A 57,206-nucleotide genomic window follows, 5' to 3' on the forward strand; every position below is an offset into this window, starting at 1 on the left:
CGTTGAATGAAGCGTACACGCTTTAGGTACGGTTCATTCGTTGAATGAAGCGTACACGCTTTAGGTAGGGTTCATTCGTTGAATGAAGCGTACACGCTTTAGGTACGGTTCATTCGTTGAATGAAGCGTACACGCTTTAGGTACGGTTCATTTAGAGGACGAAAAGGCAGGCAAAGATGCACTTCGGTGAGTTTGCGCACACGGCCTAATGAAGGCCGATTCATAAAGTCCGTTTTTGCCTCTTCCGCTTTGCTCCCCTTGCCCCTTTCCTGCCCATTACTCCGCTCACTTTCCACCCAGCGCCGGGAGCACGAACCGGCGCATCAGCTGGCGCGGGTTCTTGTAGCGGCTGACGCGGCTGTCGGAAGTGAAGACCGCCACCGCGTCCAGCGTCGGCAGCACGTAGATCTGCTGCCCGCCGTGGCCGTGGGCGCAGGCGTAGGGCGCGCCGGCCAGCTCGCCGGCCCACCACTGGAAGCCGTAGTCGCCGAAGCCTTCGTAGCCGGCCGTCTGCGGCGAGAGCATCTGCCGCGTCCAGTCCGCCGGCAGCACCCGGCGGCCCTCGAACGTGCCGCCTTCGAGGCAGCACTGCCCGAACCGGGCCAGGTCGCGCGATGTCAGCGCGAGCCCGATATGGCCGGCGCTGACGCCTTCGCGCGCCGGCGACCAGGCCGCGCTGCGGATGCCCAGCGGCGCAAACAGTTCGCGCTGCGCGAAGCTGAACGCGTCTTCGCCCGTCCACTGCGTAAGCACGGCCGACAGCAGGTGCGAGTCGGTGCTGCGGTAAGTGAACGTGCCGCGATCTTCCGGCACGACGGGAAGGCACAACGCGAACGACACCCAGCTGCGGCTGCGGTGGAACGGGCGAAGCAGCGATTCGCCCAGGCTGCGCCCGGTCTTCCAGTAGCTGCCCGAAGTCATGGTCAGCAGCTGGCGCAGCGTGATTTCCCGCGCGAGCGGATGGGCGTCCTTCGGCCAGACCGCTTGCAGATGGGCGAAGATCGAAGCGTCCAGGTCGGGACGCCCGGCGCGCTCGTGCGCGATGCCCAGCAGCGCGGCGGTGAAGCTTTTGGTGGCCGAGCGCAGATCGTGCAGCGTTTCCGGCGCGGCGCCGCCGTAATAGCGCTCGAAGATCAGGCGCCCGCCGCGCAGCAGCAGGAAGCTGCGCAGCTTCGGATGGCTCTGCTCGGCGGCTTTGCCGCCCTGGAGCAGCGTGAATTCATCCGTCCCCGTCTCTTCGGGACGGGCTTCGGGCATCGGCGGCGCGAAGGTGCCGGACGAGACGATCAGCGGCGTGGAATGCGGCATGGCGGCCTCCTTGGGGCCCGGCGCACGGCCGGGCCGGTTGTTTTGATGGGGAAGAGCAACTTTTCCTGATCGTTTTCGTTAAAGAGTTATAACCGTTTTTAGGCAATCCGTCCCTGTATTCGGCAAGCTTCGTACCCAATTTTCTTGAAAAATGTTATACTCGTAAGTAAGCATCTTCTTAACTTAGTCTTTGTTTTCGTTTGGAGGAGAGTCGCATCCGGCCAAAAAGAGAGAAGTGAAAGGCAATCCGGAAGTGATTCAGTTGGCATTTCGTCGGGTAAGTTAAGTTTCAAAAGTGGAAGTTTGCTTTTTTCTAACGGCGGCGCGCTTCATCCACCCGGTATACGGGGAGGGCGCCGTGGGCAGTGCGATCACCTGATGATCTCAAGGGGCGTCTGTCGGCAGCAGATTTTTTTGACATTCTCGATAACGAAATACGTTCCGGGAGGGAATTATGATGGCGACCAAAGGTCATAACGAAGTCAAGGAAAGTCTGCGGGAAATGACTCGTATTTTTCGTCCGAGCGATCCGAAGAAATTCGTCAAAGAATATGTTCGGAAGTATCACATTATGGGCGGGTACGAGGAAGAATTGACGCTGGTGGTAGAGAACGAGATGGGCAAGCTCAACTCGTCCGCTTCCTAGGGAGAAGTCCGGAAGCGCCGCGAATATCGTCGGTGCGCCGAATCGAACGCAGTTGCAAGCGCAAGTGTGAATGAAGATGCCTTTGTCCGGATACGTCCGGCAACCGAACAATCGAATTGAATTTGCTGCACCCGTACGCAAACGATCGCAACCGTCCTTTGGAGCTTATGGCTCGGAGGACGGTTTTTTTGACGAAGCTCCGGCTGGCCCGGCGTAATCGGGCGGCGCGCGGCTCCGAAGCTCTTGACGAACCGTTTTTTTTCGGTTAATGTGTGCTTATCAATATATACAGGAGCACAGAGGAGCGCGCGACTTTTTACTTTACGAACGGCTTGTCTCAATCGGATGGTTGGTTTCGCCCGGTCGAGCCCAATCTACTGTATTCAGGCAGACAGGCTGCCGGAACGGCGCTTTGTGTACGGGAACGGAGGGAAATATGAAGGAGAATTTTCGTCAGGCCTGGCTGATCGTGGTCCGGGAACTGCGGATCGATCGCTATTATTTGCTGGCTTCGCTGCTGTTTATTTTGTATATGGCCGTTTTTGCGGGACTCATGATATCGGCTCTGGACCGGGAACCGCGTTTTTCGCTGCTGGCGGACCTGCTGTTCTGGCTGGCCGTGTCCGGCATCGGGTATTATTTTTCCAAACGGATCTTCAAATACATTACCCAGGACTCTTATACGCATATGCTCGCCTACTATCGCACGCTGCCCATTCCGCCGCAGGCGCTCGCCCTGGCCCGTATACTGCAAATGGTAATGTCGTTCATCGTAAACGGGATCGTCTTCTTCGGCCTGATGTATACGCTGTACGGGGAGCTGCGGCAGCTGCTGGGAATCGGCGCTTATATCGGCTTCGCGCTGACCTGGACGGGCCTTGCGCTGCTGACCAACGCGTTGTATATCGTCATGGAATGCCTGATGAAAGGCAAAGCGTATTTCTGGTACAGCTTCGTGCTGATGATCGGCGTAACGGCGATTATGCTGATTCTGCGTCTAACGGGTATTCATCCGCTGGAAGAAAGCATCCGGACCTCGGCGCGGTTGGGAATGGCGTCTCCGGTCATGTGGCTGCTGCTCGCGGCGGGAATCGCTTCGGCTTACTGGGCGTACCGCACGATCGTGCGCAGACTGCCGAAGCGCAATCTGGCCTAACCCCAAGAAACAGGCGGGAGACAAAGGAGTGAAGTTATGCGAATTCCCGTGCAAATCAACGAAAGCAGCGCCGAGCCGCTGTATCACCAGATCGAGACGCAGCTGCGTTCGCTGATCGTGACCGGGCAGGTCGCGGAAGGCACGCTGCTGCCGTCGATCCGGGAGTTTGCGGCCGATTTGAAATGCAGCGTCATCACGATCCGGCGCGTGTATCAGGACCTGGAGAACGAAGGACTGCTGCGCACGCGGCAGGGCACCGGCACGTTCGTGACCAGGGTGGATACCGACGACCGGGAAGAATACAAGAAGCAGATCGTGCTCGAAGCGGTGCGTTCTCTGCTGGACGCGGCGAGGTCGGTCGGCTATTCGCCCGAAGAATTGAAAGCGCTGGTCGATGAAACGCTTCGCAAGGAAGAACGTAAGTAACCGGGAGCGCGCCCAAAAAGCCCCTGCCCGGCATCCCAATCGCCGGAGCGAAGGCGGGCGTTTTCCGGACCGCCCGTTACGAGGACCGGAAAAGGAGTGGAGCAAGATGGAGAATACCGTGGTGGAATGGCGGGGCGTCGTCAAGCGGCGCGAGCGGATGACGCTCGGCCCGGTCGATATCGAACTGCGCGAGAACCACGTCACCGCGCTGATCGGGCGCAACGGCTCCGGCAAGTCGACGCTGATGAAGCTGGCCGCCGGCTTGATCTACCCCGACGCGGGCGAAATCAGCTGGTTCGGCAGCGCTTATCCGGACGGCATTCCGGCCGAAGTGCGCACCCGGATGTCGTATGTGCCGGAGAATTTCGCTACCGAGGAAGACGGCATCAAGATGGATGCGGCCGCGGAATTCCGCTCTTTCTGGTACCCGTCCTGGGACTGGCAGCGTTACGAAGAGCTGCTGCGCAAGTTCGAAGTGCCGGGCGGGAAGAGGCTGGACAAGCTGTCGAAGGGGCAGCGGCGCAAGTTCGAGATCGCGGCGGCGCTGGCGGTGCGGCCGAAGCTGCTGCTGCTCGACGAACCGTCTTCGGGCCTCGACCCTTTTGCCTGGAAAACGATGCTGGAAGAAATCCGGCGCTGCGTGGAAGAAGACCGGGCGACGGTGCTGCTGTCCACGCATATCGTCGAGGAAGTGCGCCGGATGGCGGACTATCTGCTGCTGCTCGACGGCGGGCGTTCGCTCGGGATCAGGGAGAAGGACGCGCTGCTGGATGCGGGCCGCGAAGTGTGGATCGAAGACGACGAAGAACTGGTGCGCGAGCTGCCGGGCGTGACCGAATGGGCGCGCGAATCCGAAGGGATGATCCGCTTCGTGACGACGGATTACGCCGGAGCGGCGGCGCTGCTGGGCGAAGCCGGCGTCCGGCCGATCCGGGCGCGGGCGCTGGAACTGGACGAGATGATGGAACATTGGATGGAAGGGCGTCTTTCTTCTTAATCTTTTTCGAGCAGGATGCCCGGCGTTTCCCAAACGACAGAGAGGGAGGATGAAGATGGCGGAAAGACTGGTTTTGCGGGATGTAATCAAGCGTTACGGCGACAAGACGGCGGTAGACCGGATTTCGCTGGACGTGCACGAAGGCGAGATCTACGGGCTGCTGGGCGCAAACGGCGCGGGCAAAACGACGACGATGCGCATGGTGCTGGGGCTGATCTATCCCGACGACGGCAGCATTACATACGGAGGCCATGCGTACGGAGGCGATGTCCAGCGCGATGTCGGCTATCTGCCGGAGGAACGGGGACTGTACCCGAAAGTCAAAGTCAGCGAGCAGATCGTGTATCTGGCGAAGCTGCGCGGGATGAACGGGGCGGAAGCGGACAAGAGCCTGCGCTACTGGCTGAACAAGTTCGACGCCGACGAGTATTACGACAAGCGGATCGAAGAATTGTCGAAGGGCAATCAGCAGAAAATGGGCTTTATCGCCGCGGTGGTGCACCGTCCGAATATCCTGATCCTGGACGAAGCGTTCAGCGGTCTCGATCCGGTCAACGTCGAACTGCTGAAGCTGGCGGTCAAGGAGCTGCGGGAAGAAGGCGCCAGCATTCTGTTCTCCACCCACCGGATGGAGCATGTCGAAGAATTGTGCCGCAGCATCACGATTCTCGACCGGTCCAAAACGGTGCTGCAGGGCGATATCCGCGAGATCAAGCAGCGCTTCCCGCGCGAGCAGATCCTGCTGAAGACGCTGTCCCCGGTAAGCGGACTGGAAAGCCTGCCCGGCGTGACCGGCGTCGAAGGAGATCCGGAAGGCTATACGATCCGGATCGCCGACGAATCGGCTGCGCTGCCGGTACTGACCGAAGCGATGCGCCAGAGCGAAGTGCGGCATTTCGAAGTCAAAGAACCGACGCTGAACCAAATCTTTATCCGATCGGTGGGTGAGCGGCATGAATAGACTGGGCACGGTTGTCGGCTTTACGTTCAAGAACAAAGTCCGCACCAAATCGTTTGTGATTACGACGCTGCTGCTGGCGCTGCTGATGACGATCGGGATTCACGTTCCGTTCCTGATCCAGCTTTTTACCGGCGGAAACGACGAAGGCGGCGACCGGATCGGGCTGGCGGCTTCGGGCGAATATACCGAAATCGCGCAGCAGATCGAAAGCTATGCGTCCGGGCTGCCGGATTCCGACGTGACGTTCGTGCGTCTTGACGGAACCGGCGATGCGGCGGCGCTCAAGCGGCAGGCGGACGACCAGGATCTGGCCGGCTATCTGGAGTTCGAAGCCGGCGGCGAAGCGGGAGCTTTCCCGGCTGCCAGATACGTATCGGAGAACGGCTCGATTCCGGCCAATGTGCAGGCGGTGCTTCAGCCGGCGCTGGAAAGCGCCAAAACGACGTTTATTGCGCAGGACGCGCTGAGCGAAGCGCAGATTGCGCAGCTCATGACGCCGGCTCGGCTTCAAGCGTCCAGCTATAACGAGCAGACCGGCGCGTCTTCCGGTACCGGAGGGGCGAGCGGCGGCGAAGACAAGCTCAATCCGATGAACTTTATTACCGTTTACGTGCTGATGACGCTGTTCTTCTTCTCGGCGATGCTGACCGGCAATATGATCGCGTCGGAAGTTACGTCGGAGAAAAGCTCGCGCGTGATGGAGATCCTGATTACGAGCGTGTCTCCGCTGACGCAGATGTTCGGCAAGGTAATCGGCGTGTTTCTGGTCGGCCTGCTGCAAATCGCGGTATTCGGCGCCACGATCGCGATCAACCTGATGCTGCCGTACAACCGCAACGTGCTGTCGGGCTTCGATCTCGATTTCTCGCAGCTGCCGGTCGACGTGCTGATCTACGGCCTGATCTTCTACATCCTCGGCTACTTCCTGTACGCGCTGCTGTATGCGGCGGTCGGTTCGATCGTGAGCCGGACGGAGGATCTGGGCCAGGCGGTAACGCCGCTGACCATGCTGTCGCTGGCCGCGTTCTATATCGGCATCTTCAGCCTGAGCAACCCGAATTCGCTGCTGATGAAGATCGCGTCGTTCGTGCCGTTCACGTCGCCGACGACGATGATCGCGCGGATCGGGCTCGGCGAGATTCATTTGTGGGAAATCGCCGTTTCGGTCGTGCTGCTCGGCGCGGCGATCTTCTTCTTCGGCTGGCTGTCGGCGAAGATCTACCGCACGGGCGTGCTGATGTACGGCAAGCGCCCTTCGTTCAAAGAACTGCGCAAAGCGATGAAGGCGTACAAGATTTAAGCGTTCCGAAGAAGCGCGATCGGAAGAAAAGCGGCTCGCCGACGGCGGGCCGTTTTAGTTTGCGTTTGCCCAAAGCGTAACGATTATTATAAAATGTAAGTTAGTCGGTTCTTTTTTCGTGTAAGCCGGTTCTTTTTAGAGGGGGAGATGCGATGGTTCAAGGTAAAACGCACAAGTCGAGTAAACTGCTGAAGATATTTTCCAGGGTGCTGCTGATCGTGATCGGCGCCGCCATTACCGCGTACGGCCTGGAGGCCGTGCTGATTCCCAACAACGTCTCGGACGGCGGGGTGACGGGGATTAGCATCGTCGGTTCGGAGCTGTTCGGCCTGCCGCTGGGCATTCTGATCGCGGTCATCAATATTCCTTTTGTGTGGCTGGGTTATAAACAGATCGGCAAAAGCTTCGCGCTGTATTCGGTGGTCGGGATCGCCGCGCTGTCGGTCGGCACGACCATGATGCACCATGTGCATACGATTATCGACGGCGATACGCTGCTCGTTACCGTGGTCGGCGGGATTATTATCGGTCTCGGCATGGGTATCGCGCTGCGCAACGGCGGAGCGCTCGACGGAATCGATATGCTGGCCGTGCTGCTGTCGCGCAAGCTGCCCTTCGGCACCAGCGACCTGATCCTGTTCCTGAATACATTCGTATTTGTGATCGTGTCGACGGCGTTCGGCCTGCAGGGCGCGATCATGTCGGCGCTTGCGTACTTTATCGCTTCCAAAGTGATCCATATCGTCGAAGAAGGCCTGAGCGGCTCCAAGACGTTCAAGATCATCACCAACCAGCCGGAAGTCATGGTGGAGACGATTCGCGACCGTCTGGGCCGCGGAGCCACTTATTCTGACGCTTACGGCGGCTATTCCAACGAGCAGTTCAAAGAAATCACCTGCGTCATCAACCGGATGGAAGAAAGCAAGATCAAAGAAATCATCCACGAGATCGACGAGAACGCTTTTGTCGTCGTATACGATGTGGCGGAGGTCAGAGGCGGCAATTTCAAAAAGAAAGATATTCACTGATTGAACGGCTTGAGCGCGGAGAAAGCCTTGCGCGGCATAGCGTGAACCGTTTCGAAAACGGAGGTTTCGGCTGCCTGCGGCGGCCGGAGCCTTTTTGGCGCGGCCGGGGCTGTTAACTTCGTCGGCCAACCTTCCGCGCTGTCTTGACAGAGCATCCAAGGTTCATTATGTTTACTTTAAACAAAGTAAGCCGATCAGCCGGTCCGTGGGGCAAAAGATCATAAAAAGGCGGAGAAAAAGATGTCACTTCAAATCGTGATTCTGGGAATGCTGTGGGACCGGGACGGCCATCCTTACGAACTCAAAAAAAGAATTCAGCACTTCGAACTCGACGATATTATCTCGATTACGGACGGTTCGTTGTATTACAATATCGAAGCCCTGGTCAAAAAAGGCTTTATTATTCCGGTCGAGGTGGTGCATACCGAGAACCGGCCGGACAAAACGACGTATGCGATCACCGAAGAAGGCAAACGGGGGCTGGAAGAAAATATTTACAAGCTGTTCCGCAAAAGTCTGGACGTCAAATCGCTGTACAGCGCGATTCCTTTTATTCGCCGGGCGAACGGCGGCAGGCTGGCGATCCTGATCGAAGACACGATTGTCACCCTGAAGCATCGGGCCGAACTGGTCAACAAAAATAAAGAGCTGCATCCCGAGCTGCGCGAGCGGGAAGAGATCTGGTTCCTGGGCGATCTGGCGGAGCAGTCGCTGCAAACCGAGATTCGGTGGTTCGAACGGCTGCTGGAGATCGTCAAACGAATGGGCGAACCGCAGACGGACCAGGCCGGGGATGCCGCCGAAGCGTAATTTTGAAAAATAAACAGCAAGAATAGTCGAAACTTATCCGGCAGCCGGATAAGTTTTTTTGTTTGTTGCAATTTTATTTCCTGCAATTTCTTGGAAGACAGTTGACATTTTAAAATTTGAATATATACTCTAATTAAAGTAATACAAACAAAGTAAATATAAAAGTGGAGGCTGTACCGTGAAAGAATTTTTGCGCAATAAAACGATTCTCGCCGGCGTATTTATGATGGCTTTTTACCAGGTGATTATGATCGGCATCTTCATGTGGGGGTACAGCGCGGTACCCCGAAACATCTCCGAAATGACCGCCGCGATCGTCAACGAAGATCAGCAGACGGGCCAACAGCTGGTCACCCAGCTCGAAAGCAATCTGCCGTTCAAGCTCGTGACGGATCTATCGCTGAGCGAAGCGCAGACGCAACTGAACAATCGCGATATTCAGCTGATCGTGCACGTTCCGGCCGACTTTACGACGGGGCTGACCACACAGGGCGCGCAGGCCAAGCTGGACTTCTTCATTAACCAGTCCAATCCGCAGACGGCGGTCAGCACGATGCAGAATGTCGTCAACCGGATCTCGGATCAGTTTATCGTCCAGACGCAAACGCAGAGCTTCACCAAGCTGCTGGAGCAGTTCCGGATGCCCGAAGACCAGGCCGCCCAGACGGTAAACGGCGTAATGAACAAAGTCGTGTCGAACGTGGTGACGACCAACACGCCGCCGGCCGGCCTGCATAACCAGATGGCGCCGATGTTCCTGTCGATGGCTTCTTACGTCGGTTCCATGATCTATGCGATGATGAGCGTGACCGCGCTCAATCAGACGAAGCCGAAGCTCGGCAAGCTGAGAGCGTTCTTGTCGCTGCAGGGGGTCAACGTGCTGCTGTCGCTGATCGTGCCGCTAATCGGCGTATCGATCTACTTCGGCATCCAGGGTTACGGCGCGGAAGCGTTCTTCAAGACCTGGATGACCCATTCGTTCGAGATGTTCGCCGCGATCCAGTTTACAAGCATCGCCTGCATGCTGCTCGGACAGGCAGGCATGATCCTCAACATGCCGCTCGTCCTGATTCAGAGCCTGGTCTGCGGCGCGACGATTCCGCGGGAAATGCTGCCGGGCTTCTTCCAATTCATGAGCCGTATCTCCCCGATGTACTACAGCGTGCATATCGACTACAACGTCCTGTTCGGCGGAGGCAATACGTCCGCCTACCTCGTCGGACTGGCGCTGGTAGCCGGCGGAGCGCTGCTGATCAATATCGTGATCCACGCCTTCAAGCCGCTCAAAGCACGGCGCGAAGCGGCGGCTTCTCTGCTGCCGTCGATGTAAGAGCGGCAAGACGCCTGTCCAAACGTCCGTCCCCGGCAGGGGCGGACGTTCGACAGGCGTCTTTTATTTGCGGGAAGAACCGTTCCCGCGCAGCCGATCGTCCGCGCATGGACATGCGCGGAAGCGGAAGAAAAGAGGTTCAGGACAGGTCGATCAGCACTTTGACCGTTCCCTGCGCGCCGATCGCTTTGTCGAACGCGGCGCCGATCTCGTCCAGTTTGTACACCTGCGTGACCAGGCCGGCCAGACTGGCGTGGCGGCTGCTCAGATGGCCGACGACTCTGGCGAAGTCTTCATGCGTATATCCGCTCGCTCCGCGTATCTGTACTTCTTTGGACATGATCTGCCCGAGACTGACGGGTACGTCCTGCTTGTATACGGCGATGATCGATACGCGCGCCTGCGGCTTGACGATCCGCATCACGTCGTCAAACAGCGCGGGCGCGCCCGCGGCGTCGATAAACGCATCGACATCCGGCACGCACGTCCCGGCCGTAGACGTTCACGCTGCCGCAAGCGGCGGCAAGGCCGTCCGCAAGCGGCGTTTGCGACGTGTCGACCGTACGGGCGCCCAGCCTGGCCGCGTGATCCAGTCTCCACCGGTCGATATCGACCACGCAGACGTGTTCGATGCCTTCGGCGAGCAGGCTGGCCGCTGCAAGCAGTCTGATCGGTCCGGCGCCCAGCACGACGATATGCTCGCCCGGCTGCGGATTCGCGCTGAACGCGCCGTGCCGGCCTACGCTCATCGGCTCCAGCAGCGCCGCCGCTTCCAGCGGCACATCGTCCGGGAATACGTACAGGTTGCGGTCCAGCTCCGCGTCTTCCACCAGCACGTACTGCGAGAAGCCGGAGCATTCCAGCGATTTGCGCCGTCCGGCCCGCTTGGCCGTGATCGGGTTGATGCCGACGCGCAGACCGACCGTGATCTCCCGCGGCACTTCCGCGCCGACCGCGGCGATTTCGCCGGCCATTTCGTGTCCGAACTCGGCGCCCAGGCCGATGCCGAGATCGCCGCCGCCCGCTTTGACGATGTTGATATCGGTGCCGCAAATGCCGCTGCGCAGATTGCGCACCAGCACGTCTTTCGGCCCTACGGCCGGAATCGGTTTTTGTTCGAGGCGAATATCGTTTCGACCCTGATAGATTGCCGCTTTCATCATAGACATGCGCGTTCACTCCCCGGTTATAATGATGGTGTACGCTTTCCATTTTCGCCGGTCGCGATGAACTGAATCTAAACACAAGATGAGTCCCGGATGAAAGGGGGAGGTCTATGCGAGCCGAACCGCCGAAACGAAATACCCGCAGATCGGCGCGCGGGGTCGGACGCAGGCGCAGGCAGCAAAGGCATCGAAGTCGCGATCACGTCGGATTACCGCAGCTCCGAAGAGCAGGACCGGTTGTACCGTCAGGGCAGGCAGGACCCCGGCAGTATCGTGACCAATGCCCGGGGCGGACAGTCGTACCACAACTTCGGGCTGGCCGTCGATTTTGCGCTGCGCGATTCCCGCGGGAATATCGTCTGGGATATGGAAATGGACCGCAACGGCAGCGGGCAGTCCGATTGGATGGAAGTTGTGGCGATAGCCAAACGTCTGGGCTTCGACTGGGGCGGGGACTGGAACGATTTCCCGGATTATCCGCATTTGCAGATGGATATGGGCTACACGCTGCGGCAGCTCCGGCACGGGAAATATCCGAAAGGCTCGGCGCTGGGGGAATGAAGGGCGCGGGGCGCAGCGTTGGACGGCGGTATAAAAAAGACGGCTTCGCGTTTGGGCGAAGCCGTCTTCAGGCTGTCGAGCAAGCGGGGTAGGGTTCCCGGCGGAAAATAGCGGCACAGGTACACTTATTTGGGGCGAAATCCTTCGATTTCTTCAAATAGCGACGCAGGTGCAGCTATTCGGGAGCCAAAGGCCGAATCGAAGCGGAAAAGCACGAAATAATTGTATCAGCGCAGTTATTTGCTCGAAAACGTAAGATTAAGCCGGAATAAGGGCCTATACACAGCTATTTGGATTCGTCCTGCCGCAGCCGCAGCCGCGTATTCGCGTCCGTTATCCGGCGGATAAGATCCGAGAGAGTCGTTACACCCGCCCGACGATCCCTTTGACCAGCGCGACGAACTTTTCCCGGACCCGGGCCGCGACTTCGATCACTTCGTCGTGGCTGAGCGGCTGATCCAGAATGCCGCAGGCCATATTGGTCAGGCAGGAAATGCCGAGCACGTTCATCCGGCCGTGGGCCGCGACGATCGCTTCCGGCACGGTGGACATGCCGACGGCATCGGCGCCCATGGCGCGGATCATGCGGATCTCGGCCGGCGTTTCGTAAGCGGGACCGCTCCACCAGGCGTATACGCCTTCGCGCAGCCGGACGCCCTGCTCCTGCGCGACCGAAGAAGCGATTGCGCGCAGTTCCGGCGTATAGACTTTGGACAGATCCGGGAAGCGCGGCCCCAGCTCGTTGTTGTTAGGGCCGATCAGCGGGTTTGAGCCGACCAGGTTGAGATGATCCGTAATCAGCATCAGGTCGCCGGGTTCGAAGCTTTCGTTGACGGCGCCGCAGGCGTTGGTAATCAGCAGATTTTCCACGCCGAGCGCTTTCATCACGCGGACCGGGAACGTGACTTCGTCCAGCGTAAATCCTTCGTAATAGTGAAAACGGCCTTTCATCGCGACAACGGTCCTGCCGTCCAGCTCGCCGATCACCAGCTCGTTCGCATGGCCCACCGCTTCGGATTTGGCGAAATTCGGGATCTCGCTGTACGGAATGGTGATCGAGTTTTCGAGCTCGTCGGCGAGCCCGCCCAGGCCCGAGCCCAGGATCATCCCGATCGTCGGACGATAAGCGGTTTTGCCCTGGATAAAGTCTGCGGTTTCTTGAATACTTGGTGTGCTGTGCATAGTTGCGCCTCCCGATAGGGTATTTTGATTAGGGCGTGTACGCAAAATCCGAAGGCAGCTAAAGATGCACATTGCTGAGTTTGCGTACACGCCCTAAAATGAAGCGATGATGCAAATATGGAAAAAAAGAAGCGGATTCTCGCGCCGCCGCTTCGCTGACGTACCGAGGACCAGTTTACCGGCCGAGCCGCCGTTTGTAAATAAAACGCGCCGCTCCGGCTCGAACCGATCGCCGCGCGGGCGGCTCAACCGCGGCTTGAGTCGGCTGCCGAAGCTTGGAGCCCGCAGTATCTGCGGCTGCCGAACCCTTGCGCAGCGCGGCCTGCGGGCGGCTCAAGCAGCGCTTGATAGACGCGGAGAGACCGCCGGCTTTAGACTACAATCATTCCAAACCGAAGGAGTGCATAAACATGTTCGATATGACGAAGATCGGCCTCAATATCGCAAGGCTGCGCAAGCAGGCGGGGATTACGCAGATGGAATTGGCGGACCGGCTGGGCATCAGCTATCAGGCGGTCAGCAGTTGGGAGCGGGGCGGCACGATGCCGGATATCGCCAAGCTTCCGCTGCTGGCGGATATTTTCGGCGTCAGCATCGACGATATCTTGAGCGGAGGACGCGGCGCGGAACTGGTGCAGAAGATCGTGGACGGCCCGGTGGAAGAAACGATGAGTGCGGGCGAGGTGTCGGTGGAAGAGTTTCAGGAGCTGGCGGCGCTGCTGCCGCCCGAACAGGCCGATGCGGTATTCGGACGGATGCAGCGTCCGGGCGGGCTGGGCGAGCTGACTGCGCTCGCGCCTTTTATCAGCGAAGAAGTGCTGGGCGAATACGCCCTCGCCGCGGCCGAAACGGTCTCGCTGCGGGAGCTTACGGCGCTCGCACCGTTTCTGGACAAGCAGACCGTGGATGCGCTGGCGCTGCGGGCTTACGACGATTCCGGCGTATCCGCCATGGTCGCCATCGCTCCGTTTATGAGCCGCGAAGGATTGAACGCGGTGGTGCGCCGGGTCGAAGCTTCTTCGGTTTCGCCCGGCGAGCTGGTGGCGCTGGCCCCGTTCCTCGGCTCCGAAGTCGTCACGGAGCTGGTCCACAAGGCGCTTCGCTCCTCGGACTTCAAAGGCCTGACGGCGCTGGCGCCGTTTATGGACCGCGGCCGGCTCGACTCGCTGGCCCGCAGTATGGCGGCGCGCCCGGCCGCTCCGGCGCCTGCCGCGCCGCCGGCCCCGGCAGCGCCCGGGCCGGAAATGCACGCTGCCGCCGCGCAGCCGCAGCGGCCGGACCGCGAGCCGGTGCATGTGCGCACCGGCGACTTCGTACCGCCGGCCCCGGCGGCGGCCGATCGGGCTCCCGCTGCGGCGGAGCCCGCGCCCGAAGCCGATGCGCCGGCACAGCCGGAGGCCCCGGCTTCGGACCTTGCCGCCGGCGCGCCCGGCGGCGAAAGCGAAGCATCTTCGGCTCCGCCGGCCGAAGCGGAGACGCCGCGCCCCGAATCGGACACGGCGTACGACGGACCGGAAGAATCGCCGCGCTCCGGCCATTCTTCCTTCGGCGATCCGGGGCGCTGATTCCGGCGTCCTTTTCATTCAGCCCCGCGAACCCGGTTCGCGGGGCTTTTTGCCGCCCGCCCCCCTGCAAGCGGGTCTGTTCGGCGAAATAACGGCGCCCATACAACTATTTTGCGGAAAACTCCGCTCTATTCCAAAATAGCGCCGCCCATACAACTATTTAGCGCCAAATGCCGATTCAGCGCGCAGCGGCGAACAAATAAGTGTACGTGCGCAGCTATTTTGCCAAAAAGTTCGATTTCGCCGGGAATAGAGACCTATGCGTCGCTATTTCTCCGCCGCCCGTGCGCTCCGGACTTTTTATCCGTTTTACGCCTTGTTTATGCCTTCACGCCTTCGATCCGCCCCACAGCATATCCACATGCGGTATCCCGTCTTCCGGGTACACGTCCGAGATCGGGCGGAAGCCGAACGAGCCGTAGAATTTCTCCAGATAATGCTGCGCTTGAATCTTGATCTCCTTTTCACCCCGTTCTTCCGTCAGAAAAGCGACCGCTTTCTCCATCAGTTCCTGCGCCAGACCCTGCCCGCGAAACTCGGATTTGACCAGCACGCGTCCGATCGAAGCCTGGGAGTAAGCGACGCCGGGCGGCAGCAGCCGGCAGTAAGCGGCGACTTCGCCGTCTTTTTCCGCAAACAAATGGTAGCTGGCCGGGTCCCTGCCGTCGATCTCGGGATACAGGCAGGCCTGCTCCAGGATAAACACGGCCACGCGCTCTTGCAGAATCCGGTACAGCTCGTCTCCGGTCAATTGTTCGAAAGTTTTCAAGTGCCACTGCATGCGTTCTCTTCCTCTCCTGCTGAAATTGGGATTCTCTCTGCTGTTAGCATTATAGATTCCGCGCTCGCGCCTGTAAATCCCGACAAACTTGCCACGCCCCTCTCCCGTATGGTAAAAAAGACGCAGTATTTCCGTTAAGCAGGCGGTAAAGCAGCGCCGGCTGCGGCAGGCATAGGGAGGAGGGCGAGCATGAAACTAAACGTACACGCGCTGAAATACGGAGACATCGCCCACTACGACTGGGAAATGGAGCTGCTGGAAGAACGCGCCGACTGCCTGATCGCGCAAGGAACGGCGGGGCGGAAGCTGAGACATCATACCAAAGGGCAGGTGTTCGAAATCCCGCACGCTTCGCTGGAGGTATATGCGCTCAAAGACGGCTACACGGTCAGCTTCGATATCGCGGAGGGGCGGCTGATCTCGATCTACTGCAACGCCGCTCTGCCGTGCGTCCGAACGGGAAGCGATCTGTCGTTCGTCGATCTCGATCTGGACCTGCTCTGGAACGAAGCCGAAGGCTGGCATGTGGTGGACGAAGACGAATTTGCGGTTAACTGTAACCGGTTCGGCTATCCCGCCGAAGTGATCGACGCGGCGGAGCGTTCGATACGGGAGCTGCAAGCACGGGCGGAATCGAAGCTTTTTCCGTTTGACGGCAGCCTGGACGATCTGCTGAACCGGATTGCGGCGAAAACGGCGGAAGCCGAATAAACGTCGCTTCTCAAGCCGGGACCGGCTCTCTATTCCTCTATCCGGTCTTCGCTCAAAGCAGCAGCCGGAAAAAGTCGAGGATCCGTCCGGCGACTTGCTCCGGCCGCTCGGCCGCGACGAAATGTCCGCCGCTGCCGATCTCTTCCCAGCTGCGAATATCCGGAAACATCCGCCGAACGTATTCGATCGGCGGTCTTTCGTGCGCCTGCGTTCGGGTCAGCGAGACGCCGAGCGGGACCTGCGAAATATCGCCCGGACCCGGCCAGCGCGTATGGCGGCCTTCGTAATAGAAGCGGCCGGAAGCGTTCGCCGTACCGGTCATCCAGTAGATCGAGACATGCGTAAGCAGCTTCTGCGGATCGAAATGCCGGAACAGGTCGCCGCCGGGAGGCGCGGTCCAGAGATGCCATTTTTCCAGGATAAAAGAGGCGAGGGCGGTCGGCGAATCTTGCAGTCCGTAAGCCATCGTCTGCGGTCTGGTGCCGAGGATGTGCGCATAGCCGCCTTCTTCCGCATACCATTGGCGGCCGAGGCGCACATGTTCCCGTTCCGCTTCGGACAGCGGAATAGCGGGATCGAGATACGGGCCCGGGTTGCCGGGAGATGTCGTGTGATATCCGATTACGCGCTCGGGATAATCCAGACAGAGCAGGCCGAGAATGCTCGCTCCGAGATCGTAACCGTGGGCGCAGAAACGGGTATAGCCCAGCGCGTCCATCAGTTTGACCATGATGGACGCCGCCTGACGATCCTCGAATCCCGGAACGGCCGGAATACCCGAGAATCCATGACCGGGAATCGAAGGAATTACCACATCGAACGACTCTTCCGCCTCGCCTCCCCGCGCCTGCGGATCGGTCAAATAAGGAATAAGATCGAGCAGTTCGGCGTAAGTACTCGGCCATCCGTGCAGCAGCAGCAGCGGCTGCGGATTGGCGCCGCGTCCGCGCGCATGCACGAAATGCACGCTCAGGCCGTCGATTTCGACCGTAAATTGTTCGAAGGCGTTCAGCTGTTCGTGCATAAGCCGCCAATCGAATTCGTGACTCCAATAATGCACAGCTTCCCGTACCGTATCCAGCGGAATGCCGTAGGACCAGCCTGCGCCCGGCAGTTCGTCCGGCCAGCGCGTCAGATCCAGCCTGCGCCGCAGGTCCTCGATGCTGCGCTCGTCGAAACGAACGGTAAAAGGTTCGAATTTCGGATTGGATTTCGAATGGGATCTCATGGATGTCCTCTTTTCCTTTATCCGGTGAAAGCTTCCGCACCCGCCGGCGGTTGAAGCCGCGGGAAACATTTGCGCTTCACGGATATTTGAATTTCGGTTCACTAACCTTTAATATGATTTTAACGGTTAGTTTGACGCGGGGCAAGGGAAAGGACGGGATAATAAAAATGACGGATAAAAAAACGAATATGGACGGACTTCAAGTCCTGGCGGACTTTTTGAATACTTACGATAAACGCGTCAGATTCGAAGGAGATCCCGGCCGGGAAAGCCTGAACCGTCCCGAGGATCTTGCGGACTGGCTGCTCGCCCGGAGTTTGCTTGGCGCGCACGAGAAAGTCGATGAAGAGGAGCTTGGGCTGGCGATCGCCATGCGGAATCTGATGCGGCGGACGCTGTACGGTTCACGCGAAGCAGGCGGCGATCCCGGAGCGCCGGACGAATTGAACGAACTGCTGCGGCGCTTCAGCTTCTCGATCGCTCTGGAAGAAGCGGACGCAGCGCTGATTCCGAACGAAACCGGCGGACGCGCAGCGCTCGCGCGGCTTGCGCTGCTGCTGTTCGAAGCGCGCCGCGCGGGGAACTGGCATCGGCTGCGCGTATGTTCGGCGGAGGACTGCCAATGGGCTTTCGCGGATCGATCGCGGCCGGGAACCGGCCGCTGGTGTACGATGAAAGCCTGCGGGAACCGCTCCAAAAATAAAACGTATCGCGAGCGCGGCGCTCGTTCCCATTGAGCGCCGCGGTTTTTAAATTCACGATTGATACCGTTTACAATTTAATTTTGCGAAAAATAAATGAAATTCACTGTCTTCTGGTTTTATAAAACTGTTTACATACAACACAGGAAGGATTATAATCAGTCTAAAAGTTGCACAAGGGAAACATTCGTGTGTACGGGTAACAAACATAGATAAAGGAAAGAGCAGGAGAGGTGAGGGACGGATGGAGACGGAATTCGAACGCAAGGAAGCTTTAAATAGAAAAAAAGCGCCGAACGAGCTGGTGGGCCGGCAGGCGGAAGGAAGAAGCCGCACGGAACTGGCCGCGGAAGCGGTGCTGAACGGAGAAACCAAAGGACTTAAACGGCTGCTGCCGTTTCTCGGACCGGCTTTTATCGCGGCGGTCGCTTATATCGATCCGGGCAATTTTGCCACGAATATTACAGCCGGTTCGCAGTACGGGTATATGCTGCTGTGGGTCATCTTCGCCTCCAACCTGATGGCGGTGCTGATCCAGGCGCTGTCGGCCAAGCTCGGAATCGCGACGGGACGCAACCTGCCGGAAGTGGCAAGGGACCGTTTTCCCAAAGGCGTCTCGATCTTTCTCTGGATTCAGAGCGAACTGGTCATTATCGCGACCGACCTGGCCGAGTTTATCGGGGCCGCGCTCGGGTTGTATCTGATCTTCGGCATTCCGATGCTGCCGGCCGCTTTGATTACCGCCGTCGCTTCGTTCGCGATTCTGGAGCTTCAGCGGCGCGGATTCCGCGCGCTGGAAACGGGCATCGCGGGGATGGTCGTCGCGGTCGTGCTGGCGTTCGCGTTCCAGGTATTTATGGCGAAGCCGGATATGGGCGCGGTCGCCGCCGGGATCTTCACGCCGAACTTTGCCGGCACGCAGAGCGTGATGCTGGCCGCCGGCATTCTGGGCGCGACGGTGATGCCGCACGCGATCTATCTGCATTCTTCGCTGACGCAGAACCGGATCGTGGGCCGCAACGAAGCGGAGAAAAAGAAGATCTTCCGTCTCGAATTTTTCGATATCGTGATTGCGATGATCGTGGCGGGAGCGGTCAATATGGCGATGCTGATTATTGCCGCGGCGCTCTTTTTCAAAAACGGGCTGCTGGTGCAGGAACTCGATCAGGCATTTATCCACTTCCGCGAACTGGCCGGACCGGCCACGGCGATCTGCTTCGGGCTCGGCCTGCTGATCGCGGGCCTGTCCAGTTCGTCGGTCGGCACCATGTCGGGCGATGTGGTCATGCAGGGCTTTATCAACAAGCGGATCAATCTGTATCTGCGCCGGGCGATTACGATGGCGCCTCCGCTTATCCTGATTATTTCCGGCATCAACGCCACGCAGGCGCTGGTCGTCAGCCAGGTCATCCTGTCGTTCGGCATCGCGTTCGCGCTCGTGCCGCTGATGATGTTCACCGGCGACCGCAAGCTGATGGGCGGTCTGGTGAACCGTCCGGTGACGCGGGTGCTGGGCTGGGCGATCGCCGCGCTGGTGGTCGCGCTGAATATATTTCTTGTCGTCGAGAGCTTTTAAAGTCCGATGCTTGCAGCCCGGAACCGTTTCCGGGAAAACGGAAAGCGAATCAAGTCGTTCCGAAGCCGCTGTCAGCGGTCCGGGACGGCTTTTTTGCTCGATAAGAAGATTTGGCGGCAAACGTTTTGTAAATTGTGTGTAAAGCCCGCGGGTGTTATGATGAAAACTCGATGCGGCATGCCGCGTTGCACAGAAAGCTGATAAAGTTTACAGCGATACTATTCGGAGGAACTTGAGATGCCGCAGTGGAAAACCAAAGCCTCGAAGAGGCACACGGCTTTATGTTTTGCGGGCTTCGGCCTGCTGGCGGTCGTTTTTATCGTCGTCTCGATGCTGGTCGCATCGGGCAATCAGGCGGTCGTCGATTTCGACCACAAATGGATTTCGCGCGTGCAGGGCGCGGAGCAGCCGTGGCTGACGCAGGTCGCGGAGACGCTGTCCTGGATCGGCTCGACCAAGATGGTCATTCTGATCGAACTGCTGCTGCTTCTGTTCCTGGTGCTGATTCCGAAGCTGCGCTGGGAGCCCCTGCTGGTCCTGGCCGCCACCGGCGGCAGCGCGCTGGTCAATCTGACGCTCAAGAATCTGTTCCGGCGCGAGCGCCCGGATATTCACCGGCTCGCGGAGGAGTATTCGTTCAGCTTTCCGAGCGGGCATTCGATGGGCGCGTTCGCTCTGTACGGCATCCTCGCTTATCTGCTGTGGCGCATGATCAGACCGCTGCCCGGCCGGATTATTGCGCTTGCGCTCTGCATTTTGCTGACTTTCTCGATCGGGCTCAGCCGTATTTATCTCGGCGTGCATTACCCGAGCGACGTGCTGGGCGGCTATATTGCGAGCGGGGCCTGGCTGGCGCTGACGATCGGGATCTTCGAAGTGTGGCGGCATCGGCGCGAACGCCGATTCGGCGGTTATCGTCTGCCGTGATAGAAGAAGGCGCGGCCAAAGGCCGTGCGTCAAAGCGATTCGTCGCAAAGAGCCTTCCTTGGACGGGAAGGCTCTTTTTGCTGCACTGCGCAAACTTCCCTGGACATTCCCGGCCGTTTTTGTTAAATTCGATTTAGAACGATCGTTCAATAAGTGCCGATATAAAGAACGGATAACCAAGGCTTGAATATTCTTTATAAAAATTAGAACGATCGTACTAAAAATTCGAATTGAGGTGCAATATGGTCGGGACGATTCTTTTTACGGCGGCCGGAGCTCTGGCGCTGCTGATGTACGGCGGGACCGCGATTCCTTTTCTGCTCAATATCCGTAAGATCGGTCTGCTGAAAAATGTCCATGCCGGCGTAGGTGAAACCGGACAAACGGAGCGCGTTACCGTCGTTATAGCCGCACGCGACGAGCGCAAAGCGATACGCCGCTGCGTAGAATCGCTGCTCGCGCAAACGTACGCGAATATTCGGATCGTCGTGGTCGACGACCGCTCTACGGACGATACGCCGCTGCTGCTTGAAGCCATGGAACGTCGTCACGACCGGTTGAGCGCGCTGACGGTGCGCGATCTGCCGGTCGGATGGCTTGGCAAAAACCACGCGCTTCGGCTGGGGACGGAAGCGGCGGACGGAGAATGGCTGCTGTTTACGGATGCGGATATTTTATTCGAACCGGACGCCATCGAAAAAGCCCACATATACGCCCGGTTCCAGCACCTCGATCATCTGACGCTTATCCCGGAATTTGGCGGTCCGCATTTTTGGTGCAAACCTTATGCCGCGTTTATTTTCCAGAGCGCCGTATCGTTCGGCATGCTGTGGAAAATGCGCGATCCCAAAGCCAAGCAGACGCTTGGCGTCGGGGCTTTCAATCTGATTCGGACAAAAGCGTACGAAGCGATCGGCACGCATGCGGCATTTCCGATGCATACGACCGACGACAACGAGCTGGCACGGCGCGTGCAGGCTCAGGGGCTGCGCCAGGACGTCTTGTTCGGGCGGGATCGAGTGACCGTCTGGAACTGGTACGAGTCGGCGGGACAGCTGATCCGAAGCATGGAAAAGTCGGTTTTCCGGTTCGGCCAGGCGATCGCGACTTTTTTGATGTGTACGCTGACTATGATTCTGCCGTTCGCGGGAATATGGACGGGACCGCTGCTGCCAAGGCTGCTCTGCGGTTTGGCGATTATCGCTATCGTCTCCACCCAGGCCGTCTATTCGCGTCGCTCCGGCAGCGGAATCTGGTACGGCCTGCTGTATCCGGCGGTCGGCCTGCTGCTGATTGCCGGTTCGATCCGGGGAGCGGCGGCAGCCGCGATTCGAGGCGGCGTCTTCTGGCGCGGTACGCGCTACGAACGCGGCGAAGTCACATCCTGAGTCTTAAAAAGACCGGATTGCCGAAATACAAAAAGAACCCGCGGCGCTGTGAGCGCTGCGGGTTCTTTGAAAAAAAGCGGAAACGATTCGGAAGGCTCGAATTACAGCTGCCCTACGAGTACGGCGGCGAATTCTTCGACAAAAGTCTGGTCCGTGCCGTCAAAACGAGCATGCTTCGGGCTGTCGATATCCAGGACGCCGATCAGCCGGTCGTTCTTGACCAGCGGCACGACGATCTCGCTGTTCGAAGCCGCGTCGCAGGCGATATGGCCGGGGAACGCGTGCACGTCGTCGATGCGCTGGGTTTCGCGCGTCTGCGCGGCGGTGCCGCAGACGCCTTTGCCCATCGGGATGCGGATGCAGGCCGGCAGGCCCTGGAACGGGCCGAGCACCAGCTCTTTGCCGTCGTACAGATAGAAGCCGGACCAGTTGATATCGGGCAGACACTGGGCGAGCAGCGCCGAAGCGTTGGCCAGGTTGGCGACGCGGTCCGGTTCGCCGTCGATCAGCGATTTTAATTGAGACAGCGCGGTGGCGTAACGCTCCTCGCGCGTTCCTTCATGCGGTTTCGTTTCAAACATGGGCGTAAGCCTCCATTCAATCGAAGTTCGGGTGCGGCTTGGATGCCGGACTTTGAAAAGTTTTCGTGATTCCGGCTTCTTTCATTAAGGCCTTTTCGAAGGCAAATGTCAATGCGATTTCGGGATAAACGCGCGCTGCGGACAGGGCGAACGGATGTTTATCGGTTCGGGCGCAGGGGTAAATAGTGGGTAACTCAACAGCTGTGTATTTTGCCGCGTCGTGAAAACGCCGGGTTTTTCGGAAAATATACAAGCGTCTATTAGACTGGAGGAGAGGCGATATGCGGGCCGCAACACAGAATTTGTTCATACGGATTCATCTGCTGCACTACTCGGAAGAACAGGACATCTCGATCCGCGAAGCACTGCCCAGACTGGAACAGGCCGGTTATCGGGTGGCCGACCGCGAAGTGAAGCAGGAACTGGAGAATCTGGCCGCCGAGAACCTGCTTACCGCCCACGGCGAAGAGTACACGCTGACGGGAGCGGGAATCACCGAGCTGCGCAGCATCCGGGAATCGCTCGGAAGCATGTGCTCGGAAGTCCTTGCCGGCGAGCGCGACGCCAGAACCGCCGGGGTATAATTTCAACGCTGCCTCGCGCAAAATCGAACGGCGTTCGTCGGCCGAGCCTCAGCCGCGCGGCAGGCGAAATAACGGCGGGTTTTCAATTTGGACGGTGAAACGATTCGCCGGCACAACCCCCGGCCTCTTCCCCCGCTTCTGCCGCCGATGCAGAAAGCGGGGATTTTGCTGTCCGGATCGCAAAGGCCGCGGCAGCCGTTGTCGGGAAGCGGCAATTGCGCCGAACCCGATTGTGGTAAGATATAAGCTGTGCGCTTCGGAAGCGGTCCGGCCGGACGTTCCGGAAGCGATGCGGACTTGATAGCGGGACCCGCTCGGGCCCGCGGGATACGGGAGGATTTCGAAGCGGTGGAGAAATTGCGGGACAAACGAAAATATGTGCTGGCCGGCTTGATGCTGTCCACTTTCCTGGCGGCGGTCGAAGGCACGGTCATCAGCCCGGCGACGCCGTCGATCGTGGCGGAATTCCAGGCCGCTTCGCTGATGAGCTGGGTATTTGCCGCTTATCTGCTGACGATGGCCGTTACCACGCCGATCTTCGGCAAGCTCAGCGATCTATTCGGGCGCAAACCTATTTTTCTGATCGGCTGCGTGCTGTTTATCTTCGGTTCGATGCTGTGCGGATTTGCCGGAGGGATGGAGCAGCTGATTGCGTTTCGGGCGATCCAGGGCATCGGGGCGGGAGCGGTGATCCCGGTGACGTACACGATCGTGGGCGATTTGTACAAGATCGAAGAGCGCGGCAAAGTGCAGGGCATGATTAGTTCGGTCTGGGGCATCGCGTCGCTGGTCGGGCCGCTGCTGGGCGGCTATCTGGTCGATACGTTCTCGTGGCGCTGGATATTCGGCATCAATGTGCCGTTCGGCCTGCTGGCCGTGCTGTTTATCGCGCTTTTCCTGCGCGAGGAACGCACGCGCCGGAAAGCGCGGATCGACTGGGCAGGCGCGGCGACCTTTACGATCGGCATGACGGCGCTGCTGCTGGCGCTGACATCGGGCGGCGACAGCGCGGCGTGGAACTCGCCGCTCATTATCGGTCTGCTGGCGGGCGCGGCTCTGCTGCTCGCCGCGTTCGTGGCGATCGAGCAGAAAGCGGCGGAACCGCTCGTTCCGCTGCGGCTGTTCCGTATCCGCGATATCACGTTCGTCAGTCTGGCGGCGATCTTCGTCAGCACGCTGCTGATCGGCTTGACCACGTATATTCCGCTGTGGATTCAGGGCGTGCTCGGCGGAAGCGCGGTGCTGTCGGGCCTGCTGCTGGCGCCGATGTCGTTCAGCTGGATCGCGGGTTCGTTCGTCGGCGGCCGGATGGTCGCCAAGAGCGGCGCGCGCGGAGCGTCGGTAATCGGCCTGCTGGCGCTTGTCGCCGGGATCGCGGGCGTAACGTTGCTGGACCGGGATTCGTCGAATCTGATCCTGCCGCTGTTGATGCTGGTGCTCGGCGTCGGTTTCGGGATGTCGCTGACCGTGTTTACGATCGTGGCGCAGTCTTCGGTCGGCTATTCGCTGCGCGGCGCGTCGACGGCGCTGAATACGTTTCTGCGCACGCTCGGCCAGACGCTGGGCGTGGCGTTCTTCGGCACCTGGCTGAACGCGTCGCTGCTGCGCGGCACGGAGCGGCTCGCCGGGGAAGGAATTACAGGGAACGATATCAACGCGCTGCTGTCCGAACAGACGCGGCAGACGCTGCCCGCCGAGAAGATCGGCAGCCTGTCGGGACTGCTCGAAGGAGGCCTGCATTCGCTGTTTATCATTATGCTGATCCTGACCGCGCTGGGGCTGCTGGCCGTGCTGCCGCTGAGCAAGCGTCCGCCCGCGCCGCGCGAAGAACGCAGCGAAGAAACGCCCGCCGCGAATTGAACGGCGCGGGCGTCTTCGCTCCGGCGCAAACCCGGGCAGGTCAAACGCGGACGCCGAATGAAGAAAAGACGATCGCCCGTATCCGGTCTCCGGAAACGGGCGATCGTCTTTTTGCGTAGGGACAAACGCTTCGGTCGACAACGGTGAAATCGATATCTTTCAATCGGCAACTTTGAGAAATTTTTCACTTGATTATCCAAGCGCATACGACAATTACGTTTTCTGCCTTGGAATCGGTATCGCCCGAAAAAAAGAGAAACGTTGGCCGACGGACCGGCCTGTCGAAAGGCCGGATGCGGTCCGTCTTCGCCCGTTTACTTGCGCACGGAAGGCGAAAGGCGTTCCGCTTCCATACCCATTTTTTTGAGCAGCGTAATCAGTTGGTTCTTCTCTTCTTCCTCCAGCCCGCTCAGCGCGTTTGTCAGCCGGTCCGCGTAATGCGGGTAAGCTTCGTCCATTACGGCCCGTCCTTTGTCGGTCAGGTCGGCATAGATCACGCGGCGGTCGGTCGGACAAGGATGACGAACCAGCATGCCGTGGTGCTCCAGCTTGTCGATGACGTAAGTGACGTTGCCGCTTTGGAGCAGCAGTTTGGCTCCGATCTGTTGGATCGGCTGTTGACCTTTGAAATACAGCACTTCCAGCACGGCAAACGCCGTCGGATTGAATCCTTGGATCTTGCTGCCGCTGACGGCATGCTCGTTCACGCTCTTGAATGACTTGGCGAACACTCGGTACAGATGCAGCGCCAATTCGGTATCCCGTGCTTGCATGTTAATCATGGCCCTCCGCCCTTTCAAATTTTGGTAGATGAATTACATTTATCTTAATTCAGTCTTATTGCTCGCGAACATGTCATTTGTCACAGTTACGCTTTTTAATTATTAAAATTTAGCGCTTTTCATGAAAGCTACAAATTTAAAGTGATTATGCGCACAGGATAGAATTGGAAAAAGGCCGCCCCGCGGCCGTAAAGCGGCGGGACAGCCTTTTTGTCTTCTATATCTTCTATATTTTACGGGAAGTTCGCAGTTCCAGCGCCCGCTCCGCCGCGTCCGTTCCCGCCGCATGGCCGGTCGAGAACGCCGCCGTAATATTGTAGCCGCCGGTATAGCCGTGGATATCGAGGATCTCGCCGCAGAAGTACAGGCCGTCCGTGCGCTTCGATTGCATCGTATGCGGATCGATTTCTTTGAGATGCACGCCGCCGCCGGTGACGAACGCTTCTTCGATCGACAGCGTGCCGTTCACCGGGACGGGGAACGCTTTGACCAGCCGCGCCAGTTCGGTCCATTTGGTTTTGGGAATATTGTCGTGCGTCAGCATCTCGTCCAGTTCCGCGCGGATCAGCAGCAGGGGGATCAGCTTTTCGGGCAGCGCGCTTTTGAGCACGTTTTTGATCGCTTTTTTCGGATCGGCCGCCGTCAGGTTCATCGTTTCCCGGTACACGTCGTCGGCGCTGCGCTCCGGCATGAGGTCGATCGTGACCCGCACCGTGCCGCCGGCCTGCTTGTCCAGTTCTTTGACGACGTACTGGCTGCACCGCAGCGCCGCCGGCCCGGACAGGCCGAAGTGCGTAAACAGCATATCGCCGTTATGCGAGACCAGCTTTTTGCCTTTGGCGTTCCAGACGGTCATCTCGATCCCGCGCAGCGACAGCCCCTGGAGCTCTTTGCTCTGGATGTAGGCGGCGCCCGAAGTCAGCGGAACCTCGGTCGGGAACAGCCTGGTGATCGTATGCCCGGCTTCTTCCGCCCACGGGTAGCCGTCGCCGGTCGAACCGGTCTTGGGCACGGATTTGCCGCCGACGGCGACGATCACGCAGGACGCGCCAAGGTGCTGTCCGCCGCGCAGCCGTACGCCCGCCGCGCGTCCGTTCTCGTACACCACGCGCTCGACCGGCGAGTTGATCCGCACTTCGACGCCCAGAGAGCGCACCCGTCCGATCAGCGCGTCGACGACCGTTTTCGCTTTGTCGCTGACCGGGAACATCCGTCCGTTGTCTTCTTCCTTGAGCGCAATGCCCAATCCTTCGAAAAAAGCGACGATATCGCGGCTGCCGAACTGCGACAGCGCGCTGTAGAGAAACCGGCCGTTGCCGGGAATCCACTTAATCAGCTCGTCGTACTCTTTGTTGTTGGTCACGTTGCAGCGCCCGCCGCCCGAAATGCCGAGTTTGCGGCCGAGCTTGTCGCCTTTGTCGAGCAGCAGCACGCGCGCGCCGCGCTCTCCGGCGGCCGCGGCCGCCATCAGTCCCGCCGATCCGCCTCCGACGACGATTACGTCATAATCCAAGATCCATCTTCCTTTTCGCGTTGATAAGTTTCCCTCATTGTAGCATAAAGGACGTCGCGGAAACCCGGTTTTCGCCGCAAAAAACAGACTCTGCACCTCGGTATATTGTGCCGGAAGAAAGGTTGTGTTTTAATCTTTGTATGGGTCGTTTGTATGGAAATGGAAAAAAGATCTTGACGCGACGGTTTCGCGTGCACAAAGCAAGATGGACTTCATGAAAAGGAGGAGCCGCCGAGTGGAACTGTTCAAACTGTTCGTTATTCAGATTCTGTTTGCTTCTCTGCCGGTTCTGCTTGTTTCTCCGTTCGAAAGCTTTATTCGCAAACGGTTTGCGGAGTCGATGTCGGGCCGGCAGCGCGAGGCGGTCGGTCTGGCGTTTACGCTGGCCTGCGCTTCGTCGATTCTTCTGTGCTGGCTGCTCGATATCGGAAGCGCGCGAATCGACGGGGAGCTGTCGCTCGTTCCGGCTGCCGCGGGCATTCTGTACGGCGCGCGCCGCACCGGCCTGTGGATCGCCGCCTTTTACGGACTGCTGGGCTTCGCTTTTACGGGAAGCCTGATTACGGGGAACCTGTGGATGGAAATTCTGCTGCTGCTTCTGCTCGTGCCGTTTCGTTCCGCGCTGATGGGACTTCCGCCGGTTCGACGGCGGCTGCTGTTCGGCTGCTGGGTGATGGCGGCGTATCTGCCGCACCAGCCGCTGCACGCCCAGGCCGCTCTGCTGGCCGGCGATTCGCTGCCGATGCAGACGGGCCGCACGCTGATCGAGCTCGCCGCGGCCGGGCTGTCCGGCATGCTGCTGCTTTATTCCAGAAAAAGCGCGGTCGACCGCTACGAGCGGGACGAACAGGCCGGCGAGATGCGCGAGCGGTTCATCGAAGAGGAAACGAAGCTGCAGGCGCTGATGCGTTCGCTGCCCGGCTTCGCGCTGACGCTGGACCGCTCCTACCGGATTACGGATCTCAACGACCAGGCGCTTACCGTTATGCAGCAGCGCGGACATCCCGTGACCAAGGACATGGTCGTCGGCTTCCGGTTCGAGGAGCTGATGACGAGAATCGGCGCGGCCGCGGACCCGGAGGTGCTTCGGGCGCTGGAACAGGCGGGCTCCCAAAACCGGACGATCGAGCGGATGATTTCGTTCAACGGCCGCCGTTTTCACTTCTATGCGTCTCCGGCGCACACGCAGCAGGGCGGATTGATGGGCACGGTGTGCAGTTTGTACGAAGTGACGGAAGCCGATCGCATGCGTGCCGAGCTGGAAAATATGAACCGGCTGAGCATGATCGGACAGCTCGCTGCGGGCGTAACGCACGAAATCCGCAATCCGATGGCGGTCGTGCGCGGCTATCTCCAGCTGCTTCAGCACAAGACGCCGAGCGAGTTCTCTCATTACTATACGATTGTGCTGGAGGAGCTCGACCGCGCCGCCGGCATCATCGACGACTTTCTGTCGCTGGCGCGCACCAAGCCGGAGCTAAGCGACGTGCGCACGCTGCCTTCCGTCATCGAGGAGATCCAGCCGCTGCTGCTGGCGGACGCCAATCTGCGCGGACAAACGCTGACGATGCAGTTCGACGATTCCTCGACGGCGATTCCGATGAATCCGCGCGAGATCAAGCAGCTCGTGCTCAATCTGGGCCGCAACGCCATGGAAGCGATGGGAAACAAGGGAGAGCTGACAATCCGGACCGAAGAAATCGGCTCCAAGGTCGTGCTGCGGGTGCGCGACAACGGTCCGGGAATGCCGGAAGAAGTGCTGCGGCGCGTGCAGGAACCTTTTTTTACGACGAAAAAAGAAGGAACCGGACTCGGGCTGCCGCTGTGTTCGGGAATCGCGGAACGCCACGGGGGCCGGATGTATATCTCCTCGCGGGCCGACGAAGGCACGGAAGTGTGCATCGAGTTCGCAAAAACGGCCGCGGCGAGCGATTCGGTCCATCAAACATAAGCAAGCGGGCCGGGCGGTATAAAGGGAAATGCCTTTCCTTTCGTTAGGAGGCGGGGTATAATGAAGGCGGCGGGGGCGGCGGATAAACGCCTGCGTCCAACAAGTTCTTGAAGGAGTGAATTTACCATGGCTATGTCTTTCGACCAATACATGCGCGATATGATCCAACCGATGCGCGACGAGCTGACCTCGCTCGGCATCCGCGAGCTTCGCACACCGGAGGAAGTGGAAGAAAATCTTCCGAACGCTTCCGGCACGACGCTTGTCGTCATTAACTCCGTTTGCGGCTGCGCCGCCGGCCAATGCCGTCCGGGCGTCGCCCAGGCGCTCCAGCACGAGAAAACGCCGGGCAACCTGTTTACGGTCTTCGCCGGACAGGACAAAGAAGCGACCGCGCAGGCGCGCGAATACTTCGCGCCGTACCCGCCGTCTTCGCCTTCCATCGCCCTGTTCAAAGACGGCGAGCTTGTGCACTTTATCGAACGCCACAGCATCGAAGACCGCTCCGCCGGAGAGATTGCCGATGACCTGACCCGCGCTTTCGACGAATTCTGCGGCTGATCCCGAATTTCGGGCGGCAGGCGGGCAGCGCCCCGGGAGGACGGAAACGTCCCGCCCGGGGCGCTTTTTTGCCGTGGCGGCGGAGACGGCGCCGGAATCGGGCTTTTTTTCCGCCTGCGGCAGCGCTCTACATCATGAAGCCGCGCAAAAAAGTCCCGCGTAAGTTCGATGTCAGCCTGTTCCGGGTATAATCATAGGAGAGAGGCAGCATCCATTTCGCCCGGAGCGGCACGCGAAGTCTTCGGGTATTCAAAGGAGAGAATGAACGATGAGTTTGCAGCAACAGATTATCGCCGAATTGGGCGTGCAGCCCACGATCGATCCGGAAGCCGAGATCCGCAAGCGGGTCGATTTCCTGAAGCAGTACGTCCTCGGTTCGGGCACCAACGGCCTGCTGATCGCGATCAGCGGCGGCGTGGACAGCGCGGTGGCGACGGGCCTGTGCAAACGGGCGACCGACGAGCTGAGCAAAGAATCGGGCAAAGAGTACATCACGCTGGGCGTGTTCCAGCCTTACGGCGAGCAGTCGGATATCGAGCACAGCTACGCCACGGCCAAAGCGTTCGGCCTGACGCATACGATCGAAACGAATATCCGGGACGCGGTCGATCATGTGGCGGACACGGTGGAGAAAAGTTTCAAGGACCTCGACATCAACAACCCGCGCAAAATGACCGACAAAGGCAAAGGCAATATCAAAGCGAGAACGCGGATGGTCGTGCAGTACGCGCTGTCGTTCGAGATGAACCTGCTCGTCGTCGGCACCGACCACGCGTCGGAAGCGATCACCGGCTTCTATACCAAGTGGGGCGACGGCGCCGTCGATATCACGCCTTTGTCCACGCTGAATAAGCGCCAGGTGCGCGAAGTGGGCCGCGCGCTGGGCGTGCCGGCGGAGATTGTGGAGAAAGCGCCGACCGCCGGCCTGTGGGTCGGCCAGACCGACGAGACCGAACTCGGCATCACGTACGACGAGAACAGCGATTATCTCGAAGGCAAAGAAGTCCGCCCGGAAGCGCAGACGCTGCTGGAGAACTTCTACAAGATGACCGCGCACAAACGGAACCCGATTCCGGGCGTGTAAACGCCGGCGCAGACGCGGGCTGCGGCTGCGTACGAGGCGTCGGAGGCGCACCCGGGCGGGTAAGGCGGTAAGAATCCGGGGACGCTTTCGGGGCGTCCGGAACGAATTGCGGAAGGCCCGCTCAGCAGCGGGTCTTTTTTTGCGAAACGGCCGGCGGACCGCCGGCAGAAGGACAGGGACGAAGTACTAAGCGCGCCCCGCCCGAATCGCTTTCGTTAAGCGAAGCCGAAGGTCGGAGACGATCCGCTTTTTCGCGACTTGTTCAATTAACTGCACACGTACACTTATTTCCGAAGAATAAAGGCCTTTTCGCCAAATAAATGCGGGAGTGCATTTAATTTGTCCAAAACGGGCCGTTTGGCGCTTTTGACAGAGCATTAAGTGTATCTGTGCAGTTATTGTGCCTTGCCGCTTCGGCGGAGACGAAATAGCGGTATATAGGCCGTTATTTTCGGGGAAGACGCACGGAGCGTTATAAAATGTCATGCAGTATGCATGCAGCGCATAGAAACAAACGAGTCTAGTATCTGCAGCGTTGACAAGGTACTGGACGGATAACACGAAAGATGAATCGCGCACAGGAACTGGAGTTCGCCTGCCGCTCCTGCTACAATAGAAGGATGCGCGATTAGAGTGGAGGCAAACCGAATATGATTTATGGAATCGGCCACGACCTGCTGGACATCGGCCGGGTGGGCCGGCTGCTGGAAGGCGCGCAGGGCGAGCGCTTTCTGCGCCGTATCCTGACGCCCGCCGAGCGGGAGATCGCGGCGGGCCGGAGCGGCAGGCTGGCGGAATTCGCCGCCGGACGCTTCGCGGCGAAAGAAGCGATCGTCAAAGCGCTCGGCTGCGGGATCGGCCGCCTGGTCGGATTTGAAGATATCGAGATTGTGCCGGACGCTCTGGGCAAACCGGGCGTGGAACTGTCGGCCGCCGCCTGGGACAGATTGAATCTGCCGGGCGGGAGCGCATACGCGATCCATTTGAGCATCACGCATCAGCCGGCGCTGGCTTCGGCCTTCGCCGTTGTGGAAAGGAAGACATCATGAGCGATCAAACGACGAACGGCCTGCCTCCGGGCGGCGAGCGCGAAGCGCGCGAGCGGATCGGGGCGCTGGAGGCCGAAGACAACAAAACGTATTTCAGCCGCGAGCTGCTGGTCTGGTACGACCGCAGCAAGCGCGATCTGCCGTGGCGCAGACACCGCGATCCGTACTTTATCTGGGTATCGGAGATCATGCTCCAGCAGACGCGGGTGGACACGGTTATTCCTTATTTCAACCGCTTTATCGAGCGGTTTCCGACGATCGCCGCTCTTGCGGAAGCACCGGAAGAAGACGTGGTGAAGATGTGGGAAGGGCTCGGCTATTATTCGCGCGCGCGCAATTTGCAGGCGGCGGCGCGGCAGATCGTCGAGCTGCACAGCGGCAGCATGCCGTCGGAACGCGAGCACGTCTTCGCGCTCAAGGGAGTCGGCCCGTATACGGCGGGAGCGATCCTGAGCATCGCGTTCAACCAGCCGGAGCCGGCGGTGGACGGCAACGTCATGCGGGTGCTGTCGCGCTACTTCCTGATCGAAGACGATATCGCCAAGCCCAAGACGCGGATCGCGATGGAGAAAATGATCCCGGCGCTGATTCCGGAAGGGCGCGCGTCCGACTTCAACCAGGCGCTGATGGAACTCGGCGCGCTGATCTGCACGCCGAAGTCGCCGCACTGCCTGATCTGCCCGGTGATGGAACACTGCCGGGGACGCATCGAAGGCATGGAGCGCGAGCTGCCGGTGAAGACCAAAGCCAAGAAGCCGCGGCCGGAGCAGCGGCTGGCCGTACTGCTCGAAGGCGAGGGCGAACGCGCCGGACGGGTGCTGGTGCGCCGCCGGCCGAAGACCGGCCTGCTGGCGGGCATGTGGGAGCTGCCGCATATCGCGGCGGGCAGCGAGGACTGGGGTCTGGACGTGGCGCAGCTGGAAGAACTGCTCGAAGAGCGCGGCCTGATGTGGTCGCCCATGTCGCCGTATATGACCGCGGAGCACACGTTCAGCCATATTCACTGGACGATGCGGGTGCTGATCGCGCGGGAGCAGCCGGACGTGCTGCCGCAGCTCGCCGCGGAGAGCGGCGTCCCGTACCTGACGGCGGTGCCGGAAGCTTCGGACGCTCCGGCGGACGGCGATTCGACCGCAGCGGGCGGCGCGGAGAGCGGGGAGTGGCGCTGGGTATCGCGCGAAGGCATGCAGGATATCGCGTTCCCGAATTTATTCCTGAATATCCTGAACAAGTATTTCGATGGGGAAAGCGAAGAAGAGCGGCGTTAAGGATTGCGTTTTTGGCTCCGGCGCATTTGTTTGCAGGCGCCGAGCCTAAGCTTCACGCTTTTTACCGCATAAAAAAAGACTGCGCCGACAAACGGGCAGTCTTTTTTGTCGTCCGGTATTCCAGGCTTTGAAAAAGCGATTATTTCGCCGCTTCGTAGCGCTTGGACACTTCGTCCCAGTTGATAACGTTCCAGAACGCCGCGATGTAGTCGGGACGTTTGTTTTGATATTTCAGGTAGTAGGAGTGTTCCCATACGTCCAGGCCGAGAATCGGAGTCAGGCCTTCGAAGATCGGGCTGTCCTGGTTAGGCGTGCTGGTTACGGAGAGTTTGCCGTCTTTGCCGACAACGAGCCAAGCCCAGCCGCTGCCGAAACGAGTCGTAGCCGCTTTGTTGAAATCTTCTTTGAATTTGTCGAATCCGCCCAGTTCGCTCTCGATGGCGTCGGCCAGGGCGCCCGACGGGTTGCCGCCGCCGTTCGGTCCGATAACGGTCCAGAACAGGCTGTGGTTGTGGTGTCCGCCGCCGTTGTTGCGAACGGCTGTGCGAATGCTTTCCGGTACGCTGTCGAGGTCGGAGATCAGGTCTTCGAGGCTCTTGCTTTGCAGTTCCGGAGCGCTTTCCAGAGCGTTGTTCAGGTTCGTGACGTATGTGTTGTGATGGCGATCGTGGTGGATCTCCATCGTCTGTGCGTCGATATGGGGCTCAAGCGCGTCGTTCGAATACGGCAGTGCCGGCAGTTCAAATGCCATGATATAATTACCTCCTGCGTAAATGGGATTAGTCGACATTTCCTGCGAAATTGATGAAGCTCACATAAGAAGTACACAGAAATGTCTTTACCCCTTTATTAAACAGGATCACTTTCTTTAAATCAATAGATCATTTTTTCTCCGTGACTTTTTTGTCTGTAAAAAAGATCATAACGATGTAAAACGGCCTTCGTTTATGATGAAGCGGCGCAAAGAGCGCAAAAACGAAAATTACCTCGGCAAACTGACGAAAAAACTCGAAATTAAGCGTTTTCAAAAGAAAAGAGATGTTTTTTCGCGGGGATTATGGTTTAATAACCGTGAGTGAAGAGGTAAATCCGCTGGAAACCACGCATTTTTTTCTGCCCTTTTTGTAAACTCGCGTCTTTCTTTCTGTAAATACCTGATTCAAGTAAGCGTTTGCGAAAAATTTTGGTAAGCGATTTTTTGCATGGGCTGCAATTTCCAAAAGAAGAAGGGGATTTAAGCATGAACGTTCGTTCTTTTCAGTTGAGTGATTCGAGCCGCATTACGGAGCTTTTGCAGGTCGCTTTATCGGAAGAGTGTTATGAAAAGACGATCGGACCTTTTGCCAGACAGCTGGCGTGGGATTCCGAACTGATCCTGGTGGCCGAAGACGGAGACGAACTCGTCGGCGTGCTGATCGGTACGATCGAGCGCAGCATGGGCTGCTACTACCGCATCGCCGTGCATCCGGATTATCGCCGTCAGGGAATCGGCAAAGCGTTGATCGCCAAGCTCGAAAGCCGTTTTCAACAGCGTAAAGTCAGCAGCATCTTCGTATCGGGAGACGAGCACAACTCGCCGGCGCTGCCGCTGTACGAAGCGATGGGCTACGGAGCGAACCGCATTCTGAACGCCGTTCAGAAGCTGAGCATCCTGACTGCGGTTTAAGACCGCGCCGACATATCTTTCATGCAAAAAGAGAGACTCGCGATTCTTCCTTTCGGGAAGGCGCACGATTTTATCCATAAGCTTAATTTGAAGCTAAAGCATACTTGCCCCCTTTACGGGCGTCCCGGCTTGAACGATCGAGCGGAACGCGCAAAGGCGGCAGGTATGCTTTTCTGTTTGCGCGGATTTGGATTGCAGAGAGCGAGAAGGCGCTAAAAGACTCGATTTCATAGCGAATTAGGGGTAAAATGGAGGGTGGAGCACGCAGAGGGAAATAGCGGGAGAAAGGACGGGGAACCGGCATGAACGAACAGGCAATGGACAAACGGGAAGCGGCGGCTTCGTGGGACGCGCTCAAGCGCGAAATTATCAAAGCGGCGCCTTCGCTCGGCATCGACGACATCGGCTTCGCTTCGGCCGAGCCTTTTCTGTCGCTGCGGACAAGGCTGGAACAGCACCGGGCAAAAGGATTCGAATCGGGCTTCGAGGAGCCGGATCTGGATAAACGGACGTATCCGGCGCTCAGCCACGACGATCCGCAGTCGCTGGTCGCGATCGCGGTCGCGTATCCGTCGAAGCTGGAGAATCCGCCGAAATCGGCTCCCGGCCAGACGCGCGGCATGATGGCGCGCTCGGCCTGGGGCCGCGATTATCACCTTGTGCTGCGGGAAGCGATGGACCGGCTGGTCGAGTACATCAAGCAAAAGGTGCCGTGGGCGAGCGTCGTCAGCATGGTCGATACCGGCGTGCTGTCCGACCGCGCGGTCGCGCACCGGGCCGGGATCGGCTTCCAGGGCAAGAACTGCATGATTATTTCGCCCAAATACGGATCTTGGATCTACCTGGGCGAACTGATTACGAATATTCCGTTTACCCCGGACGAAGCGGTGCAGGAAGACTGCGGCGACTGCACGCGCTGCATCGACGCCTGCCCGACGGGCGCGCTGGTCGGACCGGGCGAGCTGAACGCGCAGCGCTGCGTGTCGTTTCTGACGCAGACGAAGGGGCTGCTGAGCGAAGAGTTCATGATGAAGATCGGCAACCGGCTGTACGGCTGCGATACCTGCCAGATCGTCTGCCCCAAGAACAAGGGCAAGCACTGGCCGCACCACGAGCAGCTTCAGCCCGATCCGGAGAAAGCGAAGCCGCTGCTGCTGCCGCTGCTGGACCTCAGCAACCGGCAGTTCAAAGAGCGCTTCGGCGATACGGCGGCGGCCTGGCGCGGCCGCGGCCCCATCCAGCGCAACGCGGTGATCGCGCTGGGGAACTTCAAGGACGAGACCGCGCTGCCGAAGCTCGGCGAGGTGCTGCAAAGCGATCCGCGTCCGGTTATGCGCGGCACGGCCGCGTGGTCCATCGGCCGGATCGGCGGCTCCGCGGCCGAAGAAGCCCTGCTCGCCGCGCAGGCGCTGGAGCAGGATGCGGAAGTGCTGGAGCGGATCGCGCTCGCGCTGAGCGAAGCGCGCGAGGGCCGCAAGCCGCGTCCCGCGAAGGGCGACCCTTCGCGGCGCGGCCGGGCTTCCGAGCCGGATGCGCGGCTCGGGGATAAGGGCGGCGCGGGCGTGGAACGCGCGGCGGAAGGCGGAGCGGGGAGCGGAGCCGGCGAGAGCGGCGAGGCGCAAAGCGAAGCGCGGGAGAATGACGCGGCGGACCGCGCCGCGGGAAGCGGAGCGGGCGCGGGCGGACCGGCCGCGGGCACAGCGGAAAGCCCGGCCGAGCGCGGCGAGCGCGGCCAAGCGAGCGCAGCGGCCGCGGAGGCGCTTTCCGTCTCCGCCGCAGCCGGAGACGCCGTAGAACCGGCCGCCCCGGAGCCGGCCGCGCCGCCTGCGGCCGCGCATCTCTTCTACGACGAGATGCAGTCGCCGATCGGGCCGCTGCTGCTGACGGCGAGCGAAAGCGGGCTGTGCCGAATCGATTTCGGCACGTTTGACGGCCGCTCGGCCGAGCTTGCGGCCTGGACCAAGCGCTGGTTCGGCGCGGCGTCGGAATTGACGCGCCGGCCGGAAGCGGTCGAGCCGTACGGGAAACAAATCTTCGAGTATTTGTCGGGCCGCCGCGAGAGCTTCGATCTGCCGCTCGATCTGCGCGGCACGCCGTTCCAGGTCGAGGTCTGGAACGCGCTGAGAGGCGTGGGCTACGGCGAGACCGCTTCTTACAAGCGGATCGCGGAGATCGTCGGCCGTCCGGCGGCCGTGCGCGCGGTGGGCGGAGCGAACAACCGCAATCCGCTGCCGCTGATCCTGCCCTGCCACCGGATCGTCGGCGCAGGCGGCAAACTCGTCGGCTATGCCGGCGGGCTGGACGTGAAAGAAAAGCTGCTGGCGCTGGAGAAGCGGATCGTGGACGCCAGGCGGAGCGGCGGCAGCTAGATCCGAGCGGGATTCGGGCTTCCGGCGCGGCGCTGGGAGCGGATAAGCCTCGGTTCTTTGCAGGCCGCTCTTTTGAGCGATGCGCGAAGCGGAATTGTTGCGGACATGCATCATTTTCGCGCATTTCTCTTCGAGAAATCCCAAATGTTGCGTATGTACATCATTTAAGACGATTTAGCTTGATTTCGAGCGATAATCAGAGAATATGATGTATATTTACAACAATTTGGCCGAAAAAGCTCGAAAAGGCGGAAAATGATGCGTTCTCGCAACATTTTGCTCAGGACAGGGGTAAGCCAGCTGCAAACCGAGAGAAGTCGGTTCACCTTCGTTTCCGGCTCGCGGGAGTCGAACGGACAGAGCGGACAAACGACAGGTTCCTGCGTCGCGAGCTGGGCTGCGACTTGCTGGGCTGCGACTTGCTGCGCTGCAATCCTGCCCGGCGAACCCTGGTCCTTCGCGTCGAGCCGCCGGCCTTAACCTGCTCGGCGGTGTCACACCCGCCTCGGCCGCTTCGTTCCCGCTCGATCGGCTCGCCTGCGAGGCGATGTCATCCCCGCCCCGGCCGCTTCGTACCCGTGCCGGGGCGTCATTTTCGTTCGCTCGCGCCTTTCCCGCCGGGGCTGTTCTTACCGGTGCGAACGAACCGTTTCGGTACGTCCGCTGCGGTCGCTTTTAACGCGTCCGCCATACCGTCGAATCTTCCTTTTCCCTGCCAACTGGCAATTATAAATTGCGGCAAATGCCGGCTCATGCTACACTTGACTAGTGCGTCCACAGGCGCATGTACAGCTAAAAAAAACGTGGGGTGACATCAGCAATGTGGTGGAATTACGTGATACCGATCGTCACATTGATCGTCGGTTTGGTCGGCGGATTCTTTATCGGCGTTTATTATCTGCGCCGGCAGCTTACCAGCATGCAGAACGACCCGCAAATGCTGCAAAAGATGGCCAAACAGATGGGATATAATCTGAGCGGCAAGCAGATGCAGCAGGCGCAGCAGATGATGAACAAAAACGGCGGCAGCATGCCGGGCGGAATGCCTGGCGGCAAAGCGCCGAAAGGCAATGCGTTTCCTCCGAACAAACGGAGAAGATAAACGCGCGTCGGCTTTCCGTCGAGGGGGAGCCGTCCGTGCGTTGACGGCGCTGCGGGTTCGCGGGTTCGGACCCGCGCGAAGCGCCATGTAAGGAGGATCGGAGCATGTCCGGCATAAACGATAGCACAAACAAAAAGGTTGGCGACAACCGCGAGCGGATCGAGCGCCATATCGCGCAGATTCTGGAGCTGATCGGCGAAGATCCGCAGCGCGAAGGGCTGCTGGATACTCCGGCTCGCGTGACGCGCATGTACGAGGAGATTTTTGCCGGATACGACGTCGACCCGCGCGAAGCGCTGGGCGTAACGTTCGACGAGCACCACGAAGAGCTGGTCATCGTCAAGGACATCGTCTATTACAGCCAGTGCGAGCACCATATGGCGCCGTTCTTCGGCAAGATCCACGTCGGGTATATCCCGAACGGCCGGATCGCGGGGCTCAGCAAGTTCGCCCGTCTGGCCGAAGCCATTACGCGCAGGCTTCAGGTGCAGGAACGCATCACGACGCAGATCGCGGATATTCTGGTCGAGGTGCTCCAGCCCAAAGGCGTGATGGTCGTCGTGGAAGGCGAGCATCTGTGCATGTGCGCGCGCGGCGTCAAGAAGCCGGGCAGCAAAACGGTCACGACCGCCGTGCGCGGCGTGCTTCGCAACGACGCGGCCCAGCGGGCCGAATGTCTCGCGCTCATCAAGAACTGAAGCAAGACGCAGAGACGAACCTGTCCGGCCGCGAGGCCGGCGGGTTCTTTTTTCAGCTTTTTGAACGCATAACGCTTGATAGTGTCTTACCTTTAGCGCTGACAAGGTGATCGCGCATCTATCCGCTACAAATCCGGAAGGAGTGAACGGGATGAAAAAAGCTTCAATCGCTCTTGTGCTGATGCTGCTTCTGATCCTGAGCGCCTGCGGCAAGCCCGCCTGGGTCGGCAATCAGGAAGCGGAGCCGCTGGAAGGCACGGAGCAGCTGTTCGATCTCAAAGCGTACGATCCAAACGAGCAGGTGCGGCTGAACTGGGAAGGCGCCGAAGCGCCGGGCACGTTCGAGCGCCATCCCGACCTGCCGATCGGCGCGTATCTGCCCGAAGGAGCGGCGGCGTTCAAGATGGGCAGCGATACGGCGTGGGGATTCCAGCAGCAGCAGATTTTTATGACGGTGACGCAGAATTCGCATATCGAATCTTCGCTGATGCGCGACCGGACGCCGGAGCTGATGGGCTACAAGGAGTACAAAGGCTCGATCAACGACGGACGGATCGCGGACTTTTTCGAAGTGGAGCAGGACGGGCAAACGTATATCGTCTCGTTCACCTACCTCGATAAAGCCAAAGCGCTGCCGCTGCTGACCGATATGGCGAAAAGCCTGCGGACGGTATCCGGGAACTGAATACACGGCGAAACGCGGCGCTCAAGGCGCTCAACCGATTCGGCGGAACGAGACTTTTTCGTCTGCCGGGTCTTTTTTTATAGGAAAACGGAGTCGAAGCCGGCCGGGAGCCGCTGCTCCTTGTTCGCCTATCGGTTTTGAAAACCGGGCGTTTAAGGTAATGATAGAGAAGGGATTTGGAAGTCTTCACGATAATCGACAAGCGAGTTTGGATTCGAAACGGTTCAAACCGGTCGATCAACGCGAAAGGGGAGCGAGCGGATATGAATACGGAACAGCCTTATTATAAAGAAGTCGGACACGGCGAAGGGGACCGCCTGGGGATCGGCAGGTCGGCGCGCGGAACGGAAGGCGCGGGCGTGCCCGGAGCCGAACAGACCGAACCTGCCGCGCGGCGGGAAAATGAAAATTGGCCGCCCGGCATCCGCATCTGGTCGCCGCCGCTGGAGAGCATGCCGGAGGATGTGATGTTTCCGCTGGCGTGGGAAGAAATGATGTGCCGGCGCGTGGGCGAAGGCGAAGCGCCGATCATGCATATCTGGAGGCATCCGTACGCGCTGACGATCGGGATGCGGGACCGGCGGCTACCGCAGGCACCGCAGGCGATGGAGAAGCTGCGGGGCGAAGGCTGCTCGGTGGCGGTACGGGTGTCCGGCGGAGCGGCGGTGCCGCTCGACGAAGGCGTGGTCAACGTTTCGCTGATCCTGCCGAATCCCGGACGCAAGCTGGAGCTGCACGGCGACTTCGAACGCATGGTGTCGCTGATCGCGGGCGCGGCTTCGCCGTGGACGAGCGGCGCGCAGGCCGGCGAGATCGAAGGGGCGTTCTGCCCGGGCGATTACGATGTAAGCGTGAACGGGCGCAAATTCTGCGGCATCGCGCAGCGCAGGCAGACCAAAGCGTATATTCTGACCGCGTTCGTGATCGTGGAAGGCGGCGGGGAAGAGCGGCGCAGGCTGGCGCGCGAGTTCTACGACGCCGCGTCGGGGGAACTCGCGCCGGGCGGCGCTTATCCCGAGGTGCGCGAAGGCACGATGGCGAGCCTGGACGAACTGGCCGGCGTGCCGTCGTCGGAAGCGTTTATTTCTTCGCTGGAAGACTGGATGATCGAGCGGGCCGGAGCGTCTTTGCTGGACGATGGGCCGGAACTGCCGCTGGACGAGCTCGACCGTTTGTCCGCGCAGCTCAAAGAGCGGTACGACCGGAACTGAAGCGCAGCGCCCCGCGCGCATACGGATGCGTGAGCACGACGGGCGCATGCGTATGCGCACAATCCGCGTCTGCGCAGCAAACCCAATATAAAAGCGGCCGGAGCCCAAAAAAAGCCGTCCCGACAGCGCGAAGGCGTCTATCGGGGCGGCTTTTTTGCGACGGCGTATTCAATCGGCTGCTGCGGCGCGAGCGTAGGCGTAAGGCGGCAATCTCCTTACTGTCCGACCTGTCCGTTCTCGATCTCGTCCTGGCCCGCCAGGCGGATCTGGCCGAGGAAGTTGGACACGCGGCGCAGGTATTCGCGCGGATGCTCGCGGAAGATCAGCTCGTGGTGCGAGCCCTGTACGATCCAGGACGTAGAGTCCGGATTGGTCTGATTGGCCGCCAGCTGCTCGGCGATCTGGTACGGCGCTTTGGTATCTTCGGTACCGTGGATAAAAAACACCGGAATCGGATAATCTTTCTGCTCGACTTCCCGGTACGGAATCTGGTTGAGGCTCGTTCCGTTCAGGATCGGGAACAGCATCTGCAGGATCTCCAGCGACGGGTGGCGCGGCAGCGCGATATTTTGCCGGATATTGTGGTACAGGGTATCCGGCTGGAGCAGGAACGCGCTGTCCAGAATCATGGCGTCGATGTCTTCGCTGACCAGCGCGGCCTGGAGGGCGGTTCCGCCGCCCATCGAGAAGCCCCAGACGACCACCTGGTCCGCGCCTTTGGTCTTGGCGTAATTGACGGCGCCCAGCAGCTGCTGGGTTTCTTTCTTGCCGCCGGTGGCGACTTCCTTGCTGCCGTGGGAAGCGAAGCCGTAATCGAACATGATGACGTTGAAGTTGAGACGGTGCGCGTAATGCGCCAGGTCGTACATCGGAATCCAGGTCTCTTCGCGGTTGGCTCCGTAGCCGTGGCTAAATACGATCGTTTTCTTCGAGTCCGCGTCGTCGGCCGGAATATACCAGCCCTGCATGATCCGGCTTCCGTCCTGGGCGGGGAAGGTGATGTCCTCGTACTCCATGCCGACCGCCTGCTTGGGATTCGAATACAGCGGAGCGACGGTGGGGTTGGAAAGGACCCAGGCGATGTAGGCATGCAGCGCTACAAAACAGAAAATCAGAAAGAAAAGAATCGATAGGAACAAGGCCACAACTACGTTACGCAACCGGCGACGGCCCGGCGAGATTTCCTTAACGGGTTCGTCCGTCTGCGGCGACGCGTTCTGCCGAGGCGGAGCGACGGTTCCGGAAGCGGGATTCATCGCGGTCTCTCCTTAGTCTGAAATTTGAAACGCTTTGAATAGATCGAATAATGTTGAAAATTGGCTTTTGAGCACTTGTTTTTATGGTATGCTCCGGCGCCCATGAAGTCAAACCGGGAAGCGGACACTTATCCTTATTATCGGAAAAAGAAGCCGAATCCACAATCCGCTTTACGATTTTTCAAGCATTCGTTATACTTTTAGTAACCGAGTTTCATTGAATGAAACGAAGCCGGTACGCCGGGGCGGCGGAACAAACAGCTCTGCCCGGAAGTGAAGCCGATTGCTCATACCTTCTATTGAACCGCGTCCATGCTTCATTGAAACTCAAAAATACCCGTTTGGGGAATCCGGAGAGAAGGCTGCCCTATGGAAGAAGGCAAACTGAAAGTTCGCGCCGTCGAACGCGCGCTCGATATATTGATGTGTTTTACGCGCAGCGAAAGCTTGAGCCTGACCGAGATCGCAAGCCAGGTCGGCCTGCATAAGAGCACGGTGCATCGCCTGATGACGACGCTGGAGGAGAAAGGGTTCGTCAACCGCGACGCTTCGACCGAGAAATATCGGCTGGGCATCAAGATCTGGGAGCTGTCCGCGCATCTGTCGAAATCCGACGATCCCGCTCTGCTGCTGCTGCCTTATATGGAACGGCTGCGCGACGAGCTGGACGAGACGGTCAGCCTTTATGTCCGCGACGGCCGGGAGCGCCTGCGCATCCAGGCGGTGCAGAGCAACCAGGCGATCCGCCGGGTCGCGCCGGTCGGCGCGCGCCTGCCGCTGTATGTCGGCGCTTCGAGCAAAGTGCTGGTCGCGTTCTCGGGCGAGCGCGAACAGGATTATATCCTGAGCGATCCGGTCTGGCCGGACGCGGCGAACCGCGCCGCTTTTCGCGATCAGCTCAAAGCGATCCGCGACGCCGGCTACGCGATCAGCGTCGAGGAACGCGAGCAGGGCGCGACGTCGGTCGCCGCGCCGATCTTCGATCTCAAAGGCAATCTCGCCGCCGCCCTGTCGGTGTCCGGGCCTCTGGCCCGCCTGCCGGTTTCCAAGCTGGAGACGTACGCGCCCGTCCTGATGGAGCGCGCGCGGGAAATGGGCCTGATGATTCGCTGAGGCACCGCGGGAAGAGCGCGGGCCTTAAACCGTTTTAAGCCGGGTACTCGTAAGAGTACCCGGCTTTTTGGAGATCCCGGCGAAATTCGCCGCCTTCCGCCAGTTCGTTCTATTCTATTTGAACTGGAACCAGGTTAAATTTGCAACTGTGGTTGAATCCGGCTTAACAAAATTCACATATACCGTATGGGTTCCTACCGCTGTGCCGGCATTGAGCGGGATATTCTTGACCGACCAGTTCTGCCATCCGCCGGTGCTTTCCGCCGTCCAATAACCCAGCATGGCGCCTGTAGGGCTGTCCAGGCGGAATTCTATTCTTCCGCCGGAATTGGCGGATGCCACCTTCAGATCAAGGCTTGTTTTAGCCGTACTGCCAAAGACCACGTTTTTGAAGGCGATATAATCGCCGTTGCTGCCTCCGCCCACATCCAGCCCGCCATCCGTGCTTGCCTCGTAGGAAATAACGCCCGAACTGAGATTGTAGCCTTCCGCTTCGAATTTCAAGGTGTTGAATTTTGGAGCTGCGGCATAGCTGTTCGTATCTGTTATTTTCAATTCTTCCAATGTAGTCGCCGCCGTTCCGCCCACGCGAACATTGTTTAAGGTAACCCCGGAGACGGCAGCCGTGTCGCTCCAACCCTTCATTATGGAAACTTCGCCCAGAGCGCGTAAATTGATATTGTTATAGACCACATTTTTGATCGGACCGGTTTTGGCGGAAAGATCGAACCATCTGGAGTGAACGCCGGATCTCGGCCAGAAGCCTTCCACATCGATATTGTCGAATACGATGTTTTGTGCGGCCGGAGTCCCGTAAAGATGGCCGACCGCCAAAGCGCGCCAGCATCTGTATACATAAGAGTTTTTAACGACGATGCCGTCCTGAAGCTGTTTTACTCCATCCCCAACCTTGAACGCTCCGCATCTGCTCCAGGCAAAAGCATCGTCCACCACTACATTTGACTGGTTTTCGGGACTTCCCGGCCAATTCGCGGCGATATCCGTAGTGGCTACGTCCCATGTCTTGAAGGAGTAAGTGTCGTCCTCCGATACGGCTACCGTATGCTTAATCAGTACATTCTGGCTTTCTTGAATGTCTAGTGCGTCGTTTTCATAATCGAGTTCATTGTTGTTGAAGTGCTTGGTATTCTGGAAGGTGACGTTATTGGATCTTGTAACGAGTGTAGCCCAGCCCCCGCTGTCTCTCAGGGTGATGCCGTCGACCGTAAAGTTGCTGCACTGCAGGGGGACAAGAATATTGTTCAAATAATTGTTTGTATTTCGCATATAGTGGCCGTTGCCGTCGATCGTTCCTCTGCCGTAGATCTTGATATTGTTTGCATTGGTTTCGGTATAAATAAACCATGTTCCATCCTTGTTCAGCGAATTCTTATGAAAATGGGTCGTATAATCGCTTGGATTTCCCGAACCCCTTATCACAGAGCCGCCCTCCAGATACACCGAAACATTGCTTTTCAGCACCAGGTTTCCGGACTTATAAACGCCGGCCGGAACGTATACGATGCCGCCGCCCGTTGCGTTAGCCGCATTGATGGCGTTTTGTATGGCGGTTGTAGCCATAGTGGCACCGGTACCGTCGGCGCCGTATTGGGTTTTTACATTGTAGATCCCTGTACCGGACGAAGCCGGAACATTCGTTTCAAGCGCATCCGCCGCAATGACCAGGTCTTTCAGGTTGTTGATTTTAACAATAAGATAGGTGGGTGACGAGAGGGTAAACGTAAGTTTATTTCCGTTCTTTGTTGCAGGAATCTCAAGGGCTTTGGGAGAGATGTTGTAGGTATTGATAGTCTCGCTTGCCGTTATTGTGATTGTAGTCGTACCGGAAAAGGAGAAATTACAATAATTGTAGTTTACAAATACCGCGGAAGTGTCGATTACCGGTATGTTGGTGGAGTCTGCCGTTACGGTGTATTGATTGGTCGCGGTATAGATCGACGGTAACGGATAGCTGACAACCGTACCCGCCGCTTGCGTCGTCAAAGGAGCAGCCGCCAAAAGAGTGGTGAGCATGCAAACAACCAGACTCAATAATTTCAACTTTTTCAGCATGGATAAACACCTCTTTCTTGTTTTGTGAAAAAACCTTTTTTGTGAAAACATCTTTAAAGCACGGCCCCGCTGTTAATCTTATCTTCGCTCCGGTTCCAGACAGAGCCGGAGCAGATCGTCCACATGCGCCGTTGCCAGACATTCCACCGTATCCGCGGAGCCGTAATAGATCTTCACCTCGCCGTCATCTTCCAGAACGATCCCTCCCGGAAAAATCACATGATTGCGAAAGCCCCCGTCGATCTCATAGTCCGCCTCCGGCGCCAGCAGCGGCTTCCTGCCCATACCGATCACCCTGCGGGGGTCCTCCGGGTCCAGCAGCATAATTCCGGCGGTATAGCGCTTCTTCCAGGCGTCCTCCCAACCGTTCTTGCCTCTGGCCGGGTCCGTATCCACCGCATGGAAGGTGGTCAGCCAACCTTTATCCGTCCGGATCGGAGGCGCGGCCGGGCCGACCTTGTCGTTGGCAAACGGCACCTGTTCGACGGCGAGCAGCAGACTGGAGCTGCCCCAGTGCTTCAGGTCGGGCGACTCGGAGATCCAGGTATCGAAGCGATCCCGGCCGCCGCGGCTGTATACCGTGAAGGGGCGCTCCAGCCGGACATACTTGCCGCCGATCAACTCGGGAAACAGGACCATGTTGCGCAGGTCCGGCGTAGACAGGCTGAGTATCTCAAAGTGTTCCAGATCGTCGGTAACGGCAATTCCTCCCCGGATGCCATGGTGCGTGTCCACGGCGAAACACATATAACAACGGCTTCCGATCACGGTCAGGCGCGGGTCGTAGGCGCGGATGATTTCCTCGTCGTGCATTTTGAACACCGGCTTCGGGCCTGCGGTCCAGTTCAGCCCGTCGTCACTGTAGGCAATGCCGAGATCGGTGGTGTGGTGCGGCTCAAGCGTCCGATCGGCCAGCGAGCCGTAATCGTTACGGAAGATCATCACATACCTGCCGTTGAATTTCGTTACGCCGGCGTTGAATACCAGCGCGGTGGGATAAGGAACCTTCGCTGCATCCAGCACCGGATTGCCCGGATACCGCCGGATGAACGGGGCGGATTGCAGAACTGCCGGAACGTGTGGAGTCATGGGGTGTACCTCCTTGAATATTAACGGTGTCATAGGATTTGCGCCGGTCCGGACCGCTACCCTTTGAGGGAACCGGCCGTCATCTGCATGAAGGATTTGTTGGCCAGCAGATAGGCGACGAGGATCGGCAGGATGGATAAGCAGGCGCCCGCCATCATGTAATGCGTCTGGGACGCCGCGGATATCCCGTATTTCAGGTTTGCCAGGCCGACGGTCAGCGTCTGAAGCTCCGGCTTTGTCATCGTAAATACCAGCGGCAGCAGATATTCATTCCACGCGCCGCGGAAGGTAAACAGGGCGCCTACGCCGAGTCCCGGTCCCAGCAGCGGCAGAATAATCCGCCAGAAGGTCCGGCCGGGGGAGCTGCCGTCCATCAGCGCCGCTTCATCCAGCTCGCGGGGAATCCCTTTCATGAAGCTGGACAGAATGAAAAAGATCGCAGCGTGGGCGGAGATCAGAATCAAGATGACCCCCCACAGGCTGTTGTGCAGATGAAGCTTCACCATCAGATCGAACTGCGGCCGCAGCACGACCGCCCCTACGGCCACGAACATCGTGAAGGATTGCAGGCCGATGTACAATTTCCTGCCGGCAAAGTCCATCCGGTCCACCACGTAAGCCGCCATGGACGATACCAGCAGCGTGCCAACCACCGCCGCCAGAGAGACAATCAGGCTGTTCAGCGTATATCTGGAGAAATTCGCCTGCACCCACGCTTCGGCATAGTTCGAGAACTGCCAGCGAACCGGCAGGAAAGTGGCTCCCGCAGTCAATTCGGCATTGGTCTTGAAAGAGCCGAGAAGGGTGATCACGACGGGAATCAGGGTGAAGAAAGCAAATGTCAGCAAAAAAATCCACAGGATAATAGAGCCCAGGAGGGTTCTTAGTCTCATAATGGCTTCTCTCCTCAATCGGTCTGATTCATGCGTCTGGATGCGTAGAAATAAATGAGCGATATGATCCCGACGATGAACGCAGACACGAAGGCGACCGCACTGCCGTATCCGAACTCCTGAACCTGGACAGCCGCGCTGCCTCCGCCGACAGGGAAAAATAATTTGTACAAATACAGGAACATCACTTCTGTCTTGCCTACGGGACCGCCTTCGGTCAGAACCATGATGCTCTCGTAGCCCTTAAGAGCTGTAATAATCGCCAGCATAATGACCATCTGCATGACCGGTCCGAGCATCGGCAGAGTGATATAGCGGAACTGCTGGATTCTGCCCGCCCCGTCCAGGGAAGAAGCTTCATACACATCTTCCGGGATATTCTGCAGACCGGCGAGGAACAGCAGCATGTAATTGCCGACCGCCCCCCAGGCCGCAACCAGAATAACGGTAAGCATGGCGTATTTCGGCCCCAGCCAGTCCACGCCGGAATCCGTGAGGCCCGAGCGGATCAGGAACTGGTTGAGAATCCCGTTATACGAGTTGAAGATCGTGAAGAAGACTACGGCCATTACGGCGGTGCTGATGACGGTCGGCATGAAGAAAATCCCCCGCAGCAGTTGTCTTCCTTTCAGCCCCCGGTTCAATACGGCGGCCAACAGCAGGGCCAGCGGAATCGTAATCAGCAGCTTGCCGCCGGCATAGACAAACGTGTTGACTACCGAATCCCAGAACTGGGTGTCTTTCAAAATGCGGCTGAAATTGGCCAGCCCGGTAAATCGGGCCGTTCCGAACCCTTTGTAGTCATAGAACATATAGCGGAACGCCCAGGCAATCGGGTAAATCCCGAGGACCAGTGTGAGCAGGGCGCTTGGAAAAATAAAGCTGTATGAAAATAAGGCTTGTTTGGTTTTGTTCATCGGGCTCCCCTTCTGCCTACTTGGCGAACTTGCCGCCCAGGGCGGCGGGATCGAAGCCGGCATCCGGCTCGGCCTTTACGCCGTCGTTCGCGATCGCGCTGTCCAGCGCAGCGTTATAGCGTTTGTTCAGATCGGCGATAATCGCCTTCAGATCGCCGCCGTTCAGCATATACTTGAAGAAGGCGTCATCCGATTTCATCCCTTCCGGGGCTACGGACGGATACACCGGCCATACTCCGTCGTTCTTGTTCGGCAGGAAGCCTTCAATGCCGTTCACATCGGGTGTTTTGGCCACCGCGCTGATGGAGGGAACCATGGAGATGCCGAAGCCTTTTTCCTGATAATCCGTCAGTACTTGATCGCCGTACATGAACTCCATGAACTTCCAGGCCGCTTCTTTGTGTTCCGATTTGGCGCTCAGCGCCAGCCATTGGCCTCCGAGGAAACCGGAAGACCCCTTCACCGTGCCGTCGACGGTAGGAACCGGAGCGGCCGCCCAGTCGATCTTGGCCGGGAACTGATTTTTGTAGACGCCCGGCTCCGAGGAGTAGGACATATACATTCCGATCTTGCCTTCTGCAAACTGCGCCCGAAGCGGATCGATATCCAGCGATTCCACACCCGGCAGCATGCTGCCGTCGTCCTTGATCTGCTTAAAGGCATCGATAATCGGCTCAAAGCCGCTGAAATCGTAACGGGCCGTCTTGAAATCGTACCCGAAGCCGCCGTAGCCGCTCATCTCCGCAATCACCCGCGCCGAACGCCCGAATGCGCTGCCGGGATTCTTGAAATTCTGGGCGAAGCCGTAAGCCCCGTCCGCTTTACCGGCTTCCGTCAGTTTCTTGGCGGTATCCACCAGCTCCTGCAGGGTAGTCGGCGGATGCTCGACGCCCGCTTTGGCGAATAGATCTTTGTTGTATACAAGACGCATGGTTGTTCCGTAATTCGGCAGACTGTAACGCTTGCCGTCGAACTCATTCAAATCCGGCATGGCCGGGAATTTCGTTTTCAGCTCATCGGTGAGGAACTCGTCAATGGGAGCGAGGAAGCCTTTTTTGTAGAAAGTCTGGATAGTATTCTCCTTGGCCCGGATGACATCCGGCGCATCGGAGGTTTGGAAAGACAGATCGAGTGCGGTATCGAAGTCGTCGCCTTTGACGGCCAGCTCCACCTCGATTCCGTCGGTATTGCTCGCGTTGAACTCGGCTACCTTTTCCTTCACGAAGTCCGCATCGTGACGGTCGCCGGTCCAGTAGGTGATCTTGGTCTTGTTCCCCGAGTCGCCTGTCTTCCCGTCTCCATTGCTTTCCGCGGTATTTCCGCCGCAGGCTGTCAGCCCAAGCGCCAGAACCAGGCTCAGCGATGTGAGTATTACACGCTTCATCATTGGCAGTTCCCCCTTATGTATCCCTGATGTATTCGCTTACAATTTGATTATAGAAGGATTGGCGCATCCGGATAAGGCGGGTAAGCCCACTTTGAGGGCAGATTTCTGCAGGAGCTTCAGAGAGCGAAGGGAGGACCCGTCCGCTCTGCGGACATGCCCCCCCCTGCGTATTTTTATTCTTTTCCAAGATAATGCAGTTTGAACTCGGACGGCGTCATTCCGGTATATTTCTTGAACACCTCGCTGAAATAGCGTCTGTGTTCATACCCGAGATCCTGGGCGATCTCCTGCACCTGCCGGCCGCCGATCAGCATCGACTTGGCCTTCTCCATTTTCTCGTGCATCACGTAATGTTGAAACGAAACTCCCTGAACCTTCTTGAACAGGTTGGAGAAATACCCCTGGCTGAGGTTGATCTGCTTTGCCACCTGCTCCAGCGACAGACCCGTATCCAGATGACTGCGTATATACGAAACGGCTTGATGGATAATACGCGTGGACTCCAGGGAACGGGCCTCCGTAACCAGCGCGCAGGCCTCCCGGCACAGCCCGGACAGCAGCTCCCGAATATCCTGCAGGGAAGGATGCACCCGATTCTTCATGACGGCAATCCTGCGCTCCAGCGGCTCCACCTGCCCGTAGGGGAACTGCTCCAGCAGAACCCGGCAGATCCTGCAGCCCAATTCATAGCCGATGCTTTCCACATAATGCGGCTCGGGCAAGAGCCTGCTGTCCAGCATCTCCGCGAATAGCTGATCGAGCATCTGCAGGCTTTTGGCGAAATTGCCGGAACGCAGGGCGAACAGCAGCTCCTGCTCGGCGGCGGCGGAGTAGCTGTGGAGCGCGAGCGGTTTGTTTTCGATATTGCTGTACGTGTAGACCCCGTTGCCTCCGGTGTAGAAATGATAACCCAGCGCGCTAATCGCCTGCCTGTACGCTGCGCCCAGTTCCTGAATCGCCGCTGCGCCCAGCCCTACGCCGATGGAAAGCGTATGCCGGGAGAACCGGCTTACATTCGTGCAGCAGGCCTCCGTAATCAGCGCGGCCGTATCCGGGTCCGAGCCGTTCACGATGCAGACGTACCGGTCTGTCGCCTCACGGATGATGACGCCGCGGGTCCAGGCGGAGATCGTCTCTTCGAGAATATTGTACAGGCTGAACCGCAGCAGCTCGACCTCCTGCACAGACTGGCCGCTCAGCTTCTCGGCGAAATGATCGATTTCGGCGACAAATACGAAGAAATCACGCTGGTCCAGCGGGATATCGAGATAGGCCCAGCGTGAACGCGCATCCGATTCCGTCGTCCGGTGGTGCAGCAGGAAGATCAGATATTCCTGACGCAGAATAGGCAGACTTTCTTTGATTTTGCTCTCCATCGCGGCAAGTCTGGCGGTCTCCCGGCGTTCCTGCCGGCACAGCTCCCCGGCCTTCAGCACAGCCTGCACAATCTCATCCAGGGAAAAAGGCTTTTTCACAAAATCAAGTGCCCCCAGCCGGATGGCTTCCTGGGCATAAGAGAACTCCGAGTAGGCGCTGAGGATAATAATCTTGCAGTCCGGCAGCACCTCCAGAATCGCCCGGGTCATCTGCAGGCCGTCCATTCTTGGCATTCGGATATCCGTCAGCACGATGTCCGGCCGGGTCTCTCGGATCATTTGCAGCCCCGCTTCGCCGTCGAGCGCCGTGCCGGCGATCTCGATACCGAACTCCTGCCACGGCGGTTTGCGCGAGACCATCTCCACCACACTTTTAATATCGTCGATCACACATAACTTGAACCTTTCCCGCTCCGGATTCCATTCCATTCTTTATTTCTCCTCCTCTGACGGAATCCACAGATCTGTCCGCGATCCCTTACCGGGTTCTCCGCCAACTTCCATCCGGGCTTCAGCCCCGTAATACAGCGTCAGCCGATGCCTGATGTTGAACAGGGCATAACCTTTCTTCGACTGCGGAGCCCTGGCCATCCCCAGATTAACCCGCGCCGCATCGAGACCTAGCCCGTTATCGGTAATGCAAATATGCAGCAGCTCCCGCTCCCGACCGACCGTGATGTCGATCCGGCCGCCGGCGGTCCGATCGCTGAATCCGTGCTGAATGCTGTTCTCCACCACCGGCTGCAGGATAATCTTGGGCAGCAGGCGGAGCAGCAGGGTCTCGTCTTTAATCGTCACCGTGTATTCAAACAACCCTTCGTAGCATTTCTGCTGAATGGCGAAATACTGCCGCATGTGGGACAGCTCATCCTCAAGGGGAATCAGATCCTTGCCGCCGCTGAGCCCGATCTGAAACATCTGCGACAACGACAGGATCATCTCGTTCACATCGTCGTTCTCGCCCATGACCGATTTGCAATAAATGGTATTCAGCGTGTTGTACAGGAAGTGAGGCTCCATCTGCGCCGTAAGCGCGCGGATCTCTGCATGACGCTTGTCTTCCTCCTTGGCCTTCACATCCGCAATCAGCACCTTGATCTCCGACATCATCCGGTTGAACTGATAGCCGACCTGGGCAACCTCATCCTCGTAACGGCTCTCGTACACGACGCTTAGCTGGTTCTCCTCGACTTTGCGCATCAGCCGCCGCAGCTTCAGCAGCGGCTTCAGCAGCACGGACGTCAGCTGACCGGAGATCAGCCAGGTGGCCAGCAGGAAGACTGCGATGACATAGAGGGTGATGCGCTGCACCCGCTGCAGTTTGCCCAGCAGCTGGTCTCGCGACTGCATGCCGGAGACGATCCAGCCGGGCGAAGCGGTAGAACTTTTGTAGTTAACCAGATACTCCTTGCCCTCGTAGCTGTAAGAGCGTTCCTGCGCACGGGTTTCTGTCGCGGCTTCCGCCAGCACCGGCTTCCAGGGGAACCTGCCCTGGAAAGGCCAGCGGGACTCCACCACCGCCTCGCCTTCCCCGCTCACCAGGTAATAATCCCAGCCCGCTTGTTGTCCCCCCTGATTCAGCAGCTCGTTGATCCGGTTCTCCCTGATATTGACCACAATAAACACATTGCTGATCGGGGTGTAAGGGTTTTCATAAATTCCCCGTATTACGAACGAAACTACCCGCTGGCCGCCTGTGAACAACCGGTCGTAATGTCCTTTGGCCCAGTAGCCGCCCGGCGTTTCTTTGCTCAGACCGTATAATTCCGAATCGTAGAACGAATGGTCCTGCGCCCGGATCTGCGTCGTGGAATAGAAATCGCCTATCGGGGTAACGATCAGCACATTCTCAATGATCGGTTCATTGAACATGGCCTGAGAGAGTACATATTGCAGATCCGACAGATGCACATAGTAATTCGACACATCATGGCTGAATACATCGAGCATCATCTTGCGGTACGCATCGCTCAGCATCAGGGACTGCACGGACAGCGCCACATCGTTCAGGCGGGAATCCAGCAGCTGCGCCGTCTTGCTTACGGTCTCCTGGCTGCCCGCATAGGCATTGTCCTCGATCTCCTGCGCGGCAATCCAATACGAGAAACTGCCCATTGCACTGATGGACAGCGTGATCAGCGCGATGAACGAGAACAGAATTCTCTGCTTGATGGATATCCGGTAGTACCTGCCGGCGATCTGCCGACGGATCTGTCGGCCATAAGCTGTGAATGTATGCATAGTTCTCCCTTCTTGAGCTTGTATCTCCCTGTGTTTGTATGTTCTTGTCATTTGTAACATACGGCTGCTCCGGCCCGGGGTCAAGACAGGGCATGAGGTTTTAGCGGATTCGCAAGGGCGTATCTTGAAATTCGGACGGGAACGGATTCGTGATGGACGACTTTGTGATGGAGAAAGAGATCGCGGGCCGAGCAGGACCGTCTGCATAGAAGTTCGGCAGTCCGGATACGCGAAAAAGCGGCAGGGAGCGAGGAAGAATCCTCGTTCCCGCCGCTTTTTTTGCAGCGATCCAGAGCTTGCTTAAAGATCGAACGAATGTCAGGCGTGCCAGATCCGCGGCATCGGCATCGGTTCTTTGCCCAGCTCGGCCCAGGCGTACTTGAGCAGCAGCTGAGACTTGAGCGCCGCTTGGGCGGGATCGTCCCACAGATTGCGCAGCTCGTTCGGATCTTCCTGCAAATCGAACAGCTCGCCGTACGTCCGGTTGTAGTAGATCGTAATCTTGTAGCGCTTGTCCACATACGTTTTCTGGTGGATGGTCGTCGGCTCGTGCCGGAATTCCACCAGGGCGTGATCGCGCGCTTCTTCTTCGCTTCCCGTCCAGACGGCGCTTTGATCGACGCCGGTCATTGTGCGCGGAATCGGCAGATCGCGCAGCGACAGGAAAGTCGGCGCTACATCGACAAGCGACTGAATCGCGTCCGATACGACGCCAGCCGGCACATGTCCCGGATAGCGCACGATAAACGGCACGCGGATCAGGTCCTCGTAGTGGAAGCCGCCTTTGGCCTGGAGTCCGTGCTGGCCGAAGAAATGGCCGTGGTCCGACGTAAACACGACGATTGTGTTGTCGGCGAGCCCCAGCGTGTCCAGCCGATCGAGAATTTTGCCGATGTATTTGTCCATCATGCTGATCATGCCGTAGTAGACCGCGACCAGCTTTTTCCGGTCTTCGTCCGTCAGCCTGAACTTGTCGCCGTATTCGTAGAACAGATGCGACCGGTAGCCGTGGATGCCGCGCCCCGTTTCCATCCAGGCTGAGAAATCCGGGTCTTCTTCCTGCGTCATGGCAAAATGCGGGGGATTGCGGTCGTGCTCGCCGGGTTCCATTGCCGGAATCGTCAGCTTGTCGGGATCGTACATGCTGTCCCAAGGTTCGGGTGCAAGGTATTCGGGATGCGGATCGAAGAAACTCGACCACAGGAAAAAGTTCTCGCCCGACTCCGCATACTGCTCCAGCATGGCGTTCGAGCGTTCGGCGATCCAGGTATTATAATGAAACTCTTCCGGAATCGGCCATTTATACGTAACGGACGGGTCCATCGTGCCGGTCGGCGGCAGGAAGTACTGTCTCCAGTTCTCGCAGCCTTTTTCTTCGAGCCACAGCGCGTAATGCTGGCCGACATGAGCTTCGTTCGTATGATTGCGGGCCAGTTCCACATGATCGAAGCCGTAAAAAGGACCGTCGTGCTCCCGCCAATAGTCGAGGTCCTGGAGCAGCGGATACGCTTCGAGCGACGGAAACTCCTCGGTCGATTGCAGCGGCTGGAAATGCGCTTTGCCGATCAGCGCCGTGCGGCAGCCGTCCGCGGCCAGGTCTTCGCCCACCGTATGCCGGTCTTCGAGCAGCTTGGTGCCGAGCGTCCACGCGCCGTGCTGGCTCGGGTACATGCCGGTAATCAGCGAAGCGCGGCTCGGTGTGCAGGTCGGATTGGGGCAGTACGCTCTGGAAAACGTAATGCCTTCTTCGGCCAGCCGGTCGAGGTTGGGCGTCTGCACTTCGGGCTGGAACGCGCCGATCGTGTTCCAGTGCTGCTGGTCGCTCGTGATAAGCAGGATATTGGGTTTGGATGATTTGGAAGTTTGGGACATGCGGCATCGCCTCCTGCTTTAAGCATATCGGTTTTGCGGAAACGGGGGAATGGCGCGATGTAGGGCGTTTTAGGCAATTTGTTGGGTGGGGCGGGCGTGTGGGTAGGAGGACGTAGACGCCGACGACGCGGCTTTCGGCTTCGGTGACGAAGCAGGTTACGCGGCGCAGGTTCTTGGCGGGCGAGGGGGCGGATGGATAGGGATGTTTGAGGCATGGGGAGGGTCTCCTTTGTATGTAGGGATTATTTGGGTTGGAAAAATAGCCTGTCCGGATTGGCGGACAGGCTTTTTGGGGTAGTTCATTTGTTCCCGATGAGCAGCCCGCCCGATCATAGGGCAGGCTATTTCAAAGGGATTTGTCCGTTCCCGAGAAGTGCCCAGCCCGACGTGTCGGGCTGGGCATTCCAGGGGGAAGGGCTTATTTCCGAAAAGCGGTCATCCCGATTGCTCGGGATGACCGCTTTCGGAGTGTTCAAACCTTTTACCGAGAAGTCGCACTTTTGTGCGATTCCGGGGGTTTCCCGAGAAGTGAACCTCCCAAAACCAGGAAGGTTCATTCCGGGTTTCCCGAGAAGTGAACCTCCCAAAACCAGGGAGGTTCATTCCGGGTTAATCTTGCATTTTCAAAGGTTTCTCGCCGTTGGCAACTTTCATCATCTGACGAAGGACGGTTTGGAGAATACCGCCGTTGTAGTAGTAATCGATATCGACCATGCTGTCGAGACGGGCGATGGCGTTGAACTCGAAAGTGGTGCCGTCTTCGCGGGTCGTGACGACGGTCAGTTTCTGGCCCGGTTTCACGTCGTTGCTGAGGCCGACGATATCGAAGGTCTCGCGGCCGTTCAGGCCGAGGGAGCTCCAGCTGGTGCCCGGTTCGAATTGCAGAGGCATAACGCCCATGCCGACCAGGTTGCTGCGGTGAATCCGTTCGAAGCTTTCCGCGATCACGGCTTTGACGCCCAGCAGCATGGTGCCTTTGGCCGCCCAGTCGCGCGAGCTTCCCGTTCCGTATTCTTTGCCGGCGATCACGACCAGGTTCTGTCCTTCTTCCTGATACTTCATGGAAGCATCGTAGATGGACATCACTTCGTCGGTCGGCAGGTACTTGGTCACGCCGCCTTCGGTGCCCGGAGCGACGTGGTTGCGGATGCGGATATTCGCGAACGTACCGCGCATCATGACTTCGTGGTTGCCGCGGCGCGAGCCGTAGGAGTTGAAGTCCTTGCGCTCTACGCCGTGCTCGGCCAGGTACAATCCGGCCGGACTCTTCGGCGCGATATTGCCCGCCGGGGAGATATGGTCGGTCGTAACGGAATCGCCCATCAGCGCCAGCACTTTGGCCTGTTTGATATCGGAGATATCGTTCAGTCCTTCGTTCAGGTAGCGGAAGAACGGAGGGTTCTGGATATACGTCGAGTTGGCGTCCCACTCGTACAGTTCGCCTTCCGGTACTTCGATCGCGTTCCAGCGCTCGTTGGCGGTGAACACGTTCGCGTATTTGAGGCGGAACATTTCCGGCGTGATCGCCATGGCGACCGCGTCGCGGATCTCCTGCGAAGTCGGCCAGATATCGCGCAGGAAGACCGGTTCGCCCTGTTGGTCGTAACCGAGAGGCTCGGTAGCCATGTCGATATTCACCGTGCCGGCCAGCGCGTAAGCGACGACGAGCGGAGGAGAAGCCAGGTAGTTCATTTTGACCTGCGCGTGCACGCGGCCTTCGAAGTTCCGGTTGCCGGACAGAACGCCGGCGACGGTCAGATCGTTATCGGCAACGGCCTGCGCCACTTCGTCCGGCAGCGGGCCGGAGTTGCCGATGCACGTCGCGCAGCCGTAGCCCGCCACGTAGAAGCCGAGCTTTTCGAGCGGATCGAGCAGGCCTGCTTTGAACAGGTAATCCGTTACGATCAGAGAGCCCGGAGTCAAGCTTGTCTTGACGTATTCCGGACGGGTGAGGCCGCGTTCGACCGCTTTTTTAGCCAGCAGGCCCGCGCCCAGCATAACGCTCGGGTTCGAGGTGTTGGTACAGCTGGTGATTGCCGCAATCACGACGGCGCCCGCGCTCATTTCGCTCGTTTTGCCGTTCTTGTGGTTGACGGTGACTTTCTCGGCGATCTTCTCGTCGCTCAGGCCGTAACCGCCTTTGTCGACCGGAGTGCGCACGATGCCTTCGAAATTCTGCTTCATGTTCGTCAGTTCGATGCGGTCCTGCGGACGTTTAGGTCCGGCAAGGCTCGGTACGACGGACGCCAGATCCAGTTCGATCACGTCGCTGAATTC

50 protein-coding genes (1 of these 50 running past the window's edge) are annotated in these 57,206 nt (G+C 58.7%); 30 read left to right on the plus strand and 20 right to left on the minus strand.

Going from position 1 to position 57,206, the window contains the following annotated elements; translation table 11 throughout:
• Window positions 1-285: 285 nt before the first annotated feature.
• Window positions 286-1,308 carry a serine hydrolase domain-containing protein gene (locus QWJ34_RS22805; protein WP_302731407.1) on the minus strand — a complete coding sequence of 341 codons (1,023 nt, stop codon included), beginning with the start codon at window positions 1,306-1,308 and terminating at the stop codon, window positions 286-288.
• A gap of 457 nt (window positions 1,309-1,765) precedes the next feature.
• Between QWJ34_RS22805 and QWJ34_RS22810 the strand changes: the two genes are divergently transcribed.
• The 9 genes from QWJ34_RS22810 to QWJ34_RS22850 all read left to right on the plus strand — a co-directional run bounded on the left by QWJ34_RS22810 (window position 1,766) and on the right by QWJ34_RS22850 (window position 9,962).
• Entirely contained in the window at window positions 1,766-1,954 is a 189-nt protein-coding gene (locus tag QWJ34_RS22810) for a hypothetical protein (RefSeq protein ID WP_018977850.1), read from the plus strand.
• 436 nt (window positions 1,955-2,390) lie between these two features.
• Window positions 2,391-3,110 (plus strand): hypothetical protein, encoded by a 720-nt coding sequence (locus QWJ34_RS22815; RefSeq protein ID WP_302731408.1) that lies wholly within the window; start codon window positions 2,391-2,393, stop codon window positions 3,108-3,110.
• 36 nt (window positions 3,111-3,146) lie between these two features.
• On the plus strand, window positions 3,147-3,536 hold the full coding sequence (locus QWJ34_RS22820; RefSeq protein WP_302731409.1) for a GntR family transcriptional regulator: 390 nt from the start codon (window positions 3,147-3,149) through the stop codon (window positions 3,534-3,536).
• Between the two features lie 106 nt (window positions 3,537-3,642).
• Complete coding sequence (locus QWJ34_RS22825) at window positions 3,643-4,533, plus strand: ATP-binding cassette domain-containing protein (RefSeq protein WP_302731410.1); 891 nt, start codon at window positions 3,643-3,645, stop codon at window positions 4,531-4,533.
• A gap of 55 nt (window positions 4,534-4,588) precedes the next feature.
• Entirely contained in the window at window positions 4,589-5,494 is a 906-nt protein-coding gene (locus QWJ34_RS22830) for an ABC transporter ATP-binding protein (RefSeq protein WP_302731411.1), read from the plus strand.
• Window positions 5,487-6,794 carry an ABC transporter permease gene (locus tag QWJ34_RS22835; RefSeq protein WP_302731412.1) on the plus strand — a complete coding sequence of 436 codons (1,308 nt, stop codon included), beginning with the start codon at window positions 5,487-5,489 and terminating at the stop codon, window positions 6,792-6,794. The genes QWJ34_RS22830 and QWJ34_RS22835 overlap by 8 nt, the downstream gene beginning before the upstream one ends.
• 152 nt (window positions 6,795-6,946) lie before the next feature.
• The gene (locus QWJ34_RS22840; protein ID WP_302731413.1) at window positions 6,947-7,822 is read left to right on the plus strand and encodes a YitT family protein; all 876 of its coding nucleotides are present in this window, start codon (window positions 6,947-6,949) and stop codon (window positions 7,820-7,822) included.
• Window positions 7,823-8,062: 240 nt separating this feature from the next.
• A complete protein-coding gene (locus QWJ34_RS22845; RefSeq protein WP_302731414.1) occupies window positions 8,063-8,632 on the plus strand; it encodes a PadR family transcriptional regulator in 570 nt (189 codons plus the stop codon).
• Between the two features lie 178 nt (window positions 8,633-8,810).
• The gene (locus QWJ34_RS22850) at window positions 8,811-9,962 is read left to right on the plus strand and encodes a YhgE/Pip domain-containing protein (protein WP_302731415.1); all 1,152 of its coding nucleotides are present in this window, start codon (window positions 8,811-8,813) and stop codon (window positions 9,960-9,962) included.
• Between the two features lie 139 nt (window positions 9,963-10,101).
• Here QWJ34_RS22850 and QWJ34_RS22855 read toward each other — a convergent pair whose 3' ends face one another.
• Both QWJ34_RS22855 and QWJ34_RS22860 read right to left on the minus strand, forming a co-directional pair.
• Window positions 10,102-10,443, minus strand: a complete 342-nt coding sequence (locus tag QWJ34_RS22855; protein WP_302731416.1) for a zinc-binding dehydrogenase — start codon at window positions 10,441-10,443, stop codon at window positions 10,102-10,104.
• Complete coding sequence (locus QWJ34_RS22860) at window positions 10,391-11,131, minus strand: alcohol dehydrogenase catalytic domain-containing protein (RefSeq protein WP_302731417.1); 741 nt, start codon at window positions 11,129-11,131, stop codon at window positions 10,391-10,393. Before QWJ34_RS22860 ends, QWJ34_RS22855 begins: the two co-directional genes overlap by 53 nt.
• 90 nt (window positions 11,132-11,221) lie before the next feature.
• On the opposite strand from QWJ34_RS22860, the gene QWJ34_RS22865 reads away from it, so the two are divergent.
• Window positions 11,222-11,689: a M15 family metallopeptidase gene (locus tag QWJ34_RS22865; protein WP_302731418.1), complete on the plus strand. Its 468-nt coding sequence runs from the start codon at window positions 11,222-11,224 to the stop codon at window positions 11,687-11,689.
• Between the two features lie 363 nt (window positions 11,690-12,052).
• Here the strand turns inward: QWJ34_RS22865 and QWJ34_RS22870 are convergent, their stop codons facing one another.
• Window positions 12,053-12,871 carry a purine-nucleoside phosphorylase gene (locus QWJ34_RS22870; RefSeq protein WP_302731419.1) on the minus strand — a complete coding sequence of 273 codons (819 nt, stop codon included), beginning with the start codon at window positions 12,869-12,871 and terminating at the stop codon, window positions 12,053-12,055.
• A 410-nt stretch (window positions 12,872-13,281) separates the two neighbouring features.
• On the opposite strand from QWJ34_RS22870, the gene QWJ34_RS22875 reads away from it, so the two are divergent.
• Entirely contained in the window at window positions 13,282-14,436 is a 1,155-nt protein-coding gene (locus tag QWJ34_RS22875; RefSeq protein ID WP_302731420.1) for a helix-turn-helix domain-containing protein, read from the plus strand.
• Window positions 14,437-14,764: 328 nt separating this feature from the next.
• On the opposite strand, the gene QWJ34_RS22880 is transcribed toward QWJ34_RS22875, so the two are convergent.
• Complete coding sequence (locus QWJ34_RS22880) at window positions 14,765-15,217, minus strand: GNAT family N-acetyltransferase (RefSeq protein ID WP_302731421.1); 453 nt, start codon at window positions 15,215-15,217, stop codon at window positions 14,765-14,767.
• Window positions 15,218-15,406: 189 nt separating this feature from the next.
• On the opposite strand from QWJ34_RS22880, the gene QWJ34_RS22885 reads away from it, so the two are divergent.
• Window positions 15,407-15,928, plus strand: a complete 522-nt coding sequence (locus QWJ34_RS22885; RefSeq protein WP_302731422.1) for a DUF402 domain-containing protein — start codon at window positions 15,407-15,409, stop codon at window positions 15,926-15,928.
• 52 nt (window positions 15,929-15,980) lie between these two features.
• Here the strand turns inward: QWJ34_RS22885 and QWJ34_RS22890 are convergent, their stop codons facing one another.
• Entirely contained in the window at window positions 15,981-17,156 is a 1,176-nt protein-coding gene (locus tag QWJ34_RS22890; RefSeq protein ID WP_302731423.1) for an epoxide hydrolase family protein, read from the minus strand.
• Window positions 17,157-17,323: 167 nt separating this feature from the next.
• Between QWJ34_RS22890 and QWJ34_RS22895 the strand changes: the two genes are divergently transcribed.
• The 4 genes from QWJ34_RS22895 (at window position 17,324) to QWJ34_RS22910 (ending at window position 21,748) form a co-directional block, all read left to right on the plus strand.
• Window positions 17,324-17,893 carry a CGNR zinc finger domain-containing protein gene (locus QWJ34_RS22895; RefSeq protein ID WP_302731424.1) on the plus strand — a complete coding sequence of 190 codons (570 nt, stop codon included), beginning with the start codon at window positions 17,324-17,326 and terminating at the stop codon, window positions 17,891-17,893.
• Window positions 17,894-18,101: 208 nt separating this feature from the next.
• Window positions 18,102-19,433: an Nramp family divalent metal transporter gene (locus QWJ34_RS22900; protein ID WP_302731425.1), complete on the plus strand. Its 1,332-nt coding sequence runs from the start codon at window positions 18,102-18,104 to the stop codon at window positions 19,431-19,433.
• A 237-nt stretch (window positions 19,434-19,670) separates the two neighbouring features.
• A complete protein-coding gene (locus QWJ34_RS22905) occupies window positions 19,671-20,360 on the plus strand; it encodes a phosphatase PAP2 family protein (RefSeq protein WP_302731426.1) in 690 nt (229 codons plus the stop codon).
• 242 nt (window positions 20,361-20,602) lie between these two features.
• Entirely contained in the window at window positions 20,603-21,748 is a 1,146-nt protein-coding gene (locus QWJ34_RS22910) for a glycosyltransferase family 2 protein (protein ID WP_302731427.1), read from the plus strand.
• 101 nt (window positions 21,749-21,849) lie between these two features.
• Here QWJ34_RS22910 and QWJ34_RS22915 read toward each other — a convergent pair whose 3' ends face one another.
• Window positions 21,850-22,329, minus strand: a complete 480-nt coding sequence (locus QWJ34_RS22915) for a GAF domain-containing protein (protein WP_302731428.1) — start codon at window positions 22,327-22,329, stop codon at window positions 21,850-21,852.
• Between the two features lie 281 nt (window positions 22,330-22,610).
• On the opposite strand from QWJ34_RS22915, the gene QWJ34_RS22920 reads away from it, so the two are divergent.
• Entirely contained in the window at window positions 22,611-22,913 is a 303-nt protein-coding gene (locus QWJ34_RS22920; RefSeq protein ID WP_302731429.1) for a hypothetical protein, read from the plus strand.
• Between the two features lie 393 nt (window positions 22,914-23,306).
• The gene (locus tag QWJ34_RS22925; protein ID WP_302731484.1) at window positions 23,307-24,773 is read left to right on the plus strand and encodes an MDR family MFS transporter; all 1,467 of its coding nucleotides are present in this window, start codon (window positions 23,307-23,309) and stop codon (window positions 24,771-24,773) included.
• Window positions 24,774-25,087: 314 nt separating this feature from the next.
• Here the strand turns inward: QWJ34_RS22925 and QWJ34_RS22930 are convergent, their stop codons facing one another.
• Entirely contained in the window at window positions 25,088-25,555 is a 468-nt protein-coding gene (locus QWJ34_RS22930; RefSeq protein ID WP_302731430.1) for a MarR family winged helix-turn-helix transcriptional regulator, read from the minus strand.
• 226 nt (window positions 25,556-25,781) lie between these two features.
• Window positions 25,782-27,068 carry a BaiN/RdsA family NAD(P)/FAD-dependent oxidoreductase gene (locus QWJ34_RS22935; RefSeq protein ID WP_302731431.1) on the minus strand — a complete coding sequence of 429 codons (1,287 nt, stop codon included), beginning with the start codon at window positions 27,066-27,068 and terminating at the stop codon, window positions 25,782-25,784.
• A gap of 235 nt (window positions 27,069-27,303) precedes the next feature.
• On the opposite strand from QWJ34_RS22935, the gene QWJ34_RS22940 reads away from it, so the two are divergent.
• The 5 genes from QWJ34_RS22940 (at window position 27,304) to mutY (ending at window position 32,981) form a co-directional block, all read left to right on the plus strand.
• Window positions 27,304-29,019 (plus strand): two-component system sensor histidine kinase NtrB, encoded by a 1,716-nt coding sequence (locus QWJ34_RS22940; protein WP_302731432.1) that lies wholly within the window; start codon window positions 27,304-27,306, stop codon window positions 29,017-29,019.
• A 126-nt stretch (window positions 29,020-29,145) separates the two neighbouring features.
• Entirely contained in the window at window positions 29,146-29,580 is a 435-nt protein-coding gene (locus QWJ34_RS22945) for a BrxA/BrxB family bacilliredoxin (protein WP_302731433.1), read from the plus strand.
• Between the two features lie 268 nt (window positions 29,581-29,848).
• Window positions 29,849-30,664: an ammonia-dependent NAD(+) synthetase gene (gene nadE, locus QWJ34_RS22950; RefSeq protein WP_302731434.1), complete on the plus strand. Its 816-nt coding sequence runs from the start codon at window positions 29,849-29,851 to the stop codon at window positions 30,662-30,664.
• A gap of 650 nt (window positions 30,665-31,314) precedes the next feature.
• The gene (acpS, locus tag QWJ34_RS22955; protein ID WP_302731435.1) at window positions 31,315-31,713 is read left to right on the plus strand and encodes a holo-ACP synthase; all 399 of its coding nucleotides are present in this window, start codon (window positions 31,315-31,317) and stop codon (window positions 31,711-31,713) included.
• Window positions 31,710-32,981: an A/G-specific adenine glycosylase gene (mutY, locus tag QWJ34_RS22960; protein WP_302731436.1), complete on the plus strand. Its 1,272-nt coding sequence runs from the start codon at window positions 31,710-31,712 to the stop codon at window positions 32,979-32,981. Before acpS ends, mutY begins: the two co-directional genes overlap by 4 nt.
• A gap of 139 nt (window positions 32,982-33,120) precedes the next feature.
• Here mutY and QWJ34_RS22965 read toward each other — a convergent pair whose 3' ends face one another.
• The gene (locus QWJ34_RS22965) at window positions 33,121-33,732 is read right to left on the minus strand and encodes a superoxide dismutase (protein ID WP_302731437.1); all 612 of its coding nucleotides are present in this window, start codon (window positions 33,730-33,732) and stop codon (window positions 33,121-33,123) included.
• A gap of 489 nt (window positions 33,733-34,221) precedes the next feature.
• Here QWJ34_RS22965 and QWJ34_RS22970 point away from each other — a divergent pair, with 489 nt between their 5' ends.
• The 6 genes from QWJ34_RS22970 (at window position 34,222) to QWJ34_RS22995 (ending at window position 40,712) form a co-directional block, all read left to right on the plus strand.
• Window positions 34,222-34,647 (plus strand): GNAT family N-acetyltransferase, encoded by a 426-nt coding sequence (locus tag QWJ34_RS22970; protein WP_302731438.1) that lies wholly within the window; start codon window positions 34,222-34,224, stop codon window positions 34,645-34,647.
• A gap of 302 nt (window positions 34,648-34,949) precedes the next feature.
• Window positions 34,950-37,016, plus strand: a complete 2,067-nt coding sequence (queG, locus tag QWJ34_RS22975; protein ID WP_483314299.1) for a tRNA epoxyqueuosine(34) reductase QueG — start codon at window positions 34,950-34,952, stop codon at window positions 37,014-37,016.
• 820 nt (window positions 37,017-37,836) lie between these two features.
• Window positions 37,837-38,118 (plus strand): YneF family protein, encoded by a 282-nt coding sequence (locus tag QWJ34_RS22980; protein WP_302731439.1) that lies wholly within the window; start codon window positions 37,837-37,839, stop codon window positions 38,116-38,118.
• A gap of 104 nt (window positions 38,119-38,222) precedes the next feature.
• The gene (gene folE, locus QWJ34_RS22985) at window positions 38,223-38,816 is read left to right on the plus strand and encodes a GTP cyclohydrolase I FolE (RefSeq protein WP_302731440.1); all 594 of its coding nucleotides are present in this window, start codon (window positions 38,223-38,225) and stop codon (window positions 38,814-38,816) included.
• 151 nt (window positions 38,817-38,967) lie between these two features.
• Complete coding sequence (locus tag QWJ34_RS22990) at window positions 38,968-39,501, plus strand: hypothetical protein (RefSeq protein ID WP_302731441.1); 534 nt, start codon at window positions 38,968-38,970, stop codon at window positions 39,499-39,501.
• A gap of 263 nt (window positions 39,502-39,764) precedes the next feature.
• Window positions 39,765-40,712: a lipoate--protein ligase family protein gene (locus QWJ34_RS22995; RefSeq protein WP_302731442.1), complete on the plus strand. Its 948-nt coding sequence runs from the start codon at window positions 39,765-39,767 to the stop codon at window positions 40,710-40,712.
• A 215-nt stretch (window positions 40,713-40,927) separates the two neighbouring features.
• Here QWJ34_RS22995 and QWJ34_RS23000 read toward each other — a convergent pair whose 3' ends face one another.
• Window positions 40,928-41,968, minus strand: coding sequence for an alpha/beta hydrolase (locus QWJ34_RS23000; RefSeq protein WP_302731443.1), 1,041 nt, complete (start codon window positions 41,966-41,968; stop codon window positions 40,928-40,930).
• Between the two features lie 369 nt (window positions 41,969-42,337).
• Here QWJ34_RS23000 and QWJ34_RS23005 point away from each other — a divergent pair, with 369 nt between their 5' ends.
• Complete coding sequence (locus tag QWJ34_RS23005; protein WP_302731444.1) at window positions 42,338-43,081, plus strand: IclR family transcriptional regulator; 744 nt, start codon at window positions 42,338-42,340, stop codon at window positions 43,079-43,081.
• 114 nt (window positions 43,082-43,195) lie between these two features.
• Here QWJ34_RS23005 and QWJ34_RS23010 read toward each other — a convergent pair whose 3' ends face one another.
• The 9 genes from QWJ34_RS23010 to acnA form a co-directional block, all read right to left on the minus strand.
• The gene (locus tag QWJ34_RS23010) at window positions 43,196-45,154 is read right to left on the minus strand and encodes a carbohydrate-binding protein (protein ID WP_302731445.1); all 1,959 of its coding nucleotides are present in this window, start codon (window positions 45,152-45,154) and stop codon (window positions 43,196-43,198) included.
• Window positions 45,155-45,232: 78 nt separating this feature from the next.
• Window positions 45,233-46,243: a glycoside hydrolase family 130 protein gene (locus QWJ34_RS23015; protein WP_302731446.1), complete on the minus strand. Its 1,011-nt coding sequence runs from the start codon at window positions 46,241-46,243 to the stop codon at window positions 45,233-45,235.
• A gap of 56 nt (window positions 46,244-46,299) precedes the next feature.
• A complete protein-coding gene (locus QWJ34_RS23020) occupies window positions 46,300-47,136 on the minus strand; it encodes a carbohydrate ABC transporter permease (protein ID WP_302731447.1) in 837 nt (278 codons plus the stop codon).
• A 14-nt stretch (window positions 47,137-47,150) separates the two neighbouring features.
• Window positions 47,151-48,053 carry a carbohydrate ABC transporter permease gene (locus QWJ34_RS23025; protein ID WP_302731448.1) on the minus strand — a complete coding sequence of 301 codons (903 nt, stop codon included), beginning with the start codon at window positions 48,051-48,053 and terminating at the stop codon, window positions 47,151-47,153.
• 16 nt (window positions 48,054-48,069) lie between these two features.
• A complete protein-coding gene (locus QWJ34_RS23030; protein ID WP_302731449.1) occupies window positions 48,070-49,440 on the minus strand; it encodes an ABC transporter substrate-binding protein in 1,371 nt (456 codons plus the stop codon).
• A 173-nt stretch (window positions 49,441-49,613) separates the two neighbouring features.
• Window positions 49,614-51,245: a response regulator gene (locus QWJ34_RS23035; RefSeq protein ID WP_302731450.1), complete on the minus strand. Its 1,632-nt coding sequence runs from the start codon at window positions 51,243-51,245 to the stop codon at window positions 49,614-49,616.
• Between the two features lie 3 nt (window positions 51,246-51,248).
• The gene (locus QWJ34_RS23040) at window positions 51,249-53,057 is read right to left on the minus strand and encodes a cache domain-containing sensor histidine kinase (RefSeq protein ID WP_302731451.1); all 1,809 of its coding nucleotides are present in this window, start codon (window positions 53,055-53,057) and stop codon (window positions 51,249-51,251) included.
• 318 nt (window positions 53,058-53,375) lie between these two features.
• Window positions 53,376-54,929: a sulfatase family protein gene (locus QWJ34_RS23045; protein ID WP_302731452.1), complete on the minus strand. Its 1,554-nt coding sequence runs from the start codon at window positions 54,927-54,929 to the stop codon at window positions 53,376-53,378.
• A gap of 609 nt (window positions 54,930-55,538) precedes the next feature.
• Window positions 55,539-57,206: the 3' portion of an aconitate hydratase AcnA gene (gene acnA, locus QWJ34_RS23050; protein WP_302731453.1), read on the minus strand. The gene runs 1,077 nt beyond the window's last position; 1,668 of the gene's 2,745 nt are visible here — the last part of the coding sequence; its start codon lies beyond the right edge, outside the window; the stop codon is at window positions 55,539-55,541.

This window comes from Saccharibacillus sp. CPCC 101409 (assembly GCF_030518235.1).
In the GTDB taxonomy this organism is placed as follows: Bacteria; Bacillota; Bacilli; order Paenibacillales; family Paenibacillaceae; genus Saccharibacillus.

Excerpts from the sequence above, each read along its gene's own strand:
- QWJ34_RS22815 (WP_302731408.1), top strand. The coding sequence starts at position 2,391 with ATGAAGGAGAATTTTCGTCAGGCCTGGCTGATCGTGGTCCGGGAACTG.
- QWJ34_RS22970 (WP_302731438.1), top strand. The coding sequence starts at position 34,222 with ATGAACGTTCGTTCTTTTCAGTTGAGTGATTCGAGCCGCATTACGGAG.
- QWJ34_RS22835 (WP_302731412.1), top strand. The coding sequence starts at position 5,487 with ATGAATAGACTGGGCACGGTTGTCGGCTTTACGTTCAAGAACAAAGTC.
- QWJ34_RS22890 (WP_302731423.1), bottom strand. The coding sequence starts at position 17,156 with ATGAGATCCCATTCGAAATCCAATCCGAAATTCGAACCTTTTACCGTT.
- QWJ34_RS23000 (WP_302731443.1), bottom strand. The coding sequence starts at position 41,968 with ATGAATCCCGCTTCCGGAACCGTCGCTCCGCCTCGGCAGAACGCGTCG.
- QWJ34_RS23005 (WP_302731444.1), top strand. The coding sequence starts at position 42,338 with ATGGAAGAAGGCAAACTGAAAGTTCGCGCCGTCGAACGCGCGCTCGAT.
- QWJ34_RS22845 (WP_302731414.1), top strand. The coding sequence starts at position 8,063 with ATGTCACTTCAAATCGTGATTCTGGGAATGCTGTGGGACCGGGACGGC.
- QWJ34_RS22995 (WP_302731442.1), top strand. The coding sequence starts at position 39,765 with ATGAATACGGAACAGCCTTATTATAAAGAAGTCGGACACGGCGAAGGG.
- QWJ34_RS22825 (WP_302731410.1), top strand. The coding sequence starts at position 3,643 with ATGGAGAATACCGTGGTGGAATGGCGGGGCGTCGTCAAGCGGCGCGAG.
- QWJ34_RS22860 (WP_302731417.1), bottom strand. The coding sequence starts at position 11,131 with ATGTCTATGATGAAAGCGGCAATCTATCAGGGTCGAAACGATATTCGC.
- QWJ34_RS23010 (WP_302731445.1), bottom strand. The coding sequence starts at position 45,154 with ATGCTGAAAAAGTTGAAATTATTGAGTCTGGTTGTTTGCATGCTCACC.
- QWJ34_RS22810 (WP_018977850.1), top strand. The coding sequence starts at position 1,766 with ATGGCGACCAAAGGTCATAACGAAGTCAAGGAAAGTCTGCGGGAAATG.
- QWJ34_RS22910 (WP_302731427.1), top strand. The coding sequence starts at position 20,603 with ATGGTCGGGACGATTCTTTTTACGGCGGCCGGAGCTCTGGCGCTGCTG.
- QWJ34_RS22830 (WP_302731411.1), top strand. The coding sequence starts at position 4,589 with ATGGCGGAAAGACTGGTTTTGCGGGATGTAATCAAGCGTTACGGCGAC.
- QWJ34_RS23040 (WP_302731451.1), bottom strand. The coding sequence starts at position 53,057 with ATGCATACATTCACAGCTTATGGCCGACAGATCCGTCGGCAGATCGCC.
- QWJ34_RS22990 (WP_302731441.1), top strand. The coding sequence starts at position 38,968 with ATGAAAAAAGCTTCAATCGCTCTTGTGCTGATGCTGCTTCTGATCCTG.
- mutY (WP_302731436.1), top strand. The coding sequence starts at position 31,710 with ATGAGCGATCAAACGACGAACGGCCTGCCTCCGGGCGGCGAGCGCGAA.
- QWJ34_RS22885 (WP_302731422.1), top strand. The coding sequence starts at position 15,407 with ATGAAACTAAACGTACACGCGCTGAAATACGGAGACATCGCCCACTAC.
- QWJ34_RS22895 (WP_302731424.1), top strand. The coding sequence starts at position 17,324 with ATGACGGATAAAAAAACGAATATGGACGGACTTCAAGTCCTGGCGGAC.
- queG (WP_483314299.1), top strand. The coding sequence starts at position 34,950 with ATGAACGAACAGGCAATGGACAAACGGGAAGCGGCGGCTTCGTGGGAC.
- QWJ34_RS22965 (WP_302731437.1), bottom strand. The coding sequence starts at position 33,732 with ATGGCATTTGAACTGCCGGCACTGCCGTATTCGAACGACGCGCTTGAG.
- nadE (WP_302731434.1), top strand. The coding sequence starts at position 29,849 with ATGAGTTTGCAGCAACAGATTATCGCCGAATTGGGCGTGCAGCCCACG.
- QWJ34_RS22865 (WP_302731418.1), top strand. The coding sequence starts at position 11,222 with ATGAAAGGGGGAGGTCTATGCGAGCCGAACCGCCGAAACGAAATACCC.
- QWJ34_RS22820 (WP_302731409.1), top strand. The coding sequence starts at position 3,147 with ATGCGAATTCCCGTGCAAATCAACGAAAGCAGCGCCGAGCCGCTGTAT.
- QWJ34_RS22920 (WP_302731429.1), top strand. The coding sequence starts at position 22,611 with ATGCGGGCCGCAACACAGAATTTGTTCATACGGATTCATCTGCTGCAC.
- QWJ34_RS22805 (WP_302731407.1), bottom strand. The coding sequence starts at position 1,308 with ATGCCGCATTCCACGCCGCTGATCGTCTCGTCCGGCACCTTCGCGCCG.
- QWJ34_RS22980 (WP_302731439.1), top strand. The coding sequence starts at position 37,837 with ATGTGGTGGAATTACGTGATACCGATCGTCACATTGATCGTCGGTTTG.
- QWJ34_RS22900 (WP_302731425.1), top strand. The coding sequence starts at position 18,102 with ATGGAGACGGAATTCGAACGCAAGGAAGCTTTAAATAGAAAAAAAGCG.
- QWJ34_RS22930 (WP_302731430.1), bottom strand. The coding sequence starts at position 25,555 with ATGATTAACATGCAAGCACGGGATACCGAATTGGCGCTGCATCTGTAC.
- folE (WP_302731440.1), top strand. The coding sequence starts at position 38,223 with ATGTCCGGCATAAACGATAGCACAAACAAAAAGGTTGGCGACAACCGC.
- QWJ34_RS23020 (WP_302731447.1), bottom strand. The coding sequence starts at position 47,136 with ATGAGACTAAGAACCCTCCTGGGCTCTATTATCCTGTGGATTTTTTTG.
- QWJ34_RS22880 (WP_302731421.1), bottom strand. The coding sequence starts at position 15,217 with ATGCAGTGGCACTTGAAAACTTTCGAACAATTGACCGGAGACGAGCTG.
- QWJ34_RS23025 (WP_302731448.1), bottom strand. The coding sequence starts at position 48,053 with ATGAACAAAACCAAACAAGCCTTATTTTCATACAGCTTTATTTTTCCA.
- QWJ34_RS22870 (WP_302731419.1), bottom strand. The coding sequence starts at position 12,871 with ATGCACAGCACACCAAGTATTCAAGAAACCGCAGACTTTATCCAGGGC.
- QWJ34_RS23015 (WP_302731446.1), bottom strand. The coding sequence starts at position 46,243 with ATGACTCCACACGTTCCGGCAGTTCTGCAATCCGCCCCGTTCATCCGG.
- QWJ34_RS23030 (WP_302731449.1), bottom strand. The coding sequence starts at position 49,440 with ATGATGAAGCGTGTAATACTCACATCGCTGAGCCTGGTTCTGGCGCTT.
- QWJ34_RS22945 (WP_302731433.1), top strand. The coding sequence starts at position 29,146 with ATGGCTATGTCTTTCGACCAATACATGCGCGATATGATCCAACCGATG.
- QWJ34_RS22915 (WP_302731428.1), bottom strand. The coding sequence starts at position 22,329 with ATGTTTGAAACGAAACCGCATGAAGGAACGCGCGAGGAGCGTTACGCC.
- QWJ34_RS22840 (WP_302731413.1), top strand. The coding sequence starts at position 6,947 with ATGGTTCAAGGTAAAACGCACAAGTCGAGTAAACTGCTGAAGATATTT.
- QWJ34_RS22925 (WP_302731484.1), top strand. The coding sequence starts at position 23,307 with ATGCTGTCCACTTTCCTGGCGGCGGTCGAAGGCACGGTCATCAGCCCG.
- acpS (WP_302731435.1), top strand. The coding sequence starts at position 31,315 with ATGATTTATGGAATCGGCCACGACCTGCTGGACATCGGCCGGGTGGGC.
- QWJ34_RS23045 (WP_302731452.1), bottom strand. The coding sequence starts at position 54,929 with ATGTCCCAAACTTCCAAATCATCCAAACCCAATATCCTGCTTATCACG.
- QWJ34_RS22905 (WP_302731426.1), top strand. The coding sequence starts at position 19,671 with ATGCCGCAGTGGAAAACCAAAGCCTCGAAGAGGCACACGGCTTTATGT.
- QWJ34_RS23035 (WP_302731450.1), bottom strand. The coding sequence starts at position 51,245 with ATGGAATGGAATCCGGAGCGGGAAAGGTTCAAGTTATGTGTGATCGAC.
- QWJ34_RS22875 (WP_302731420.1), top strand. The coding sequence starts at position 13,282 with ATGTTCGATATGACGAAGATCGGCCTCAATATCGCAAGGCTGCGCAAG.